Annotated in this window: 67 protein-coding genes and 3 pseudogenes (2 of these 70 running past the window's edge); 16 read left to right on the top strand and 54 right to left on the bottom strand. The window is 30.0% G+C overall.

What is annotated here, in order from left to right; all coding sequences use genetic code 11:
* Together L8T82_RS03660 and L8T82_RS03665 are read right to left on the bottom strand one after the other, a co-directional pair.
* Positions 1-10, bottom strand: the 5' end (the start) of a protein-coding gene (locus L8T82_RS03660) for a hypothetical protein (RefSeq protein WP_263725891.1). 623 nt of this gene lie to the left of the window's left edge; 10 of the gene's 633 nt are visible here — the first part of the coding sequence; its start codon is at positions 8-10; its stop codon lies beyond the left edge, outside the window.
* Between the two features lie 27 nt (positions 11-37).
* Positions 38-624: pseudogene (locus L8T82_RS03665) on the bottom strand (hypothetical protein).
* A gap of 128 nt (positions 625-752) precedes the next feature.
* On the opposite strand from L8T82_RS03665, the pseudogene L8T82_RS03670 reads away from it, so the two are divergent.
* Positions 753-1,616, top strand: a pseudogene (locus L8T82_RS03670) (hypothetical protein).
* Positions 1,601-2,197: pseudogene (locus L8T82_RS03675) on the top strand (C39 family peptidase). The pseudogenes L8T82_RS03670 and L8T82_RS03675 overlap by 16 nt, the downstream one beginning before the upstream one ends.
* 33 nt (positions 2,198-2,230) lie before the next feature.
* Here L8T82_RS03675 and fliY read toward each other — a convergent pair.
* From fliY to aroQ, 9 genes are read right to left on the bottom strand one after another with little or no spacing between them, the layout of a single operon-like run.
* Entirely contained in the window at positions 2,231-3,070 is an 840-nt protein-coding gene (gene fliY / locus L8T82_RS03680) for a flagellar motor switch protein FliY (RefSeq protein WP_133319624.1), read from the bottom strand.
* The gene (gene fliM / locus L8T82_RS03685; RefSeq protein WP_263725892.1) at positions 3,060-4,151 is read right to left on the bottom strand and encodes a flagellar motor switch protein FliM; all 1,092 of its coding nucleotides are present in this window, start codon (positions 4,149-4,151) and stop codon (positions 3,060-3,062) included. The genes fliY and fliM overlap by 11 nt, the downstream gene beginning before the upstream one ends.
* Positions 4,151-4,837 carry an RNA polymerase sigma factor FliA gene (locus L8T82_RS03690; RefSeq protein ID WP_133319626.1) on the bottom strand — a complete coding sequence of 229 codons (687 nt, stop codon included), beginning with the start codon at positions 4,835-4,837 and terminating at the stop codon, positions 4,151-4,153. Before L8T82_RS03690 ends, fliM begins: the two co-directional genes overlap by 1 nt.
* Positions 4,824-5,180 (bottom strand): hypothetical protein, encoded by a 357-nt coding sequence (locus L8T82_RS03695; RefSeq protein ID WP_133319627.1) that lies wholly within the window; start codon positions 5,178-5,180, stop codon positions 4,824-4,826. The genes L8T82_RS03690 and L8T82_RS03695 overlap by 14 nt, the downstream gene beginning before the upstream one ends.
* Before the next feature lie 14 nt (positions 5,181-5,194).
* On the bottom strand, positions 5,195-6,058 hold the full coding sequence (gene flhG, locus L8T82_RS03700; RefSeq protein WP_133319628.1) for a flagella biosynthesis ATPase FlhG: 864 nt from the start codon (positions 6,056-6,058) through the stop codon (positions 5,195-5,197).
* Positions 6,051-7,433, bottom strand: a complete 1,383-nt coding sequence (gene flhF, locus L8T82_RS03705) for a flagellar biosynthesis protein FlhF (RefSeq protein ID WP_263661153.1) — start codon at positions 7,431-7,433, stop codon at positions 6,051-6,053. The genes flhG and flhF overlap by 8 nt, the downstream gene beginning before the upstream one ends.
* Positions 7,434-7,441: 8 nt before the next feature.
* Positions 7,442-7,915 (bottom strand): 2-amino-4-hydroxy-6-hydroxymethyldihydropteridine diphosphokinase, encoded by a 474-nt coding sequence (folK, locus tag L8T82_RS03710; protein ID WP_263659453.1) that lies wholly within the window; start codon positions 7,913-7,915, stop codon positions 7,442-7,444.
* A 1-nt stretch (position 7,916) separates the two neighbouring features.
* Positions 7,917-8,942, bottom strand: coding sequence for a M24 family metallopeptidase (locus L8T82_RS03715; protein WP_263725893.1), 1,026 nt, complete (start codon positions 8,940-8,942; stop codon positions 7,917-7,919).
* The gene (aroQ, locus tag L8T82_RS03720; protein ID WP_263725894.1) at positions 8,942-9,421 is read right to left on the bottom strand and encodes a type II 3-dehydroquinate dehydratase; all 480 of its coding nucleotides are present in this window, start codon (positions 9,419-9,421) and stop codon (positions 8,942-8,944) included. Before aroQ ends, L8T82_RS03715 begins: the two co-directional genes overlap by 1 nt.
* Before the next feature lie 88 nt (positions 9,422-9,509).
* Between aroQ and L8T82_RS03725 the strand changes: the two genes are divergently transcribed.
* Positions 9,510-10,733, top strand: coding sequence for a metal-dependent hydrolase (locus L8T82_RS03725; RefSeq protein WP_263725896.1), 1,224 nt, complete (start codon positions 9,510-9,512; stop codon positions 10,731-10,733).
* Positions 10,721-11,614 carry a signal peptide peptidase SppA gene (gene sppA, locus L8T82_RS03730; RefSeq protein ID WP_263725897.1) on the top strand — a complete coding sequence of 298 codons (894 nt, stop codon included), beginning with the start codon at positions 10,721-10,723 and terminating at the stop codon, positions 11,612-11,614. The genes L8T82_RS03725 and sppA overlap by 13 nt, the downstream gene beginning before the upstream one ends.
* Here the strand turns inward: sppA and ribD are convergent.
* The 13 genes from ribD to L8T82_RS03795 form a co-directional block, all read right to left on the bottom strand.
* A complete protein-coding gene (ribD, locus tag L8T82_RS03735) occupies positions 11,611-12,603 on the bottom strand; it encodes a bifunctional diaminohydroxyphosphoribosylaminopyrimidine deaminase/5-amino-6-(5-phosphoribosylamino)uracil reductase RibD (protein WP_263725898.1) in 993 nt (330 codons plus the stop codon). The two genes, sppA and ribD, sit on opposite strands and share 4 nt — an antisense overlap.
* 8 nt (positions 12,604-12,611) lie before the next feature.
* Positions 12,612-13,940, bottom strand: a complete 1,329-nt coding sequence (locus tag L8T82_RS03740; protein ID WP_263725899.1) for an McrC family protein — start codon at positions 13,938-13,940, stop codon at positions 12,612-12,614.
* Positions 13,940-15,835: an McrB family protein gene (locus L8T82_RS03745; protein WP_263725900.1), complete on the bottom strand. Its 1,896-nt coding sequence runs from the start codon at positions 15,833-15,835 to the stop codon at positions 13,940-13,942. Before L8T82_RS03745 ends, L8T82_RS03740 begins: the two co-directional genes overlap by 1 nt.
* A 12-nt stretch (positions 15,836-15,847) precedes the next feature.
* Positions 15,848-16,135, bottom strand: a complete 288-nt coding sequence (locus tag L8T82_RS03750; RefSeq protein ID WP_263725901.1) for a hypothetical protein — start codon at positions 16,133-16,135, stop codon at positions 15,848-15,850.
* Positions 16,136-16,207: 72 nt separating this feature from the next.
* Positions 16,208-16,630, bottom strand: coding sequence for a ribosome maturation factor RimP (gene rimP, locus L8T82_RS03755; RefSeq protein ID WP_263725902.1), 423 nt, complete (start codon positions 16,628-16,630; stop codon positions 16,208-16,210).
* Positions 16,620-16,982 carry a 30S ribosome-binding factor RbfA gene (rbfA, locus tag L8T82_RS03760; protein ID WP_039617407.1) on the bottom strand — a complete coding sequence of 121 codons (363 nt, stop codon included), beginning with the start codon at positions 16,980-16,982 and terminating at the stop codon, positions 16,620-16,622. Before rbfA ends, rimP begins: the two co-directional genes overlap by 11 nt.
* Positions 16,979-19,612: a translation initiation factor IF-2 gene (gene infB, locus L8T82_RS03765; RefSeq protein ID WP_263725903.1), complete on the bottom strand. Its 2,634-nt coding sequence runs from the start codon at positions 19,610-19,612 to the stop codon at positions 16,979-16,981. Before infB ends, rbfA begins: the two co-directional genes overlap by 4 nt.
* Positions 19,593-19,859, bottom strand: a complete 267-nt coding sequence (locus tag L8T82_RS03770) for a DUF448 domain-containing protein (RefSeq protein ID WP_133319640.1) — start codon at positions 19,857-19,859, stop codon at positions 19,593-19,595. Before L8T82_RS03770 ends, infB begins: the two co-directional genes overlap by 20 nt.
* A 24-nt stretch (positions 19,860-19,883) precedes the next feature.
* Positions 19,884-20,762, bottom strand: coding sequence for a homoserine kinase (gene thrB / locus L8T82_RS03775; RefSeq protein WP_263659729.1), 879 nt, complete (start codon positions 20,760-20,762; stop codon positions 19,884-19,886).
* Between the two features lie 8 nt (positions 20,763-20,770).
* Positions 20,771-21,178, bottom strand: a complete 408-nt coding sequence (locus tag L8T82_RS03780) for a tRNA threonylcarbamoyladenosine biosynthesis protein TsaB (protein WP_263659737.1) — start codon at positions 21,176-21,178, stop codon at positions 20,771-20,773.
* Between the two features lie 41 nt (positions 21,179-21,219).
* Positions 21,220-22,104, bottom strand: coding sequence for a UDP-3-O-acyl-N-acetylglucosamine deacetylase (lpxC, locus tag L8T82_RS03785; RefSeq protein WP_263725904.1), 885 nt, complete (start codon positions 22,102-22,104; stop codon positions 21,220-21,222).
* Positions 22,105-22,106: 2 nt separating this feature from the next.
* Positions 22,107-23,486 carry a M23 family metallopeptidase gene (locus L8T82_RS03790; protein ID WP_263661637.1) on the bottom strand — a complete coding sequence of 460 codons (1,380 nt, stop codon included), beginning with the start codon at positions 23,484-23,486 and terminating at the stop codon, positions 22,107-22,109.
* 76 nt (positions 23,487-23,562) lie between these two features.
* Positions 23,563-24,390, bottom strand: a complete 828-nt coding sequence (locus L8T82_RS03795; RefSeq protein WP_263725906.1) for a prephenate dehydrogenase — start codon at positions 24,388-24,390, stop codon at positions 23,563-23,565.
* Positions 24,391-24,467: 77 nt separating this feature from the next.
* On the opposite strand from L8T82_RS03795, the gene bamA reads away from it, so the two are divergent.
* The 7 genes from bamA (at position 24,468) to L8T82_RS03830 (ending at position 30,685) form a co-directional block, all read left to right on the top strand.
* A complete protein-coding gene (gene bamA, locus L8T82_RS03800) occupies positions 24,468-26,684 on the top strand; it encodes an outer membrane protein assembly factor BamA (RefSeq protein WP_263676315.1) in 2,217 nt (738 codons plus the stop codon).
* 50 nt (positions 26,685-26,734) lie between these two features.
* Positions 26,735-27,577: an acetyl-CoA carboxylase, carboxyltransferase subunit beta gene (gene accD / locus L8T82_RS03805; RefSeq protein WP_263661930.1), complete on the top strand. Its 843-nt coding sequence runs from the start codon at positions 26,735-26,737 to the stop codon at positions 27,575-27,577.
* 2 nt (positions 27,578-27,579) lie between these two features.
* On the top strand, positions 27,580-28,035 hold the full coding sequence (locus L8T82_RS03810) for a 23S rRNA (pseudouridine(1915)-N(3))-methyltransferase RlmH (RefSeq protein WP_263661931.1): 456 nt from the start codon (positions 27,580-27,582) through the stop codon (positions 28,033-28,035).
* Positions 28,036-28,043: 8 nt separating this feature from the next.
* Positions 28,044-28,400 carry an RNA polymerase-binding protein DksA gene (dksA, locus tag L8T82_RS03815; protein WP_133319649.1) on the top strand — a complete coding sequence of 119 codons (357 nt, stop codon included), beginning with the start codon at positions 28,044-28,046 and terminating at the stop codon, positions 28,398-28,400.
* Entirely contained in the window at positions 28,397-29,380 is a 984-nt protein-coding gene (locus L8T82_RS03820) for a hypothetical protein (RefSeq protein WP_263725907.1), read from the top strand. The genes dksA and L8T82_RS03820 overlap by 4 nt, the downstream gene beginning before the upstream one ends.
* Entirely contained in the window at positions 29,377-30,303 is a 927-nt protein-coding gene (locus L8T82_RS03825) for a tRNA dihydrouridine synthase (RefSeq protein WP_263725908.1), read from the top strand. Before L8T82_RS03820 ends, L8T82_RS03825 begins: the two co-directional genes overlap by 4 nt.
* A 61-nt stretch (positions 30,304-30,364) precedes the next feature.
* Positions 30,365-30,685, top strand: a complete 321-nt coding sequence (locus L8T82_RS03830) for a hypothetical protein (protein ID WP_133319652.1) — start codon at positions 30,365-30,367, stop codon at positions 30,683-30,685.
* Here the strand turns inward: L8T82_RS03830 and recO are convergent.
* The 28 genes from recO to L8T82_RS03970 all read right to left on the bottom strand — a co-directional run bounded on the left by recO (position 30,669) and on the right by L8T82_RS03970 (position 51,501).
* Complete coding sequence (gene recO, locus L8T82_RS03835) at positions 30,669-31,283, bottom strand: recombination protein RecO (protein ID WP_263660730.1); 615 nt, start codon at positions 31,281-31,283, stop codon at positions 30,669-30,671. The two genes, L8T82_RS03830 and recO, sit on opposite strands and share 17 nt — an antisense overlap.
* Complete coding sequence (locus tag L8T82_RS03840) at positions 31,284-31,796, bottom strand: cysteine hydrolase family protein (protein ID WP_263662859.1); 513 nt, start codon at positions 31,794-31,796, stop codon at positions 31,284-31,286.
* Entirely contained in the window at positions 31,789-32,550 is a 762-nt protein-coding gene (locus L8T82_RS03845) for an ATP-binding protein (protein ID WP_220566499.1), read from the bottom strand. The genes L8T82_RS03840 and L8T82_RS03845 overlap by 8 nt, the downstream gene beginning before the upstream one ends.
* A complete protein-coding gene (locus L8T82_RS03850) occupies positions 32,547-33,233 on the bottom strand; it encodes a 5'-methylthioadenosine/adenosylhomocysteine nucleosidase (RefSeq protein ID WP_133319656.1) in 687 nt (228 codons plus the stop codon). Before L8T82_RS03850 ends, L8T82_RS03845 begins: the two co-directional genes overlap by 4 nt.
* Positions 33,230-34,150: an ACP S-malonyltransferase gene (gene fabD / locus L8T82_RS03855; protein WP_263725910.1), complete on the bottom strand. Its 921-nt coding sequence runs from the start codon at positions 34,148-34,150 to the stop codon at positions 33,230-33,232. The genes L8T82_RS03850 and fabD overlap by 4 nt, the downstream gene beginning before the upstream one ends.
* The gene (locus L8T82_RS03860; RefSeq protein WP_263659718.1) at positions 34,150-34,731 is read right to left on the bottom strand and encodes an FKBP-type peptidyl-prolyl cis-trans isomerase; all 582 of its coding nucleotides are present in this window, start codon (positions 34,729-34,731) and stop codon (positions 34,150-34,152) included. The genes fabD and L8T82_RS03860 overlap by 1 nt, the downstream gene beginning before the upstream one ends.
* Positions 34,732-34,745: 14 nt before the next feature.
* Complete coding sequence (locus tag L8T82_RS03865) at positions 34,746-35,738, bottom strand: tetratricopeptide repeat protein (RefSeq protein WP_220566502.1); 993 nt, start codon at positions 35,736-35,738, stop codon at positions 34,746-34,748.
* An 11-nt stretch (positions 35,739-35,749) separates the two neighbouring features.
* Positions 35,750-36,235 carry a peptidoglycan-associated lipoprotein Pal gene (gene pal, locus L8T82_RS03870; protein WP_133319660.1) on the bottom strand — a complete coding sequence of 162 codons (486 nt, stop codon included), beginning with the start codon at positions 36,233-36,235 and terminating at the stop codon, positions 35,750-35,752.
* A 66-nt stretch (positions 36,236-36,301) separates the two neighbouring features.
* On the bottom strand, positions 36,302-37,501 hold the full coding sequence (gene tolB, locus L8T82_RS03875) for a Tol-Pal system protein TolB (protein WP_263725911.1): 1,200 nt from the start codon (positions 37,499-37,501) through the stop codon (positions 36,302-36,304).
* Entirely contained in the window at positions 37,501-38,277 is a 777-nt protein-coding gene (locus tag L8T82_RS03880; protein ID WP_133319662.1) for a TonB C-terminal domain-containing protein, read from the bottom strand. Before L8T82_RS03880 ends, tolB begins: the two co-directional genes overlap by 1 nt.
* Positions 38,278-38,280: 3 nt before the next feature.
* Entirely contained in the window at positions 38,281-38,670 is a 390-nt protein-coding gene (locus tag L8T82_RS03885) for an ExbD/TolR family protein (RefSeq protein ID WP_133319663.1), read from the bottom strand.
* Positions 38,671-39,231, bottom strand: coding sequence for a MotA/TolQ/ExbB proton channel family protein (locus L8T82_RS03890; RefSeq protein ID WP_220566504.1), 561 nt, complete (start codon positions 39,229-39,231; stop codon positions 38,671-38,673).
* Positions 39,231-39,623: an ATP synthase F1 subunit epsilon gene (atpC, locus tag L8T82_RS03895; protein ID WP_133319665.1), complete on the bottom strand. Its 393-nt coding sequence runs from the start codon at positions 39,621-39,623 to the stop codon at positions 39,231-39,233. Before atpC ends, L8T82_RS03890 begins: the two co-directional genes overlap by 1 nt.
* Positions 39,624-39,625: 2 nt before the next feature.
* A complete protein-coding gene (gene atpD, locus L8T82_RS03900) occupies positions 39,626-41,023 on the bottom strand; it encodes a F0F1 ATP synthase subunit beta (RefSeq protein ID WP_263725912.1) in 1,398 nt (465 codons plus the stop codon).
* 14 nt (positions 41,024-41,037) lie between these two features.
* On the bottom strand, positions 41,038-41,922 hold the full coding sequence (gene atpG, locus L8T82_RS03905) for an ATP synthase F1 subunit gamma (RefSeq protein ID WP_263659716.1): 885 nt from the start codon (positions 41,920-41,922) through the stop codon (positions 41,038-41,040).
* 9 nt (positions 41,923-41,931) lie between these two features.
* On the bottom strand, positions 41,932-43,437 hold the full coding sequence (gene atpA / locus L8T82_RS03910; RefSeq protein ID WP_133319668.1) for a F0F1 ATP synthase subunit alpha: 1,506 nt from the start codon (positions 43,435-43,437) through the stop codon (positions 41,932-41,934).
* 9 nt (positions 43,438-43,446) lie between these two features.
* Positions 43,447-43,968 carry a F0F1 ATP synthase subunit delta gene (locus tag L8T82_RS03915; protein WP_263725913.1) on the bottom strand — a complete coding sequence of 174 codons (522 nt, stop codon included), beginning with the start codon at positions 43,966-43,968 and terminating at the stop codon, positions 43,447-43,449.
* Entirely contained in the window at positions 43,968-44,480 is a 513-nt protein-coding gene (locus L8T82_RS03920) for a F0F1 ATP synthase subunit B (protein WP_263725914.1), read from the bottom strand. Before L8T82_RS03920 ends, L8T82_RS03915 begins: the two co-directional genes overlap by 1 nt.
* 9 nt (positions 44,481-44,489) lie before the next feature.
* Positions 44,490-44,915 carry a FoF1 ATP synthase subunit B' gene (locus L8T82_RS03925; protein WP_133319671.1) on the bottom strand — a complete coding sequence of 142 codons (426 nt, stop codon included), beginning with the start codon at positions 44,913-44,915 and terminating at the stop codon, positions 44,490-44,492.
* 63 nt (positions 44,916-44,978) lie between these two features.
* The gene (locus L8T82_RS03930) at positions 44,979-45,830 is read right to left on the bottom strand and encodes a ParB/RepB/Spo0J family partition protein (protein ID WP_263725915.1); all 852 of its coding nucleotides are present in this window, start codon (positions 45,828-45,830) and stop codon (positions 44,979-44,981) included.
* Between the two features lie 3 nt (positions 45,831-45,833).
* A complete protein-coding gene (locus L8T82_RS03935; RefSeq protein ID WP_012660935.1) occupies positions 45,834-46,616 on the bottom strand; it encodes a ParA family protein in 783 nt (260 codons plus the stop codon).
* Positions 46,613-47,248 carry a biotin--[acetyl-CoA-carboxylase] ligase gene (locus L8T82_RS03940; RefSeq protein WP_263725916.1) on the bottom strand — a complete coding sequence of 212 codons (636 nt, stop codon included), beginning with the start codon at positions 47,246-47,248 and terminating at the stop codon, positions 46,613-46,615. The genes L8T82_RS03935 and L8T82_RS03940 overlap by 4 nt, the downstream gene beginning before the upstream one ends.
* Entirely contained in the window at positions 47,229-48,140 is a 912-nt protein-coding gene (gene fmt, locus L8T82_RS03945) for a methionyl-tRNA formyltransferase (RefSeq protein ID WP_263725917.1), read from the bottom strand. The genes L8T82_RS03940 and fmt overlap by 20 nt, the downstream gene beginning before the upstream one ends.
* Entirely contained in the window at positions 48,137-48,604 is a 468-nt protein-coding gene (locus tag L8T82_RS03950) for a DUF6194 family protein (RefSeq protein ID WP_263725918.1), read from the bottom strand. The genes fmt and L8T82_RS03950 overlap by 4 nt, the downstream gene beginning before the upstream one ends.
* A complete protein-coding gene (gene obgE, locus L8T82_RS03955) occupies positions 48,604-49,647 on the bottom strand; it encodes a GTPase ObgE (protein ID WP_263725919.1) in 1,044 nt (347 codons plus the stop codon). Before obgE ends, L8T82_RS03950 begins: the two co-directional genes overlap by 1 nt.
* A gap of 95 nt (positions 49,648-49,742) precedes the next feature.
* A complete protein-coding gene (rpmA, locus tag L8T82_RS03960) occupies positions 49,743-49,997 on the bottom strand; it encodes a 50S ribosomal protein L27 (RefSeq protein WP_039649045.1) in 255 nt (84 codons plus the stop codon).
* A 10-nt stretch (positions 49,998-50,007) separates the two neighbouring features.
* Complete coding sequence (gene rplU / locus L8T82_RS03965) at positions 50,008-50,316, bottom strand: 50S ribosomal protein L21 (RefSeq protein ID WP_263659711.1); 309 nt, start codon at positions 50,314-50,316, stop codon at positions 50,008-50,010.
* Positions 50,317-50,466: 150 nt separating this feature from the next.
* On the bottom strand, positions 50,467-51,501 hold the full coding sequence (locus tag L8T82_RS03970) for a cytochrome-c peroxidase (protein ID WP_133319678.1): 1,035 nt from the start codon (positions 51,499-51,501) through the stop codon (positions 50,467-50,469).
* Positions 51,502-51,699: 198 nt separating this feature from the next.
* On the opposite strand from L8T82_RS03970, the gene plsY reads away from it, so the two are divergent.
* The 5 genes from plsY (at position 51,700) to L8T82_RS03995 (ending at position 55,226) form a co-directional block, all read left to right on the top strand.
* Positions 51,700-52,311 carry a glycerol-3-phosphate 1-O-acyltransferase PlsY gene (gene plsY / locus L8T82_RS03975; RefSeq protein WP_263725920.1) on the top strand — a complete coding sequence of 204 codons (612 nt, stop codon included), beginning with the start codon at positions 51,700-51,702 and terminating at the stop codon, positions 52,309-52,311.
* Positions 52,296-52,613, top strand: coding sequence for a dihydroneopterin aldolase (locus tag L8T82_RS03980; RefSeq protein ID WP_133319680.1), 318 nt, complete (start codon positions 52,296-52,298; stop codon positions 52,611-52,613). Before plsY ends, L8T82_RS03980 begins: the two co-directional genes overlap by 16 nt.
* Before the next feature lie 77 nt (positions 52,614-52,690).
* Positions 52,691-53,365, top strand: coding sequence for a homeostatic response regulator transcription factor HsrA (hsrA, locus tag L8T82_RS03985; RefSeq protein WP_133319681.1), 675 nt, complete (start codon positions 52,691-52,693; stop codon positions 53,363-53,365).
* 119 nt (positions 53,366-53,484) lie between these two features.
* Positions 53,485-53,730 (top strand): YfhL family 4Fe-4S dicluster ferredoxin, encoded by a 246-nt coding sequence (locus L8T82_RS03990; protein WP_012660922.1) that lies wholly within the window; start codon positions 53,485-53,487, stop codon positions 53,728-53,730.
* A complete protein-coding gene (locus tag L8T82_RS03995; RefSeq protein ID WP_263725921.1) occupies positions 53,730-55,226 on the top strand; it encodes a Ppx/GppA phosphatase family protein in 1,497 nt (498 codons plus the stop codon). Before L8T82_RS03990 ends, L8T82_RS03995 begins: the two co-directional genes overlap by 1 nt.
* On the opposite strand, the gene L8T82_RS04000 is transcribed toward L8T82_RS03995, so the two are convergent.
* Positions 55,223-55,981 (bottom strand): hypothetical protein, encoded by a 759-nt coding sequence (locus L8T82_RS04000; RefSeq protein ID WP_263725922.1) that lies wholly within the window; start codon positions 55,979-55,981, stop codon positions 55,223-55,225. The genes L8T82_RS03995 and L8T82_RS04000 overlap by 4 nt on opposite strands.
* On the bottom strand, positions 55,978-56,238 hold the 3' portion of the coding sequence (gene fliN, locus L8T82_RS04005) for a flagellar motor switch protein FliN (RefSeq protein ID WP_133319684.1). The gene runs 36 nt beyond the window's last position; 261 of the gene's 297 nt are visible here — the last part of the coding sequence; the start codon falls outside the window, past its right edge; it ends in the stop codon at positions 55,978-55,980. Before fliN ends, L8T82_RS04000 begins: the two co-directional genes overlap by 4 nt.

The raw sequence follows: 56,238 nt of genomic DNA on the forward strand, positions 1-56,238 counted from the left end.
AATTTACCATAGAAAACCCTTTTTTTATGATATTTTATTAAAATAATCTTGGATTCCAACCACCCATGGCATCTTGTATAGAATTTTGATATTTATAAGCAATTTCTCTCATGATTGTATTATTATTTAACATAGGACTAGAATTTTATATTGATATATTTGTCCATTCTTTACATTATAAACACCGACTCCATAAGTAAATAAAACATAAGGCTGTCCTAAATTTGAGTATTTTATTTGTCTTTTTACCTTATATACAGGACGATATTCAGCAGGAGAATTAGCACTCGCTTGCAACCAAGAAATTAATCTATCTCTACTAGGGTTTGAGCATTTTTCATCTCCTGCACCACATAGACCCTTGTTAAGATTGCTAAGTTCGTATTCTGAAAAATCTGCAATTGCATAAACTTCTGAAATTAAATTTGGACGATCTTTAAAAAATTTAAAACCGACTAAATACCCACCCTTAACTTGTTTCATTTCATCTACATTTAGAACTTTTACGCCTTGAGAATTATCACTTAAAGCACCATTACTAACTTTAGCTAAAAAATCCCCAGCAAAAGCAGAACTTACTAACAAAGAACCTAAAATTAAAGAACTTGCTAACTTCTTTAACATAACTTCCTTTTTTAGCTATTTTTACTCTTTTTTAAAGAATATCATAAATTACATATTAAAATCAATTTGTTATTTGAAACATTTATTGTTTTAATGGAAAAAATCTAAAAATATTTAGAAAGGTAACAATGAAAAAGATTTTCTTAACATTTATGGTTTTACTTAGTTGTATTTTTGCTAGTGATGAACTAAGTATAGACAGTTTATTTAAAAAGCAAATAGGCTTAAGAAGTATCACAAGCTTTTCTTTGCTTAGTACAGGAAATGCAAATTCTTATGCACTTTATCCCAACATCATTGTAGGCGGAGATCCTACAATTTGGAATGATACAAAGCAAGTGTTTTTAACTCAAACTTTCATTTATACCCTAACACCCAAGTTCGATATACTTGTGTCAGGGGGCGGAAGTTATGCAAGAGCTGAATATACAAACTTTTTTACAAATGAGTATTCTAGTAAAAACAGAATATGTTTTGATGTTTATGGCTAGGTTTTATTTATACAGGAGATAGCATTGCAGATTTAATTCCACAAATTACCTTTCAAACTGCAGTCATTCAAAGAGAAAAAGCAATCAATCAAACCAAAAACTTTTATCTAAAATCACAAAGCTTACAAGCTAGTTTAAGGGGATATAGCGACCCTGTTGTATATAGCATTTATACCGGTTTTGGTTATAATCAATCAAGAAAATTTAAAACCCTTAAAATAGAGTATGGAAATAGTATTTATGTGGGTGGGGATTTATCTATCATACTAAGTCCTAAGATTACTTTGGATTTAGGAGCAGAGCAAAGATTTCAAACCGAGCAAAAAATCAATGGTTATCAAAATTCTGAAGTGCGTTCTATTCCAACTTTAAGTCTAGGTTCTACTTATAGCATTAATTCAGATACCGCAGTTTCTGTAATGCTAGTTTTTTTGGAGGTGGGGGGGGGGTTCTGCTTCGCCTGATAGTATATTTGGGATAAGCTTATGGAGAAAATTCTAAAAATTTTATTATTCTTATCCATTCTTGCTTTGAGTGCAAAAGTAGAATGGGTAATCAAGTCTTATCAAGAAATTAAAAACGAAAGAGTAATAAAAAAACTTACGAGCAATCTTGCGGGGCTTCATCTTTGGCAACTTTAATCAATATACTTGATGATAAAAAGTTTGATGAGCTTAAACTTTTACAAACCAAGAACGGACAAAAGCTTTATACGGATATGGTAAGCTTTGCAGATTTAAACGATGCAGTTAAAAAGCTAGGTTATGAAAGCAATTCATACCAAATCAATAGGGATAGCTTAGAGACAAGCTTGTAAATATTCCAATGCTTGTAAAAATTGAAGATGACCCACGCTTCCCACATTTTGTGGTAATTATTAATCACAAGGGGAATTATTTACAAGTGCTTGATCCAAGCCATGGAGAATATATAGGCTCTAAAAGTCAATTTTTTAGCATTTGGGATAGATATAATAAAGGTGGTTATGCTTTAATTGTTGCTCCTAAAAAGAGTTAAAACCTTTCAAGCTAAATACTCCAAAATCTTTGCATTTTGATTTTAAGCCTTTTAGCTTATATTGATTTTTATTGTTTTTTGATTAGAGAACTAATTTTTCATCTTAATTGCTCTAATCTTTCTTTTTTAGAGCCAATCTCAGTAATTTGTACTCCAAAATTTCCATCTACGATAACTACTTCCCCATAGGCAATCTTTTTATCACCTATTAAAATTTCTAAAGGATCATTAGCTAATTGATCAAGCTCGATAACTGAACCTATGTCCATAGTTAAAACATCCTTTAAAAGCATTTTTTTACTACCAATACGCACTCTTATAGGCAAACGCACATCCATAATCAAGCCGATATTTCTTAACTCTTCAACGCTTGCTAAGGTTTTATGGTCTTGAGTATGCTCTTCATGAGTTGTAACAATTTCTTCTAAATCAGTTTTAGTTAAAACTTTATAAATTTTCTCATCAAATACTAAGGAAATTTTCTCTTCTAAATCAGCTATTTTTACATTATATAAATATATTTTATGAAAGCCGCCAAGTTCTAGACTATCTGCAACAAATTCACAATTTTCTAAACTAAATTCCATTTTTGGAATTTCTTTTTGTGCACCTAAGGTTGTAGAAAATGCTGAAATGATATTTTGTATAGCTTCTTTAGCCGCGTCCATTTCATCTTCATTTAGCTCACTATTTTTAGAGATTTCTTCTTCTCCCATCATCCACTCACCAATTGCACTCATTAAAACCGCACTTGCTAAGATTTTGATTTTCATCTCATTATTGACACTAAAAGTAGCACTAACTAATGGCGGAGTCATAGAATCTTGAGAATTTACATCATACTCATAATACTCGCTAAATTCAGCACTTTTCCCTGTTAAGCCTTCTATTGTGCTTATGCACTCGTTGACAAATATGCCTAAAAAATCATTGATCATCTTCTTCCTCTTCTAACTCTTCATTTTCATCATAAGAATTTGCCTTTGCTCTTCTTTCATCTTCATATTTTTCAAGCATTTCTTTAATCTCATCTTTATCAGTTTTAATAAGTTCTAAGATTTTAATCGACTTTCTAAATCTATGAAGTCCTACTTGAGCTAAAAATACTTCTTTTTTATCTATGGCTACTATAGCTTTATCATCTGCACTTCTATCAAGTTTTAAAATATCTCCTTGTTTTAAATCTAAAAATTCATTTACATTGATAAAAGTTTTACCAAGCATAGCTTCATAAATCACTTCAGCACGACCGATCAAAGTTTTAAGTTCTTTGTTTCTTGACTTTTTAGCCGAAGTTTCACCCATCATAATATCACGATTTGCTAAACGGCTCAAAATACTTTCCAAATGCACAACTGGATAGCATATATTTACCATACCACTTGAATTTCCTATGATAATCTCCATTACCACCATGATAACAATCTCATTTTGAGAAACAATTTGCACAACATTTGGACTTGATTCTTTTGCTTCAACACTTGGATAAATTTCCGTAACATTCATCCAACTTTCTTTAAGCCTTTGCATAATAATACGCAAAATAGAATCAAGCAAGTTAAGTTCTATTTCTGTAAGCTCTCTTAAGGTGTCAAAACTTTCACCCTGACCACCCAAAAGCCTATCTATCATAGGGAAAGCAATACTTGGATTAATCTCTAAAACACAATTTCCATCTAAAGGCTTAATAGAAAAAACATTAAAGCTTGTCGGTGAAGGTAAAGACATCAAAAATTCACCATAAGTCATTTGATCAACTGAGTGTAGTTTAATCTCAACTATACTTCTCATCATAGATGAAATTTGCGAAGCAAGATTTCTAGCTAATTTATCATGAATTCCTTTAATAGAACGAAGTTGTTCTTTTGAAACCCTATTTGGACGCTTAAAATCATATACTACAATATCTCTTTTATCTTCTATTTCTTCTAATTTTGAAGAAGCAGCACCATCATCGCTATCATCATCAACGACTTCTAAAAGAGCATCAATTTCTTCTTGGGAAAGTATTTCAGCCATTAAACTAGCCTTTCTCTAATCTTCTTAAGCAAACGCTTATGAATTTGTGAAATTCTTGACTCGCTAATCTCTAAAATCTCTGCAATTTCTTTTAAATTTAATTCTTCATAATAATAAAGCTGTATCACAAGCCTTTCTCTTTCTTTAAATTCTTCCAAAACCGCGTTGATTTTTTCTATTAATTCTTCTTTTTCTATTTGTTCTATAATATTACTATCATTAAAACAATTTAGCTGTTCATCCAAAGGCATAACAAGCGATATAGCATGAGCTGCTCTTGCTTCTTTTACCTTTTCTACTTCTAAATTTAATCTTTGTGCTAAATACTCATCATCAGGTTCTTTTTCATTTTCTTGATAAAACTCATCTATAATAGCGTCAATATCTTTGATGATTTTTCTATTGCTTCTACTCATTACATCAAGGCTTCTTAGATAATCAAGCATAGCTCCATTTACTCTTTTTCTTGCAAAACCCCAAAAATTGTCATTTTGTTCTTTATCATAGCGGCGCGAGAGTTTAATCATCTCTTCTACGCCAATACTAATTAAATCATTTACATCAATACTTGCAGGCAAACGCTCTTTAAGTCTAAAAGCCATAGCTCTTAATGCGGGCATATAAGAGATGACTAAGTCGTCTTGTTCTTTTTTTAGCGTAGAAGCATAAGCATTATGCGGCTGCATGTTTTACTTTTCTTTTTGAAGAGCTATCAAGTTTTTTAAGGTCTTCACGCTCTTCTTGAAGTTTTTCAAGCAAGTAATCCATTTTCTTTTCTCTTGCAGCTAATTCTGCTATAAAGCTATTATTTTCATTTTCATATTTTTCTTTATTAAAGCTTCTACCACTAATTTTATTTGCATCTACAAAAATCATAATTACTATATGGATTAACACATAAAATACAAAAGTAATCAAACAAGTATATACAACTATCTCTACTGCATCTTCTATATTAACTATGGTGAACATTAATCCTATAAAAAAACCGCAAACAGTAAAAAAAGCAACAAAATTTTCTGGTCTCATCTTTTTCCTTCAATCTAAAAACGATCCAAAAGCTTTTTGAAAAAACTCATAATGCTTTTATCTCCCACATTATTAAGCACTTTTTGTTCCAACCTATATAAAAGCTTAGAAGCTATAGCTTTGAGCTCATCGCTTGCATTAGTATCATCATCACTAAATAAAGTTCTTTTTTTAATGCTAGAACTAATATCTTTACTTTGACCTAAAAATCCTAAAAATTCTAAATTTAAATTATGCTTAATGTTAATATCTGCTACTTTTTTAATATTATCAAAAATTCTTAAAGCCTCATTTTCATTTCTAACTACATTAAATACCATTAATAAATTCTCTTTAGTCTTTGAAGTAGTTTTTATAGTAGCATAAGCATCGGTAATTGCAGCAGGATCAGGTACAGTTATGACAATAACCTCATCAGACATTTCTAAGAAATTCCCTATATTGCCACCAATACCTGCTCCTGTATCAATGATTAAAAAGTCTAAATCATCTAAAATACTTGTTTGATTTAAAAATCTCTCATAAATATTTTTATCATTGTATTTTAAAATTTCATCGCCACTCTCACCTGGGATAAGCCATAAATTTGGCTTGACTTCTATTAGAATATCTTCTAGTGAGCATTCACCTTTTAAAACATGTAAAAGGTTTTTTTCTACACGCACATTTAAAATCACATCTAAATTTGCAAGCCCTATATCTGCATCAAAAAGCCCTACTTTATATCCATTTTTAGCTAGGATGTTGCCCAAATTTGCACTAAAAGTACTTTTTCCAACTCCACCTTTACCGCTAGTAACTGCGATAAAATGGGTATGTTTTACATTTGAGTTTTCATTTTTTACTAGATCTTTTAATTTTTCTGCTTGATTACTCATTTTCATCCCTTCTAAAACCTTCTAACACACAACGCACCAAAAAGTCGCTATTTGCTACTTCTATATCATCAGGTACTTCTTGACCTATGGAAAAAAAGCTCATCGGAGTGCTAGTTTCATAAAGCAAAGAAAACACATTTCCAAATACTTTTGTTTCATCAAATTTTGTAATGATTAAAGTGTCTATATTTAAAAATGAAAAATTATTATAAGTTTCTAATAAATCTTCATATTTTGTATTTGCTGAAAGCACTAAATTCACATCAATTTGCGCATTAGAATGCGATAAAAATTCTTTTGTTTTTTCAAGTTTTGCCTTATCATACTGTGAATTTCCGGTTGTATCTACTAAAATAACCTCACAAGTATTTAAACTTCTAATCGCATCATCTAAGTCATTTGGCTCTATACTATCAATAATAGGAAGTTTCATCATCTTAGCATATTGAAAAAGCTGCTCTACTGCGCCTATTCTATAAGTATCAAGAGTTATAATACCGGTTTTATAGCGTCTATCTCCATAAGCATAGCGAAAAGCAAGCTTTGCTAAAGTTGTAGTTTTACCTACTCCTGTTGGACCTACCAACATCATGATTTTTTGCTTTTTAATTTCACTTTCTAAACGGCATGGAAGCATATTACGCAAAAGTGAGTAAAAATACCTTTGCACTGCTTCTTGATTTGCTTTCATAGTGCTTGGCATATTTTCAATAGTTGCTTTCATAATCGCTTCTAAATGCGCTTCTTGCATACCACTTGCTTTAGCTTGCTTATAAATACTTGCAAACTCAGGTGGTATAGCTAATTCTTTGCGTAAATCTGCCTTATCATCCCACATCATATCCACAAGTAAATTCATTTTATCATTAAGCTTGTTCATTTGTTTTTCAAAAGCTTCTATTTTTTTATCATAATTTGGATTTGGCATAGAAAAATCTTGATAGTTTGAAACCTTGCTAATTTCTGAACTAACTTGAGAAAGTTTGTTTTTTAAATTTAAAAAATTATCATCTTTTTTGCTTGTATTTAAATAAGGATTAATAGGTTTTTGCTTAGCTTTTGAAGAAAAATCAAGCACTACATCTTCTTCTTTTTTTTCATCTTCAAGTTTTGGAGTTTGAATTTTAGCCTCAGGAAAACTTGCTGTGTTTGGTTTTTTCTTTGGTGGCATAGGCAAATTATTTTGTTTTAAATGCTCTTCATAATCAGCTTCTTCAATCGCCACTATAACCTCATACAAAGGCTTTTGATTGATAGTTTTTGGACGAATTTGCTTATTAGTTACTATCAAAGCCTTATCGCCATAATCTTGCTTGACCTTAGGTATAATCTCATCTGTGCTTTCAACCGTAAAAGTATGAATCAATTGTCCCATATTTTTCCTTATCTTAACAAGCCCAAAGGCAAAGTTACGCTAATTCTATCATTTACCCCCACATGAGGCACTATGCAATACTCATCTTTACGCGCTTTTTTTGAAAAATACAACAAATCCAAATCAAGCGTTCTAGGAGCATTTTTAAAAGTTCTTTTTCTTTTGAATTTAAACTCATAAAAAAACAAAACTTTTAAAAGTGCTCTTGCATGCAAACTTGTGCTTACAACCATCACTGCATTAGTAAAGTCTTTTTGCTCTTCAAAGCCAAAAGCTTTATTAATCAAAAATGGCGATGTTTGCAATACTTGCAAGCGTTTATCTTGCATTAAAAGCCTAAATAAACTCCGAAAGCGTTTTTTTTCATCTTCTATATTGCTTCCAAGTCCTATAATGGCTATGTATTTTCCTTTTTTATCAGCCTTTGAATAAAAAGGAAAAAAACGAATTTTTTCTAACCTTCTAGCCCCTTTAATCAGCAAGTTATAACACCACTGCCTTTTCTTTATCAAGATAAACCATATCTTCTATCCTAATGCCAAGTTTATCTTTGATATAAATTCCAGGTTCAATGGTAAATACCATACCCTCTTTTAACTCATAATCACTTCTTGGACTAATGTTTGGTAACTCATGTATATCAAGCCCCACTCCATGTCCTAAACTATGAATAAATTCTTTTTCAAAACCTGCATTTTTAATCACTTCTCTTGCGATAAAATCAAGCTCACTTGATCTCATACCAACGCGTGCTTTTTCTATAGCTTGAAGTTGGGCTTGCTTAACCACTTCATAAATTTGCATAATTTCTTTGTCTTTAAAATTTGGCTTATTTTTATCAAACACTATGCCACTCTCATCAAAACAAGCCGTTCTTGTGCGATCAGAACAATACCTTTGATAAACCACACCTGCATCAACTAATAACAAATCTCCATATTCTAAACATTTATCACTAGGTAAAGCATGTGCTTTAGCCGCATTTTCATTAATAGCTACAATAGGTGAAAAAGAAAGCCCTAAAGCACCTTTTTTTTGAAAAATTTCACATGCTTTAAAATGTAATTCTTTTTCGCTTTTTCCATGGCCTTCTTGACTGATAAATTTAGCAAATTCTTCAAAGCATTCTTTACCAAAATTTACAGCCTTTTGCAAAAGTTGTAATTCCTTGGCATTTTTTATAATGCGTTTATTTTTACTTAAGTCTAATTTTTCTTCAAAAACGATATTAACACTTTTACTAAGTTCTTTAAATTCAAAATAACTAAAGTCTTTTGGGTCAAAACATATTCTATCAATCCCTGCTTTTTCTAAAAGCTCTCTAGCACTAGCAAAAAGATCTTGTGCTAAAACTACCTTAGCATTTTTTATCATTTCACTAGCTTCAAAGCTATATCTTGCATCAGTAATGAAAAAAGCTTTATCTTCAAGTTTTAAAAACAAAGCATTATCGCAAGAATAGCCACACTCATAAAAAAGTGCATTTTCGTTTTTTAAGATAAAATTCATTAATTTGCTTGTTGTGCTTTTGCTTGAGCTGCTTTATATGCATTGATTTGATCAAAAATTTGGAAAAGTCCCATTAGAGCCATATGATAACCAAAAGGACCAAAACCTACCACGCTACCTGCACAAACTGGTGCTATCATGCTTTTTTGTCTGAATTCTTCTCTTCTGTAAGTATTGCTAATATGCACTTCAATCACAGGCATATTAATCGCCGCAATCGCATCACGGATTGCTATAGAAGTGTGTGTATAAGCAGCTGCATTAATAATCACTCCATCTACACTGCCTAAGCATTCTTGAATTTTATCAACTAGCTCACCTTCAAAATTACTTTGAAAAAACTCAATCTCCACATTAGCTTGTTTTGCGGCTTGTTTCATTTGCTCGTGGATATCTTCCATTTTCATATTACCATAAATGTGAGTTTCTCTTACACCAAGCATATTAATGTTTGGTCCTTGTATCACCATAACTTTCATAATCTAACCTTTATTTAGTAAAATTTACTATATTATAACACTTTAAAGCTAAATTTTAGCTACAATTTACCTTTTTAAAGGATGGAAAATGTTTATAATAGCACCCAAAATCATCTTAACTTGCGATGATGATTTTAATATTTTAGAAAACAAAGCAGTTCTTTTTGATGATAATATTTTAGAAATTGATAGCTTAGAAAATTTACAAAAATCCTACCCACAAGCTAAGCTTATACCAACTCCAAAAGATACCTTACTTTTACCTGCTTTTATCAACCCGCACACGCATTTAGAATTTAGTGCAAATAATGGAAATTTAGCCTTTGGAGACTTTTTAAAATGGCTTGATAGCGTTTTTAATAACCGCGAGCAATTAAACGAAAAAGCCAAAGAAAAATTAATCTCACAAAATATTCATAAAATGCTAAAAAGTGGCACTGCTACTATAGGAGAAATTTCAAGCTTTGGGGGCGATTTAAACCCTTGTGTAAATTCACAAGCTAGAGTGATATTTTTTAATGAAATTTTAGGTTCAAGTGAAAATTTTATCCAAGCAAAAAAAGAGGAATTTTTAACTCGCTATGAAAAAAGCATGCGTTTTAAAACTTCTAAATTTATCCCTGCTATTTCAGTGCATGCACCCTACTCAACCCACCCAGAGCTTGCTAAATTTGCTATAAAACTTGCTAGAGAAAATGATCATTTACTAAGCACACATTTTCTTGAAAGTAATCATGAAAACAACTGGCTAAGGTTTAAAAAAGGTGGTTTTAAAAAGAGCTTGGCTAAATTTAGCAAAAATCCTATGCCATTTTACACCCCACAAAGCTTTTTAGAGCTTTTTAAAGACCAAAGGACTTTATTTACACATTGTGTATATTTTAAAGAATGGGATTTGCTAGATAAAAATTTACACTCGATCACACATTGTGCTTTTTCAAACAGACTTTTGAGTAAAAATACTTTTAAATTAAAATCTGCTTTAAAAAATGGTATTAATATCCACCTAGGAACTGATGGTTTAAGTTCAAATACTTCTTTAAGTATGCTTGATGAAATGAGAGTAAATTTACTTATACATGATGATTTTGAGTTAGAAAATTTTGCTAAAATGTTACTTTTAATGGCAACAAATAAAGCCGCAAAAGCCTTAAATTTAAACCTAGGTCAAATTCAAAAAGGCAAAATAGCTGATTTTAGTCTTTTTGCTTTACCAAATAGTGCAAATTTAAAACAACTTCCTTTGCAATTTATCTTACAAAGCAAAGAAGTGTTAAAACTTTTTATAGAAGGAAAAGAATGCAGATTATAAAATCATTTTTTAAAGGAATTGGAAAAACCATTTCTTATATCAACACTTATTTTAAAACCTTTGTGTTTTTATTTATCGTGTTTTTAATCCTTACTCCAAGCAGGGATAATGCTAAACTTTCTAATGCAAACCTAACTCAAATTAATCTTAAAGGTGAAATTAGCGATGCAAGCAATCTTTTAGAACAAATTTACAAAGTCAAAGATGATAAAGCTATAAAAGGGGTTTTGCTTTTTATAGATAGCCCTGGTGGAGCTTTTGCACCAAGCATGGAAATAGCTTTAGCTATACAAGATCTTAAAGCTAAAAAACCTGTGGTAGTCTATGCAGGTGGAACTATAGCAAGCGGAAGCTACCTAAGCGCGGTGGGAGCTGATATGATCATCGCTAATCCTGCTAGCTTTGTAGGATCTATTGGGGTAATTATGCAAGGTTTTGAAGTAAGTGAGCTTGCACAAAAACTTGGTATAAATGAGCAAACCATCAAAGCAGGAAGCTATAAAGAAACAGGAACTTTCATGCGTAAATGGAGCACAGAAGAAAAAGACTTTTTGCAAAATTTAGCCAATCAAAGCTATGAGCTTTTCACGCAATTTGTCGCTAAAAATCGCAAGCTAGACTTAAATCAAACAAGCTCATGGGCTGATGCGAAAGTGTTTTTAGCAAATGAGGCTTTAAAATTAAAACTCATTGATAAAATAGGCAATTACGAGCAAGCCAAAAAAGAGTTAGAAAAACTAGCCAAAGTGCAAAACCCTATCTGGCAAAAAGAAGATACTATAGATAAGTTTTTAAAACGATTAGAAGAGCAAAGCGCTAGCTTTTTTGCTAACACTTTAGTGCAATTTTTCACACAAATAAGCTCACAAAAAATCTACTAAGATTTAATAATCTCATAAAATCCATAAGTATCATTTTCTAAAAAGCCTTTATATAAAGGCTTTAGCTTTAAATCTAACTTAACATTTTCAAAGGTATTTAAATTCGAGCTTGAAAAAATCAAAAGCATATCTAACTCATCTTTAAAAGCTTTTAAAAAATTCTCCCCGCCCTCATACATGATGAGCTTTGCTTCACTAGGAATGTTTGTAAAAATTTCTCTTTCAGCTACGCTAAATAAAGGAATGTTTGGATCAAAACTTTCTAAATTTTGACGGCTTAGTATGCATAAATTTGGCGCTTTAGCTTGAGCTAGCCTTGCATCTAAAATAGGCCTATCATGTCTTATAGTTTCTCCACCTACTACAAGCAAATCAAGCTTTGAGCGTAATGTGTGAGCATAGGTTCTACTTGCTTTAGAACTTACGATTTTACCATAAGCAGAGCCATTTAAAGAAAGAGCTAGTTTAAAAATTTTAAAACTTGATTTTTGCCATTTTAAAAAAGGCTTTAAAAGCTCTTTGGCTCTTTGCTTGCAAATTCCCATGTGAACTTTTATGCCTTGATTTTTTAAAAACTCTGCTCCACCGCTTGCGAGCTTATGCTCATCTTTAGTAGCAATAAAAACTTCACTAAAACCAAGCGTGCTAAAAAGCTTTGCGCAAGGTGGAGTTTTGCCATGATGATTGCAAGGTTCTAAACTCACATAAGCACTAGCGCCTTTTAGCAAGCTTTGATGATTTTGACAAATAAACTCATGCAAATCATTTGCATTTTGTGGTAAATCTAAATTTGGATTAAGTGCTTTTAAGGCTTTACTCACTGCTTCAAGCTCTGCATGAGCCTTACCTGCTTCTTTGTGTGCTTCTATGCTTAAAATTTTACCATTTTTATCTAAGATCACACAACCTACGGCTGGATTTGGGTAGGTTAAAAGCTGATATTTCCAAGCTTCACCTATGGCTAAATTCATATAAAATTCGTGATTCATATTACTTCCTAAAAAGGTAAAGGTGCAAAAAATACCTTAAGCTTTACATGTTCATCGCAAGCTTTTAAAAAACCTTGTGCTAAAAACTTAATATCTTTAGTTTTTAATTTCTCTCTTAAGTTAAAAGTTCTCTCACATAGAGGATAAATAAGATAAATTTCCTTTATCTCGTATTTATTTGCATAAGCAAACATTTGATATAAATCGCTTTGCGATATACCATGTTTTTTCTCATCTTCGTTATCATCTGGAATTTTCCATTTGGTATCTAGGATCATTTTATTTTCTATATATAAATCAGGCTTTAACATAAAACACTTTTCATCATTTTTTGAAATTAAATACTTTCCACTACTTTGGGTTTTTATATTTTCACTAGGATTAGCAAGTTTAAACATATAAGCCACATAGTTTTCAAAAAGTTTTTCCATAGGAAAAAGTAAAGCAAAGGCTTCGTTTTTACCTTTATATGGAGCAAAGCTTTGATTTTGCAAAAATATCTTACACCAAGAAAGTATATTTTCATAATAATCAAAATGTCTTGAAATTTCAAAACTAAAATCTTTTTCGTAATTTGTAGAAAATTCTACCTCATCAAGCATTTGTATGGCTTTTATAATTCTAAATTTATTTATAAAAGTTTTTGATTTTAAAAAATTTAGCGTTGATTTTATCAAGCGATTTGGAGCTATGTCTAAAACAAACTCATCGCTACTTGTGAAAAATCTTTCTTTGTGTATTAAATTTGATTCTATATGCTCATTGAATAGTAATTTTCCTTTTAAGAAAGCTCTGTTTTCTTCGCTACTTACATAAGATCTCATCAAACCTTTTTTATGCACACTATCAAATTCATCTAAAAACATCGTGATAAACACTTCAAACAAAGGCATTTTAGCAATTTGCAAAGATGAAATTTCAGACTTTTTAAAGGGAGAATTCTTTAAGGTTTTTAGCATGTTGATTAAAAGATTTCTAGGATCATTTTTAAGATCTTCTTCACTAGAATCATCATTTTTAGAGATATTTTCTAATTCGTAGTATTTTTTTAATTTTTCTTTATCATAATTTGAGGATTTATCTTCTTTTTTATAGCTATCCAAATTTGTGCATTTTGGAAAGATCTCCAAAACACCGCTTTTAGTCTGTATAATGCCGACATAATTTTTAGCTTTTAAGGTATTTTTGTTTTTAAAGCCTAGAAGACTTTCATTATTTTTTGCAAAGTCTTCTAGCTCTTTATAAAATATTTCAGTCTTTTCTTTGAAAATTTCTTTTAAATCTTCTTTAGAAAAAGCTTGATATTCGATGATAGAAAAAGTGTTAATTGTTTTCATTATTCATATATTTTTTTAAAAGTAGCTTCATCCCATTTTTGACTATCACTAAACTTATAAATAACCTTATCACTTTCTATAAATTCTGTCATATTTTTTAAATAGTCTTTATTTTCAACAATAACATTTTCCAACATACCATTTTTATTTAAAACTGCGTCAATCAAAGCATAATCATTATAAAAATACTCTTGCAGTAGCGGGATGATTTTATTTTGAAAAACATTTTTTAATTTCTCTAAATTCTCAATGCCTATAAAAAATGCATGTCCTATAGTCTTTTCTCTATCTAGCAAGTATTCTATGCGAGTATTAATAGCTTTTAATAATTCTTGCAAATTAACACCTTCGCAATTATCTGACAAAACATTAGGTTTAGGTATCATCTCGATAAATTCAAAGCGTCTTCGCAAAGCTGTATCAAGTGAAGTTATACTTCTATCAGCTGTATTCATAGTGCCTATGATATAAACATTCTTAGGCACTCCAAATTTTTCACCGCTATAAGGCAAAGTAACTTTTAATCCCTCGCTTTCATCTATTCTTTTGCTAGGTTCTATTAAAGTGATAAGCTCACCAAAAATCTTACTTACATTACCACGATTAATCTCATCTATGATTATTATATAAGGTTTTAAGTTATCTTTTTTTATTTTAAATTTTTCATTTTGCAAACTTTCAAATTCTTTTAATTTTTTATAAAACATAAAATAATAAGTCGCATTACCATGGTAATCACTTTGGCTGTCATATTTTGGCTTAATATCTTTAAAAGATAAAATTCTTCCATTTATAAAATCTAAATAATCTCTTTTTATAACATCAATAGTCAATCTTTGAGGACTTTTAATTGAACCACCCAACAAAAAAGAACGATATTCATCTTTGGAATTTAAAAGGATTTTTTTAACATTAACTTTATTTTCTAAAGGAAATTCATTTCCTTTGTCTAGAAAATTTTGATTAATATAATTAGCAAATTCAAAAATTAATTTATCTAAGTCAGTTTCATTCTCATTTTGTATTGATGAAATATAGTTTTTCAAAGATTTATCACACAATTCTTTAAAAACACCATTTTTTATCTCATATTTTAATTCTTGAGAATTTTCATCGTTATTTATTATAGGTTTTATACCTTCTACAAATTCTTCATATCCGTAGCTTTGATGAAAGGTGGTAAAAACTATTTGCCCGTTTTTTACATACTCATCAAATTTTTCTTTTTTCTCATCTCTATCTTTATTTGCTAAATTTTCACCCAATATCTCCAAAGCTTTATCTATCGTATGATAAGTTTTTCCTGTCCCTGGAGGTCCATAAAGAATTTGATTTAAAGGTGGATTTTGATTTTCTTTTTTATTTGATATTTCATTTTCATTATTTCTTATTTCTTTATTATTACTTATAGATAAAGCATTTCTATCTTGAATTTCATTTAATGGTAGCCTTTTAAACCAGTGCATATTTTCTATAAGTTTATCAACAATCACATCAATATCATTATTTAAATTTGAATAGTGAAAAACCACATTATTAAATTTTGTATTATATTCATCAACTTTATCTTTTGCAATATAATTAATTATTATATCCTCGCTCTCTCCGATATAAACTACAATTTCTCCATTTTCTCGCTTTATGCCACAATACACATAAACACCATAAGATGCTTTATATTCTTGTGTATCCATTCTTACAAATATAATCCAAGGAATTTTAGATACGATTCCTCTTCCATAACTCAATTTGACAAAATAGCTATATTTTTTTAAAAAATTAAAATTATCCTCTTCATCTTTTCGAGAGAATTTATTACCACCATATGCATTGTTAAAAAAATTAATCAAATAATCTTTAAATTTTTCTCTTTCCTCATTAGAAAATTCAATCATGATAAAACCTTCCTAATCCACAACCGCAAAAAATTTACAATTTTTATAATATCTATAAAAATATTCACTATCTTTATGCATAGTTTTTAAATAATTAAAAACAGGCGAAGTCCATTTATAACCTTGACTTTTTGTATGAAATTCATCTATTAATTTATCATCTTGATAAACATATACACTCATGCCGCCATTTTTTACAACTGCTTCTTTAAATTCATCTTCATCTTTTGGAAAATGATAATACACATTGCCATTTTTATCTTTTTTGCTTATATTATAATCATATTTATTTTCAAGCATTATACGCCTTTTTGTTTTTGTATTTAAATTTAATTATATAAAAAATAAGTAAAAATTTAGAATTCTAAATTTTTACCATTGTATGAAGGTTTTAGCTTTTCTTATGTCGCTAAAATTTATAGTAGTTTTTTCTTGAGTTTCTAAATTTTCTAAAATGATATTTTCATCATCTATGGCGATGATTTTTGCTTCGATTTTTTCTTTTTCACTAGTTGTGATTTTTACAAGTTCGTTAATGCTTTTTGCAAAATGCTCGATTTTACTAAGTTTTCTTTCAAGCCCACAGCTTGATACTTCTAAAAAATACTCCCCACCCACAGGTGGCTCTACATCAAAAATAGGTGATAAAATCTCACTAAGCTTAGCACAATCATCAAGATTTACTCCACCTTCTTTTTGCACATAAATTCTATAAATCTTTCTACCATTTTCACTTACTAGCTCATCATCATAAAAGCTAAGCCCTGCTTCTTTACAAAGTGCTTCAAGATTCATTTTGTTCCTTTTTGATTTTTTCAAATAAAGCATCCATATGGTTTTGATACTCTAATCTATCATCAAATTTAAAGTGAAAATTCGGACATCTATACCACCCTTGCTCACTCATGCAATAATTTTGCAAAGCACGGGCGGCTTTTTTGAGTTGATTGAGTATGATTTCTTGCTCTTGGGTATTAAAAAACATTTTATCTAGATACACAAAAGCATCATATCTGCCTTTTTTACACTCCACATCTACTACGCACAAATTTTTTAAAGCTTCGTTGTCTAAATTTGCTAAAGCTTCTGGTATAAGTTCTTTTAAAATGCTTTCTGTGCGTAGCTTTTTGATTTCGGCTGGGTTCATAGGCTTACTTGTTCCTCAACTTCTTTATAACTTTCTATATAATCCCCCACTCTCATATCATTACAACCTTCTATGCCTACACCGCATTCATAGCCTTTTGCAACTTCTCTTACATCATCTTTAAAGCGTTTGAGCGAGCTTACATTACCTTCAAATACCACAACCCCATCTCTAATAAGCCTGATTTTCGCACCACGATTGATCGTGCCTTCTGTCACCATACAACCTGCGATTTGGCCTAATTTTGGTACATTGATCACTTGGCGAATTTCAGCTTGACCAAGTTGTTCTTCAGAGATGATAGGACTCATCATACCACCTAGTAAGGCTTTTACATCATCAAGCAAGTTATAAATAACATTATAAGTTTTTATCTCTACGCCTTTATCTTTAGCGCGTTCTTTGATCTCACCAGTTGGGCGTATATTAAAACCTAAAACAATAGAATTTTCACTCGCACTTGCAAGCTCTATATCACTTTGAGTAATCCCACCTACCCCACTATGGATGATATTAACCTTGATCTCATCGTTTTTAAGTTTTTCTAAACTAGCCTTAATCGCTTCAAGCGAACCTTGCACATCTGCTTTTAAAATCACAGGAAGGGCTTTTAAATTGCCTTCTTTGATTTTTGCACCAAGCTCATCTATGCTTACTTTAGTGGATTTGCTTAGTTCTTTTTGGCGGTTGTATTCATGGCGTTTATTAGCATATTCTCTTGCTTGCTTATCACTATCTACAGCTATTAGAGTTTCTCCTGCATCGGCTACTTCACTAAGACCTATGATCACCCCGCACTCACCTGGACCTATTTCTTTTAAAGCTTTGCCTTGATCATCACTCATAGCACGCACTTTACCATAAGCTTCCCCTGCTACGACTGTATTTCCTACTCTTAAAGTACCATTTTGCACGATGATAGTAGCCACAGGACCTCTACCTTTTTGCACTGAAGATTCTATAATACTTGCTTTAGCATGGGCTTTTGGATTTGCTTTAAGCTCTAAAATATCAGCTTGTAATAATACAATTTCAAGTAAATCCTCTATACCATCACCTTTTTTAGCTGAAACTGGCACAAATTCATGGCTTCCGCCCCATTCTACTGGCATGATGTCCATTTCTGCTAGTTGGGTTTTTACCATGTCAGGATTTGCGTTTTCTTTATCCATTTTATTAATAGCAATGATGATAGGCACATTAGCTGCTTTTGCATGATTGATCGCCTCTTTAGTTTGTGGTTTTACCCCATCATCTGCAGCTACTACGATAATAACAATATCCGTTATACTAGCTCCCCTTGCACGCATAGCAGTAAATGCCTCATGGCCTGGAGTATCGATAAAAGTGATTTTTCTACCATTTTTTTCCACCATATAAGCGCCCACATGCTGAGTAATCCCACCTGCTTCGCCACTTGCAATGCGTGATTTTCTTATATAATCAAGCAAAGAAGTCTTACCATGATCAACATGCCCCATAATAGTAATAACCGGAGCTCTTTGGCTTAAATTTTCTTCTGTTTGATTTTCATCATAATCTTTTACATAATCAAACTCATCAGCCTCATCAATGATATTAATCTCCACTCCAAATTCAGCAGCAAGAATTTCTATAGCATCCTCATCTAAAAAGTCATTTTTAGTTGTCATCATACCAAGCATGAAAAGTTTAGAGATAACTTCTCCGGTGTTTTTACCAAGTTTTTCAGCAAATTCATACACACGAATTTCTTTAGGTATGCTTACACTTGTTATAGCTTCACTTTCTTTTTTCTCTACCTTTTTAGGTGGTTTTTTACGACTTCTTCTTTGTATACCACCCTCGCCAAATGGGTTGATAGAGTTATTTAAAGATTGCTTTAAAATATTTGGTTGTTTTTTGTTTGCTGGTTGTGCTGGTTTGTTTTCTTTTACACTAAAATCAGGTAAAACTACCATATCGTCATCTTCTAAAGAAATATCAGCAAAGTCTTTATCTCCTAAAAGATCCATTTTAGTAGTGTTTTCTTTTTTACTTGTCGCAGGATGATTTTTCTTTTCTTTTTTCTTTCTTTTTAAATTCTCATCTGAATTTGAAAAAATCATACTAAGGCTCAAGCCTTGAGTATTTTGTATATTAGATTTTTCTTCATTGTTTGTTTGGTTTTCTTTGCTTTCTTCTTTTTTCTTTTTAACGATAACTAAACCTCTTCTTTTAGCTAAATTTAAATTAGAGCCTAGTTTTTCATCGAATTTAATTTCTTCTTTTTTTTCTTCTAATGCTTCATTTTTAATAGGATTTTCAGGTTGCTTTTCTTCTTTTTTACTTTCTTCTTTCTTTTCATTTGTTGTTTTAACAGGAGTTTTTGTTTCTTTTTTAGTAGTTTTTTTCTCTTCTTTTTTGCTTTCTTCTTTTTTAGTAGTAGTTTTTTTAGCCGCGCTTTCTTTTTTAGGCTTTGCCACTTTTTTTACCACATCTAGTATTTCACCTGATTGCACATATTGATAAATCGCTTCTGCGATTTCAGAAGATACTTTTTTGTTAGGGGATTTTATATCCTCCAAGCCTATTTCATTGGCTTTTTCTATAATTTCTTTACTAGTATATCCTAACTCTTGAGCGATTTCGCTAATCTTTACATCTGTCATTAAAAAATATCTCCTTTAAATCCTGCTGATTTATACTGCCATAAAAATTGCCTTTGCAAGCTCTCATAAAAGCCTTTTGCAATGTTTTTTCATCTTTTTCAAAACATGGATTACAAATATATAAACTCCTACCAAATTCCACTTTAGTGATAATTTGAGAATTTTTTATTTGAAATTGATGCAAACTTTGCTTTTCATAACGACCTTTGCAAACAATGCACATTCTAATGGGTATATGGTTTTTCAAAATTATATCTTTTTTTTGGAATTTTTAGCAAATTTTAAAGCCCTCATCATCAAATTCTAAAAGCTCAACTCTAAATTTAGCAAATTTATTTTTGATTTTTTCTTTGATTTGTTTAGCATCATCTTTATAGGCTAGAGTGAAAAAACTCGAACCTGAGCCTGAAAGCGTGCTCATGAGAGCATTATTATCTAAAGCTAATTTTTGTACTTCAAAAAGCTCAGGTAAAAGTTTCATTCTTTGATTTTGATGAAGTTTGTCTAAACTTGCATATTTCAACATGTCATATTTTTTTTCTAAAAAACAAGCTGTTAAAAATGAAGCATGACAAAGATTAAAAACAGCATCTTCTAGATTAATTTTTTTAGCTAAAACTGTTCTTGATTTTTGAGTATTCATCGCTACATTTGGTATAGTTATAACAGCTTGTAAGTCTTTATCTACTTCTTTTTTTATAGCTAAGACTTTTTGATTGTGATTTAATGCACACACAAAACCTCCAAGAGCTGCTGGAGCTATGTTATCTGGATGATTTTCATATTTTAAAGCTTCATTTAAAATGATATTTTTATCTGCTTTAAATCCGCTTAATTCATAAGCACAAGCAATAGCTCCAATTATTACAGCAGAAGAACTTCCCATACCTCTTGCTAAAGGGATATTATTTTGAAAAACAAAACGAAAATTATCTTTTTTACCGCTAAGTCTTTGATAAATTTCATAAAAAATATTAACAAAAGTATTATTTTTTTTAAGATAGATATTATTTTCACCTTCTCCATGTATGTTAATACTAAAAAATTTAGATTTTTCAACTATGGTTTGATTAAAATGTTTTAAACTCAAGCCCAAACAATCAAAACCAGGACCTAAATTTGCACTTGTCGCAGGAACTAAAATTTTCATTTTTTACCTTAATTAATTGCATCTAAAACATAAAAAGGTGTACTTTCTTTGCTTAAATTTAAACCTTTTAAACTTTGAGGCATAAAAAAACTTCCTGCTTGTGTCTTCTCTAAAATAATTTCACCATTGTCTTTTTTTACAAAACATAAATGTTTGTTTGCAGGTATAGGAGTGTTGTTATTTAACTCAAAAGCACTAATTGCTTTTAAAGGAATGTTTTTGACTATGGCTAATGTCTCAAAAGAAACATAAGAAATCTTTATACCCATGTAAGAACCTGGTCCATGTACATAAATAAGCTTTTCAAACTCATATTGCGAAAGTAATTCTTGCAATATTTTTGGTAAAACCTCGCTAACTTTTAAATCACTTTCAATAGTATTTAACAATAAATCATTTTCATAAATACCAAGCATTAAAGGTTTTGCTATGGCATTTAAAAGCAAAGTAACCTTTTTTATGCAAAAACCTTTTCATAAACCTTATGTGTGCTTTTTTCTAAGCTTACCACTTCATAGGTACTAGGATCTTTTAAAAGTTCTTTAGTTAAAAGATGATTAAGCTTGTGTGAACCTGCATAAGAAGTATAATCTCCAAAAACTCTACATCCAAGCAAGGTTAAATCCCCAATAGCGTCTAAAATTTTATGACGCACAAATTCATCCTTAAAGCGCAAACCTTCAGGGTTTAAAATACGATTATCATCAACCACAACAGCATTTTCTAGGCTTCCACCAAGACCTAAATTCATAGCTCTTAAAGCTTGAACATCTTTTAAAAATCCAAAGGTTCTTGCTCTTGCTATTTGCTCTATGTAGTTTTGTTTGCTAAATTCAAAACAATAATTTTGTTTGCCTATAATAGGATTATCAAATTCGATTGTATAGTTTATAATAGGCATATCCGTAGGACTTAAACGCACAAATTTATTGCCTTCTTTTACTTCTACACTTTTTTTAATCACTAAAATTTTTTTTGCCGCTTCAAGCTCTTTTATACCTGCTTCTTCAAGCATCATACAAAAACCTATACTGCTACCATCCATTACAGGAGCTTCGTTTGCGTCTAAAACTATACGCACATTATCAATACCATAAGCATTAATTGCGCTCATTAAATGTTCTATAGTAGAAACATAACCCCTATGATCGCCTATTACAGTAGCCATTTGTGTATCGATGACATTTTCAGGCTTTGCTTCATAAGAAATTCCCAAATCACTTCTATAAAACACTATACCACTACCAGCTTCCAATGGCTCTAATTTTATACTAATAGGCTCACCCTTGTGCAAACCTATACCAACACCTTTAACTTCTTTTGCTATTGTTGTTTGATTCATTTTTATTCACTCAAAATTCTTTTTTTGCTTGATTCTAATACATTATAGATATTTTCTTTTATCCATTTTGCATCTTGCCATTGCTCAGGACGCACTTCAACACCTTGCACCAAAACACCAAAATGCACATGATCTCCAAGCGCTAAGCCTGTAGTGCCTGTAGTGCCTATAACATCACCTGCTCTAACTCTATCGCCCACATTTACATCCACATTAGTGCAATGTCCATAAAGAGTATAAATCCCAAAACCATGATAAATAATAATATTTAGTCCATAAATTCCATTTTCTTGTACAAATACCACTTCACCATCATTATTGCTAATGATAGGCGCTTCTTTTACACTTGCTAAATCAAGCCCCATGTGATAAGAGCTACTAAATGCTTGATTATTATAAGAATAAAACCTATGATCAGCATAATCAGCTACTTTTTGGCCATTTTTTAAAGGCTTGAAAAGATTGACTTTAAAATTATTAATCATAGTATCAGGAACTTTACTCGTAATATCATGAATGATAACTTCATTAGAAGCTCTTAAGTCCTCATTAACAAATTTAAATTTTTCAAGCCTGCTTAATTCTCTATCTTTTGGAGCATATTTTTGTGCTAAAAATTCAATCTTTCCATCTAAAAATCTGTCACTTACTTTTATATTAGATACTCGGTATTTTTTATTGGTAAAATAATATCTAATTCTTTGTTTGTTTACATTACCTGCTTTATCCACTGCCACCACATAAGCTCTAAAATGCTCATCAGTTGCCTCCCAAGGAATCAAAGCAGCATAATATCCTTCTTTCACATAAGGAGTTGCTTTAAAAATTTTATCTTTATCAGTTGTGATATAAACTTCTTGTAAATTCTCATCACTTGCTTTAAATACCACACTACCTACTCCACCTTGTTCGATTTGATAAGAATTGTCTAAAATTTCTACAAATGGTTTTTTGGTATCAATGATAACTTTCACTTCTTTAAGCGCTTGATTTCCTAAAAAGAAATTCCAAAAACTACTATCACTTGCTTCTATTACAAGCTTATAAGAATCAACATTTTCTTTATAAGCTGGTTTTGGTAGTTTTAAATCAAAATGGACACTTTTTTTATTACCTTTAACATGTTCATTAACAAGCATTTCACCATTTAATTCATTTGCTTTAAATAGCGTGACTTTAACATCTTTTAAAACGCTTTCATCGCTTATTTCTATAGATATAGGATCTGTTAAATTGCTATAAATAATATCTGATTTTGTTTGGATTAATGGAGGATTTTTTTCAAACAGCTTTGTATTTAACACAAAAACCCCAAAGACTAAAAGTATTAAAAAAACTAGAAAAATCCATTTTTTATTTGATCTTTTGCGCGTAAAAACCATATTCTCCACTTTCATTGTATAATTTTTGTAAAAATATATTATGCTTTAGCAAATTAAGAGTAAATTATAAAAAATTTTACAAAATTTCTCTTAACTTATTTGCACTTTTAATCCAAGCTTCAAGTTCATTTATATCACATTTTTCTATCATTTTTTTACACTCTTGTAATTCTTTTTGAAATAAATCAATAGAATTTAATAAATTTTGTTTGTTTTGTTCAAAAATACCGCTCCACATTTGAGGGTTTGATTTTGCAATTCTACACATATCTTTAAAAGAAGGGCCTCCTAGATGGGCTATATTTTTTTTATTTTCTTCTTTCATCACAAAATTTGCCAAAGAAAAACTAATCACATGCGGTAAGTGTGAAATGATAGAAGCATGATGATCATGTGAAATACTATCCATAAATACAAGCTTCATTCCTAAATCTGAAAAAATTTCTATAGCCCTTTTTTGATGAATATGATCAGCATTTTGCACATCGCACAAAACACAAACTGCATTTTTATACAAGTCTTTTATAGCTGCATTTGGACCACTATTTTCAGTTCCTGCCATAGGGTGAGCTGCGATAAATTGACTTTGTAAATCAGATGGTAAATTTTTAATAATTTCTTCTTTTGTACTTCCAAGCTCAATGATAGTGCAATCTTTAGAAATATCTTGAAATTCTTTTAAAATTTTTACAATAGCTCTTACAGGGATAGCTAAAAAAATCACATCACATTTTTTTAACTCTTCAAATGAAACAATTTTATCTATTAATTTTCGCTCTAGCGCGATTTGTTCAAATTCTTTGTTTATATCATATCCGCAAACTAAATCTATTAATTTATTCTCTCTTAAGCTAAGGCCCAAAGATCCACCTATTAAGCCAAGTCCGATTATACCTAATTTCATAAATTTTCCTTAAAAAGCATTAGTTAAAAATATTTTGGTATTATAACGATTTTGTATATAAAAATTTAGGTAAAATGATGAAAAAATGGTTTGTTTTCTTTGCACTCTCAAGTTCTTTATGTGCAGCTACGATTAAAGATATAAAATTTGAAGGCTTATCGCAACTTTCTAAAGAAAGTGCTATTGCGATTTCTAAATTAAAAATAGGACAAAAAATCGATCCTGCTAGTATAGACATAGCGATTAAAAACCTTTTTGATAGAAATTATTTTAAAGATATAGTAGTAGAAGAAAAAAATGGGGTGCTAACTTTTAAAGTAATAGAAAAACCTTCCATTGGAAAAATAGATATTCAAGGTATAGCAAGTAACGATAGAAAACAAATAGAAAGCCTTGTTGGTTTAAAACCTGGAATTTTATATGATGAAAATTCAGCTAAAGACGCAGCTGAAAAAATCAAACTTTTTTATCAAGCCAAAGGTTTTTATGATACTGTTGTAGAAATCAAAGATGAAAAATTAAGTAATTCAAGCTCATTAAAACTTACTTTTGTTGTAAATCGTGGGGAAAATATCATCATAGAAAAAGTACATTTAAGTGGTGCAAAAAATTTAAGTTATTCAGATATTGAACCTGCAGTAGCAAATAAACAAAGAGAAGCTCTAGGCTGGATGTGGGGCTTTAATGATGGTAAGCTTAAAATCTTTGATCTTGCAAATGATAGCTCAAGAATTTCAGATGTATATTTAAAAGAAGGTTATCTTGATGTGAGCGTATCTCCTGCTTTTTTAAATACTTATACAGATACTTATCAAGCTGATTTAACTTATTTTATCAACGAGGGTGAGGTTTATAAAGTTAAAGGGATTAAAATTTTTAATCCTATTTTTAGTGATGAAGAAAATGAAGCTTTAGTAAATGATTTAAAATTAAGTGTTGGAAAAATAGTTAATATAGAAAAACTAAGAGAAGATATAAAAACTATAGAAACAAAGACAGCTGATTTGGGTTATGCTTTTGTACAGGTTATACCTGATATACAAAAAGATAAAGAAAACCATGAAGCTATGATTATTTTTAAAGTCATACCTAATGAAAAAGTATATGTTAGAAATGTTGAAATTTCAGGTAATACTAAAACAGTTGATAGGGTTATTCGTAGAGAGCTTTATCTAACCGAAGGCAATCTTTATAATAGAACTGATTTAATAGACTCAAGAAATGCTCTAAGAAGAACTGCATATTTTGAAAATGTAGATATTAAAGAACAAAGAGTAGATGATACGCATATTGATTTGATAGTAGAAGTCAAAGAAGCTTCAACTGGAGCTATTTCAGGTGGTATTGGTTATGGAACTAGTGATGGAATTTTACTTAGTGCTTCATTATCTGATGCAAATATCTTAGGCTCTGGCATGAAAGGAAGTGTAAGTATAGACAAAGGCGATGATACACTTTCAGGTAGAATATCTTTAAGAAATCCTAGAGTAAATGATAGTGATTATTCTCTTGGAGGATCATTATATTCAGATCGTTTAGAATGGGATAGTTATGATGAGAGAAACTATGGTTTTGATATAAGTGTTGGTAAAACTTTGGGAAGATATACAAGCATAGATTTAACTTACAATCTTGAGCAAAGTGATATTTATCATTTGAGTGATCGCTTAATAGCTCAAGGATATAAACTTGGTAAAACTTACAAAAGCTCTATCACTCCTTCAATAGTATTTAACAATACAGATGATTATTATCTACCAAGATCAGGTTTTATCGCTTCAACCTCACTTGAATATGCAGGCTTAGGTGGAGATCAAGAATTTATAAGCTCTACTACTAAATTTAATTATTATCAAGGCTTAGAAGAATTTATAGGTTGGGATTTGATTTATCGCTATAAAGCAAGTTTTTATAAGGTATGGGATCAAGGTTATTTACCTATCAATGAAAAATTATACCTTGGAGGCATAGGAACTATTAGAGGTTTTGATAGAAGAAGCGTGAGTCCTAAAAACGAATGGGGTGATGAAACAGGTGGTACAGTGGCTTTTGCAAATTCTGTAGAGCTTAGCTTTCCAATCTTTGATAGAATCAAACTAAGAGGAAGTGTATTTTTTGACTATGGTGCCATAGGAGAAAGTTCTTTAAGTCAAATTCAAAGATGGAGCACAGGTGTTGGCTTTGAGTGGCTAACCCCACTAGGTGCTTTAAATTTAGTTTTTGCTAAACCATTTAACACTAATTCAAAAGACGACTTAAGCAAATTCGAGTTTATGTTGGGTGCAAGATTTTAAAAATACTAAAATCTTGCTATAATTTTGAAATTTTATTTTAGGTAGAGATAATGAATTTTTTAGATATTTTTTCTAGTATAAGACGCAAACAAGCCGCTCCAAGCGAAGCTCCAAACCACTGGGTAAAATGTAATTCTTGTCATGCGTTAATGTATTATAAAGAAATAGAAACTTGTTATAATGTTTGCCCTAAATGTAATTTTCATATGAGATTAAATCCTTTAAAACGCATCGAGCTACTTAGTGATGAAGATACTTTTGTAGAAATGGATAAAGATTTACATGCGATTGATCCGCTTAAATTTGTTGATAGTAAATCATATAAAAAAAGATTAGCAGAAAATGAAGAAAAAACAGGAAGAAAAAGCGCTATAATAAGCGGCGAGTGCAATATAGATGGCATTAAAACTCAATTAGTTGTTTTTGATTTTTCTTTCATGGGTGGAAGTTTGGGCTCAGTAGAAGGTGAAAAAATTCTTAGAGCTATTGAAAGAGCGATTGAGAAAAAAACTCCTGTTGTTATAGTGAGTGCAAGTGGTGGAGCTAGAATGCAAGAAAGCACTTATTCTTTAATGCAAATGAGCAAAACAAGTGCGGCATTAAAGCTATTAGCAGAAGAAAAGCTTCCCTATATTTCTGTCTTAACTGATCCAACTATGGGTGGAGTGAGTGCATCGTTTGCTTGGCTTGGAGATATCATTATGGCTGAACCTGGTGCCCTAGTAGGTTTTGCAGGAGCTAGAGTTATCAAACAAACTATAGGTACTGATTTACCAGAAGGCTTTCAAAAGGCCGAATTTTTACTTGAACATGGATTAATTGATGCTATTGTAGAAAGAAGTGAACATAAAAAATTTATAGCAGATTTTTTAAGATTTTTTTCTAAAAATTAAAAATGCATATTAATCTTTTAAGCATTCAAAAAAACAATAATAATGAATTCAGTAAAATAGATGAGCACTACACCAAGCTCATCAAAAAATTTTGCAATTTTAATGATATTTGTATTTTTAACAGTAAAATTAATTTAGCACAAAATACCAATACCATAGAAGCAAAAAAATCTTATACAAACGCGCTAAATCCTTATAAAAAAGGTTTTTGCATAGCTTTAGATGAAAATGGTAAAGAGCTTACAAGTGTAGAATTTGCTAAATTATTACAAGATAAAAATGAAATTTCTTTTTTTATAGGCGGTGCTTATGGCCTTGAAAAAGAATTCATCGCACAAATGCATACAAGCATAGCTCTTAGCAAAATGACTTTAGTGCATAAATTTGCCAAAACTATGCTTTTAGAACAAATTTATCGTGCATTTTGCATTAATACAAATCATCCATACCACAAATAGGAGCATTTATGCAAGAGTTAAATCTTGAAGAATTTAAAAATATATTACTTCAAAGACAAAAAGAAATTTTACAAGAACTTCAAGGTAATATAGACAATATCCATGATCTGCAAGATAGTGAACCAAGAGATGAAGTTGATTTACAACAAATTGACAACAGCTCACATATTGACTTAAAAATCAATGAAAATTTAAAAACAGAATTAGAAGAAATTAAACATTCATTAAGCAAAATAGATAACAATACTTATGGAATTTGTGAGTATTGTGATGAAGATATACATCCTGAAAGACTCAAAGTAAAACCTCACGCAAAATATTGTATAAATTGTCGTGAAAACTTAGAAAAAAGGAAAGAATTATGAAAGTAAAATTATTTTTCTTTGCAAGTTTAGTTTATCTTTTAATCGTAGCAGCCTTAGTTTATAATCTAAATTTGGGAAATTACACTTTCACAATTTCTACTTTTGAGCTAAATTTACCTATCAGCTTATGGGTAATTTTACCTGCATTTATTTTGATGGTTTTAGCTTTATTGCATATGAGTTTTTATGGCTTTTTAAAACATTTACAATACAAAAATCTTATTAAAGACAGCAAAAATTATGAAAATTTTTTAATTGATGTATTTTTGAAAAAAATAAGCAAAATTAAATTTAAAACTCAAGAATTTCAAGATATAGCCAAAAACACTCAAGCTCTTTATTTTAAAGAAAAAAATCAAAATACAAAAATAGATGATATTATAAATATTTTAGAGCAGTTAGACAAAAAGGAATTTGTGGAATTAAAAAAATACAAACTCGATCCACATAATGAAATTTTCATTTTAAATGAAAAAAATCACTTCCAAAAAGATAGCGACTATGCTTTTTCTTTTATTAAAAATAAAGAAACTCTGACAAATGAATTAGAAAATTTTGCTTATAAAATGGTATTAGATAATGCACCTTATAGCCAAATTAAAACACTAAAAATACAAAAAAATCAAGATGATATTTTATTACTTTTGGATAGATTTGAAAAAGAAAATTTGGAATTAAATCATGCTGAAATCGAAGTTTTGCTTAGCATGAATACCTTAGATGATAAGTCATATTTACAATGCACAAAAATACTTTGTAAAAAAATAGAGCCTCAAATATTAATTGCTTTATTTAAAAAGTTAAAAGATAGTCATTCTCAAGCTTTAAAAGCTTATCTTTATACTTTAGCAGAATTTGGTATGTATGATGAATTGCTTAATGAATTAGGAAATGATCAAAACGAACATAAGGATTTTAGACTCTTACTCTTTTTAAGAGAACATAATAAAAAAATAGAACTTGAAAAATTTATACAATGATAGATTTTAGTAAAAAACCTTTGTTTTTAGCTCCTATGGCAGGTTTTTCAGACTTGCCTTTGAGAAATTTAGTTAAGCAATTTGGGGCCGATGTAACAATTAGTGAGATGATAAGTTCTAATGCTTTAGTGTATGAAAGCTCAAAAACTCTTAAAATGTTGGAAAAAGCTGAACTTGAGAATCCTTATATAGTTCAAATTGCAGGCTCGGATGAAAGTGTGATTCAAAGAGCGGTAGAAATATTAAATCGTTTTGATTTTATAGATGGGATTGATTTTAATTGCGGCTGTCCTGTAAATAAAGTTATAAAACAATGTGCAGGTAGTGCTCTTTTGCAAGATCTTGATAAATTGCAAAGAATTTTAGAACTTATCAAAAAAACAAGCAATAAAAAGCTAACTAGTGTCAAAGTAAGATTAGGGTTTGAAAAAAAAGATCCTATTGCTATTGCTAAAGCATGTGAAAATGCTGGGGTAGATTTTATCAGTATGCATGGTCGCACTAGAAAACAAATGTATAGCGGAAATTCTGATTATGAAGCTATAGCTTTAGCTAAAGAAAATATCAAAATTCCTTTAGTTGCAAATGGCGATATTAGCACAGAAAATACTAAAGAAGTTTTTAAAATAACAAATTGTGATGCATTGATGATAGGGCGTGCAAGCATAGGAAAACCTTGGATATTTCACGAGGTAAAAACTGGCAAAAAAATCGATAAAATTTTAAAAAACAAAATCATCTTTACGCATTTTGAAGAAATGCTAAAACATTATAAAGAACAAGGTATAAGCATATTTAGAAAGCACTTACATGAATATTCTAAAGGCTATGAAGATGCTTCAAATTTTAGAGATTGTGTTAATCGCATTAATGATGCAGAAATTATGCGAAAATATATGCAAGAATTTTTCAATAAGGAATGATTTTTGCTTGTAAAATTCTAAGCAATATGAATGAAGAGATACCATAAAACAAGGAAGGTTCATGGCAGCTCATATCAATTCAAAAGGGATTTACAAAGCATTAGGTGGCATTAGAACAAGTGCAAATAATCTAGCAGCACATGCTTCAAAGCTTAACAATCATAGTTTAAATTTCGAGCAAGTTTTACAACAAACACAACCAAAATGTATAAGCACTTGCTTACAAAGCTCCCAAAAACAACTTGGAAATTTGCTTGAAGATATTAAAAATAGCAAGGAAGCTATTATAAAAAATACACATATTGATAGTGCAAATATCATCGCAAAATTAAGACAAGAGGCTATTATGATGTATGATATTACTCTTAAAAACCCTCTTTAATGATTTTATATAAATTATCAATATATTCATCGCTAAAATGCGATGAATTAAAATTTTCATAAAACCTCACAAGATCTTTAGCTTTAAACTCATAGCCAAAAGCACATTTTTTATGTGCAGGCAAAAAAGCCCTTACTAATACAACATCTTCTTTTATACACTCATCACACAAAAAGCAAATAAAATCCTTATGCAAGCGTCCTTCAAAGCTTAGAATCTTTAAATAAGCATCCACAATCACACGCTTGCAATCTTGTTTTTCAAAACGCTTAGCACAATCTTCTAAAAGCTCAAAATAAAAACTATCAATCTCCTCAACATCTTTTAAATGCCAATAAAAAAGCCTGATAAATTCTTGCCAAAAAAACATTTTTTCTCTATCTAAAACCCAAGAAAATCCAATATGTAAAACATCTTTTAAGCGCGGTAAAAATCTAGAACTTTCCTCAAGTTCAAAATCAATCTTATATCCATTTAGAATATTAGAATGTCTCATTCCGTAAAATCTATAACTTTTAATAACTTTTTTGGCACTTAAAAGATAAACAATCAAATCCTCATCTTTTACGCTCTGAGTGTGCAAAATAAAGCCTTGCATCTATAAAAGCTCTATGCCATAAGCTTGTAAAATTTCATAAGCACTATTTTCTAAAGATTCGTTAAAACTTGCAGTAGCGTTTTTATGTAAAATAATTTTAGAATTAGGCGTGGCGCTTTGAGCTAAAATAATATTACTAAATACACAAATATGCGAAACCAAACCACAAAATTCTATACTTTCATAATGATTTTGTTTTAAAAAATTAGCCAATTCTAAACTACCAAAAGCATTCTTATAAAAGATTTTTTTTGCATTTTTTAAATACACATTAAAATCACTTGGCATTTGCCAACCAAAAGTATCTTTAATACAATGATAAATAGGCAGTTTTTTTCCTTCTTGGGTTTTTAAATAGCTCTCATCATGCGTATCAAAAGTAAAAACAACATCACCTTGATGATTTTTTAAAAGAGTAAGAATATTATCTTTTATCTTGGTAGCTTTTTCAAAACCTAAGCTACCATCGATAAAATCATTTTGATAATCAACTATAATTAAAAGTTTAGTCATTATCCTTAACCATGAAAAAACTATCCGTGTGGATATTTTCAAATGCAGTTTTTAAGCTCGTAAATAATTTTGGATTTTCTTTTTCTAAATTTGCTAAAAGCTGTTTAGCTTCTTCTCTAGCATGAGGAAATTTTACATTTTTTTCACTTAATTTCATACCAGGACAAAATTCATTACCAATTACTTCTAATTCATTATTAATAGCATTTTCCCTTAATTGTCTTTCTCTTACAAAAATCAAAGGACGGATGACTTCTATACCTCTTTTACTTTTATATTTTGGCGCTAAACTTCTAAGAGCACCATTATAAATGAAATTCATAAAAAAACTCTCTACTGCATCATCTAAATGATGAGCTATGGCTAATTTATTAAAACCATTTTCTAAGGCGTAAGTATATAAAGCACCACGTCTCATTCTTGAAAAATAGCTACAAAAGCTTGAATTTTTTCTAATGGTATCACCTGAAATTTCATAAATATTAGAATCAATAACCTCATGGTCAATACCATGTTCTTTGCAGTGATTATGAAGTTTGGTGTAATCTTCACCCATGCCATAACTTAAAGTTACTGCTTTAAGTTCAAATTTAAAAGGTGCATGTGCTTGCATACGCTTTAAAAGATGAGCTAGAGCTAGAGAGTCTTTCCCGCCACTAAGTCCTAATAAAACTTTATCATTATCTCCTATTAAGGAAAACTTAGCATTTGCTTTTGCAACTTCTCTGATTAGTCTTTTGCTAAGATTTATCATAATTTCTCACAAATTTTTAAAACAAAATTAGCTGAAATTTTAGCGGATTTTTCTACAAACTCATCAAAGTCAAATTCAGCTTTTTCACCTGCCTTATCACTCATTGATCTTAAAACCAAACATGGAATTTTTAAAGCATCACATACCAAAGCCACACTAGCTCCTTCCATTTCACAAGCATCTGCGTTAAAAATTTCTCTAATTTTTGCTTTTTTATTCTCATCACAAATAAATTCATCACCCGTAGCGATAATACCTGATTGTAATTTAACACCAAGTTCTTTAGCAACCTCTATGGCAAGATTATTAAGCTTATCATCTGTTTTTATAAAAATTTCATTACCAGGAACATAACCAAGCGGATGTCCAAAAGCTGTAATATCTAAATCATATTGAGCTAATTTTGTAGCATAGATTAAATCCCCTATTTCCAAACTAGGATTAAAAGCACCAGCCACTCCTGTAAAAAGCATAAGTTCAGCTTTAAATTTTTCTATCATAATAGTCGCGCTAAGAGTGGAATTTACTTTCCCTATCTTAGAATAAGCGATGATTAATTCATGATTTTTGTATTTTGCAATATAATAAGTATTATTTGCATATTCAATTGTTTGATATTCTTTTAATGTTTCGAGTAAAGGAGTAACCTCTTCGGGCATAGCTCCTAAAATAGCTATTTTCATTTAATCACCTTTAGAATTTCATCAATATCTTCTATTTTACTTAAAGCATAAGTTTCTTTTTGAGTGATTTTTTTATTTAAGCCCTTTAGCACGCTCGCACCAAATTCTATATAAAAATCCACTTCATTGTCTATTGTTTTAATGCTTTGTTTATAAAGAACAGGCTTTATAAGTTGCTCGCTTAAAAGTGTTAAAGCTTGAGTTTTATCACTATATATTTTTGCATTTACATTTGAAACTACACTTTTAAAATCATCTTTTAACACAAGCTCTAGTTCTTTTGTAAGTTTTAAAGACGCATTTTTTAATAATGGACAATGGCTTGCAACACTCATATTCAAAAGCATAGCTCTTTTGGCTCCTGCATTCTTAAACTCACTCTCATAAGAAGCTAAATCAGGCTTTAAGCCCGCTACTACAATCTGTCCTTCACAATTATAATTAGCTGCAAAAATACTTTTTTGCTCACTTAATGCCTTTTGACAAAGTTCTTCTACTACTTTATCTTCAAGTCCTAAAACCACCATCATACCAGCTTCGATTTTAGAGCAATCCTCCTGCATAAATTGGCCACGCTTGTTAACAAGTGCTATAATATCTAAAAAGTCAAATGCACCTTGAGTCGCTAAAGCACTAAATTCTCCTAGTGAATGGCCTAAACTATACTTAGCTTCTATACTAGCTTGCTCTTTTAAAGCTTCATAAGCCATTAGTGAGTTTAACACTATGGCCATTTGTGTAAATTCACTTTTATTTAAATTTTCATTTTCCTTAAAAAGCAAATTTTTAAAATCAATTTTACAATAATCACTTGCACAATCTAATAATTCTCTTGCTTTAAGTGAATTCTCATAAAAACTAAGCCCCATACCAACACTTTGAGAGCCTTGGCCTGGGAAAATAAATGCACTATTCATTAGTGTCCACCGCAGCAACCGCCACCACCATGTCCGTGGCCACCACAACATCCACCACCATGTCCGTGATGATGATCATGATGATGTCCTCCACCACCACATCCACAACTTCTGCTACCTGCAATAATTCCTGTTAAAATTTCATCTTCACTTGCAGCTCTAACATCTACAATATTAATTGAAAATAACAAGTCTTTTCCTGCGTAAGCATGATTATAATCAATAGTAACTTCATTCTCAGTAATTTCTCTAACAATTACTCTTACTGTATTACCATCTTCGCCTTCACCAAAAAGCTCCATACCAACTTGCAAATCAATCCCTGCAAATTGTTCTTTTGGTAAAGTTTGCAATGCATTTGCATCATATTCACCCAAAGCATTTTCTTTTTTTATCACAATATCGGCATTACATGGGGCATCAAGTTTTTGAATTTCTTCTTCTAGTCCTTCTAAAATTTGACCCTTACCTAAAATAAAAGAAATAGGTTCAGCATAAATATTTGATTCTAAAACTTCATTTGTGTTTGCATCTTTTAACTCATAAAACATTGAAACTACACTATTTTTTTCTATAGCCATTTTATCTCCTTTTTTTATTTTCTATCTGGCGAAACTTTTGCTTCAGGACTATCAGGATAAGCTGTCTTTAAAGCTTTGTAAAATTTATTAGCACTTTTTGGATCCCCAACTTTATCTAAGCTTATAGCCGTATGATAAAGTAATTTTGGCACATAATCACCCTTGGTGCTTATAGCAGAACTTTTTTTGTAAAATCCCAAAGCGCCTGCATAATCTTTTTGTTTATATCTTATCTCTCCAAGCCAAAAAGTAGATCTAGCAGGTTTATAATGGATACTAATTAAATGCTCAAATTTTTCTTTTGCATCATCAAATTGATTTTTATTGGTTTCATCAATAGCTTTTTTTAAAATTTCGCTAGATTGCAGTTTTTTCCAACTATCATCTTTCACTTGAACAATTTCTTTTTCCAAAGTTGTATTTACTTCTTTAATGACTTCTTGGGTTTTATTGCTTTCACTAGCAATAGGAACAACTTGGATATTATTTGTTTGATTTTGCACTCTAGCTATTTCCGATTGAAAAAAAGTTATGGTTTGGTTCATATCTTCTTTAGAAACATAATCATCATTAATTTTATTGATCAAAGTTGTTATTTCGCTCAATACTTTTTGAATTTCTTGGTGATTTTTTTCTTGAATTTGCCTATTTTCTTCTACATAAGCTCTTAAATTTTGAATTTCTTTTGTGATATTTGCATCAAAATTTTGATAGTTTTCTTCTAGTGAAAGTAATTTTGTATTTGCCTTAGAATATTGAGCATTTAAACCCTCGGTTACACTTTGTAAACCTTCTATATTTTCTACAGCAGTATTTATCTTACTAGTCAAATTAGTATAATATTCATTTAAAGCTTTTAAGCGTTCTTGATTTTCGTATTGTAATTTTTCATTTTGAGTTAAGCCATAAGGTGTTTTTGTATCTACTTTTCCTGCATCAAATGCTGAAATTTCAGCGTATAAAAAAGTAGCTCCTAAAAGAGCTACTGATAATAATTTGATTTTCATTTATTTAAAACTTATTTTGATAATTTAAATTCTGCACGACGATTTTGCGCATCACAAGCTTTTGTTCTTTCAGTGCATACAGGATTAGTTTCTCCATAACTTTTTACGCTTATTCTATCTGCGCTAACACCTTGAGCTACTAAAGATTCTTTAACAGCTTTAGCTCTTTTTAAACCTAGAGCTTGATTATATTCATCAGTTCCCCATTCATCGCAGTTTCCTTCAACTACAATTGCAGCATTCGCGGCTTCTTTGTTGAAAATTTCAGCATTATCTGCAACAACTTTTTGCATATCTTTTCTAACATTAAATTTATCAAAATCAAAATACACATTTGCAATAGAATTTAAAGATTCAAGATTTTCAAATCTATCAGAACCACCACTACCTTTTGATCCATCTACACTACTTGAACTGCTTACACTAGTATTTTTTGTAGCACAACCACTTACAATAACAGCAAATGCAGTAATTGAAGCAAAAATGATTTTTTTCATTGCTTTTCCCCTTTTTTATTTAAAAATCATGTTTAATTATAACAAAAAAAATACAATTTTGATATTTTACCAATCAATTGATTGAATTTTACCCACCTTTAAACCATAATGAAAAGCCCTATTTGCATTAATTCTAATGACTCCTAAGGCACTTTGTGAACCTAAATATTTAATAAATACTACACTTTCTCCATCACTTGAAAATCTTGGAAAAAGATTTTTACCATTTGCAGTGAGTTGTCTTATATAATCACTTTTGGTTGACATTAAATAAAGATTAAAAACCCCACTTTGATTTACCTCCCTGCTAGAATAAACCATATAATGTTTATAGGTAGAAACTGAAGAATTATTTTTACCATGAAAAACTACTTGTTCTGTTAAATTAGAATCTAAATTTTGCATAAAAATATTTGGATAACCTAAACGATCTGATACAAATACGATTTTTTTATCATCATCTACAAAGTTGCCATTTACATCAATACCCGTATAATTTGTAATCTGTTTTAAATCTTTTGTATCTGTATCATACAAATACACATCTGGCTGATCTTTTGGCGCCATAGTAAGTAAAATTTTTTTACCATCATCGCTAACATCAGAAGCAACCATCATACCCTTACTAGCAATGATTTTTGTGATGTTTTTATTTTTCATATTATATTTATAAAGTGTTGGAATTTCATCTTCATAAGCAGTGAAATAAAATGCATCTTGTTCTTTATTTGCCCATTTGGGAAATAAATTTAAACCTTTTGATATTAATATCTTTTGATAAGTTAAAGTATAATCTGCTAACAAAATATCACTTTGCTTATTACCTTGAGTCCTAGCTATTAAAATTTTATGATCCATCCAATCAACCGGTGCAAAACCTAATTTTCTATTCATTTGAGCGACACTTCTATGTGCTAAAAATGGATATTCTTCAATGGAAAGAATTTGCTCATAAAATCTCGTTTTTGTTTCATTTGTAGCTAAAATTTCAACATCAATATCCAAAAGCTTACCATTTTTATTTAAAACATAAGAAAAAATATAATCACCTTGTTTTTCATCTTGAGTTAATTCAAAATTTGAACTCACTTTTATATCATTAACAAGCATATTATAAAAGCTTTTTTTAAGATCTAAATCATTCAATCTTGATTGATCCTTAATATAAATTTTAGGTAATTGCATACCTTTATTTACAACAGATATTGTCGCATCTTGCCCAAATAATACTGAACAAAAAAATAAAAACGCTAATATTTTTCTCATCACTTCTCCGTTTTAAACTCAATTATATCACTAAGTTTCATTTTAATTTTTCTTATTTTACCATTTGGAGGTAAAGTTATGTATTTTCCTTCTAAATTTTGTAAAAATTCTTTTGCCTTTTTATCAAAATTATCACTATGTGCGCTAGTGGTACTTAGCAAATAAAAATATCCGTTATTATCAATTACAAATTCTACTTCTATACTTAAATTACCACTAGGATTGTATATTCTCCATCTATCTTCAAGATGTTTTCTAACAGCACCTAAAAATTGATCATAAACTCCTATTTTTTGTTCTATAACAGATTGTCCTAGTTCTTGATTAATTTGTAGATTTTCATTTAATTGCTTAGAAAAATCATTGATTTTTTCTCTTTGAGTAAAAGTAGGTTTTTTCGATGGCATTGAAGATTGTACTTTTGTAGTTTTTTCTTCTTGATAGTCTTCTATTTTGCCAAATAACTCATTGAAAACACTAGCTTGTTGTTCTACATTTTGAGTATTAACATTTTTATTTGTAGTGTATTTTTGCAAAAGATTCTCTTCAAATAAACTTTGCAAATTTTCCTTTTGTAGCTCTTGTATCATATTTACTTGATTTTGATTTATACTATCTCCAAGTTCTATATTAATAAAACTATTGGGATCATTGGTATATTCAATAGCTTTTGGCTTATATTCGACTAACTTAAAAAATACTAAAAAAACAACAAAAAAATAAACTAAAATCGCATAAGTAAAAGCTTTAAAATTATATGTAGAATTTTCTTCCATTTTTTACTCAGTTTGCAAAGCAACTTTTTGAAAACCCAAATGCTTCATTGTTCTTAAAACACTCATTACATCATCATATTTTAAATTCTTATCCGCTCTAATGAAAACTGTTTCTTGAGTATTATATTGCACTTTTAATGCATTCATATTATCCGCAAAACTTAAAAAATTAAATTTATCTTTTCCTATAAAAATTTCTTTTTTTGCATTAATTGTTATAATTAAACTTTTGATATTTGGAGCACTTGAAGTTTTTTGTGAACCTTGAGGAAGTTGAACTTTTTCTTCATATGTAATACTTGGTGCTGTTACCATTAAAATAGCAAGCAATACAAGCATAATATCCACTAAAGGTGTAATATTTAGTTCGGGTTTTTCTTCTAAAAACATCAATTAAACCTTTGCTGAACTTACTAATACTTTTATCTCACTATCTAAAATATTAATTAGTTCATAAGCTTTGCGTTTGATAATCAAATGAAAACTATATGCAGGAATTGCCACTAAAATTCCACAACCTGTAGCTACCAAAGCTTCACTAATTTTTGGCGCAATAATACTCAAAGAATTTTGCATTTCTAAACCACCAAAAGTTTCAAGTATAGAAATAACTGTACCAAAAAGACCTATAAAAGGAGAGGTTGAAGCAATAATACTAAGCCAAGTTAATCCAATTGTGGCTTTTTTCTCAACAGAATTTTTATAAATATTCATCTTAGTTTCATCAATCTCAATACATTTTTTTAAAATTGATGCACTTTGGCTTAAATCCCTCTCTCCTCTCATCAAAGCTTCTAAAGCCTGACTTTCATCTTGCATCCATTTATTAATAAGCATTAATCTTGAAAATAAAATACTAAAACTAAGTATAAAATACACCGAAAGCCAAGCCAATACAATATAAGTAATTAAGCTTGTATTTTCAAAAAAATGAAAAATTGATTGAAAATCCACTATTTTTGCCTTACATTATTATCCATCTTAGCAAAAGTAGAAGCTAAAGCAACACTATCACTACTCATAGATTTGATTAAATCTTTTGCATCTGCTAATCTTTTTGCTATTTCACTATCACTATTTCCTCCAACCCACACAGCACCTTTTGCTAAAACACTTACTTTCGTTTCAGAAACTTTTGCATGACCTGAATCAATAGCAACTAACTCATGGGTAGAATCTGATTTTTCTATATCTATAATCCCTGCCCTTAAAGAAGAAATTAAAGATGCATGTCCTTTTAAAACACCAAATTCACCTTCACTTCCAGGAAGAACAATAGATTTTACATTATCATTGTAAATCATACCAAGAGGTGTTACCACCTCTATATGTATTAAATTATCCATTATTAAGCCTTAAGTTTTTCTGCTTTTTCAATAACTTCATCAATTCCACCTACCATATAGAAAGCATTTTCAGGTAAATGGTCATATTTCCCTTCTAAAATACCTTTAAAACCTGCTATTGTATCTTCTAAACTAATATATTTACCAGGACTTCCTGTAAATACTTCAGCAACGAAGAATGGTTGAGATAGGAATTTTTCAATTTTTCTTGCTCTTTCAACGATCAATTTATCTTCTTCACTCAATTCATCCATACCTAAAATAGCAATAATATCTTGCAAATCTTTGTATTTTTGAAGTACTGATTGTACTCCACGAGCTACTTTATAATGCTCTTCACCAATAATTTGTGGATCAAGCATTCTTGAAGTAGAATCAAGCGGATCAACAGCTGGATAAATACCTTTTTCAGCAATTGATCTATTTAAAACCGTAGTTGCATCTAAATGCGCAAAAACAGTTGCAGGAGCAGGGTCTGTTAAATCATCTGCTGGCACATAAACTGCTTGAACTGAAGTAATAGAACCTTTTTTAGTTGAAGTAATTCTTTCTTGGAATTTACCCATTTCGCTAGCTAAAGTTGGTTGATAGCCAACGGCTGAAGGAATTCTTCCTAAAAGTGCCGACATTTCAGAACCTGATTGTGAAAATCTAAAGATATTATCAATAAACATCAATACATCAAGTCCCATTTCATCTCTAAAATACTCAGCCATAGTAAGACCTGTTAAAGCAATACGATTTCTTGCTCCTGGTGGTTCATTCATTTGACCATAACATAATGCAACTTTATCTAAAACATTACTTTCTTTCATTTCATTGTAAAGATCATTACCCTCACGAGTTCTTTCACCAACACCTGCAAAAACAGAATAACCGCTATGTTTAAATGCAACATTGTGGATTAACTCCATAATAATAACGGTTTTACCAACACCTGCACCACCAAAAAGTCCTACTTTACCACCTTTTGCATAAGGAGCTAACAAATCAACTACCTTAATACCTGTTTCAAAAATTTCACTTTTTGTACTTTGCTCTTCAAATGGAGGTGGATCTCTATGGATTGACCAATGTTTATCAAAATTGATCTCTTCGCCCTCATCAATCAAATCACCTGTTACATTAAAAATTCTTCCAAGTACTTTTTCGCCCACTGGAATGCTAATTGGGTTTCCAGTCGCAACAGCCGTTAAACCCCTAACAAGACCATCAGTCATATCCATAGCGATAGTTCTTACTTTATTATCACCCAAATGCGCAGCTACTTCAAGCACTAGCTTGCATTCTTTTCCTTCTAATTCATAATTTACGATTATAGCTTCGTTAATTTGTGGAAGATACTCTTTAAATTCAACATCAACCACTGGTCCTAAAACTTGAGAAATAAAACCTTGCATCATCACTCCTAAATTTATTTCATTGACTCAACACCACTGATAATTTCTATCAATTCGGTGGTAATAGATTCTTGTCTTGCTTTATTATAAGCTAAATTGAGCTGTTTAACTCTAGCTTTTGCATTATTGGTTGCATTATCCATAGCTTGCATTCTTGCACTATGCTCAGCCGCCAAAGAATCAACTAAAGAAAAATACATATTATATTCAAAATAAGTTTTTAATAAATCATTTAAAATTTCTTCATCTTCAGGTTCTAAATCCATTAAAGATTGAGACTCTTGTTCTTCTTTGCTCGCAATAGCTTGCACTGGTAATAATTCATTAATACGAATTTCTTGTGAAATCATATTTTTATAGCCATTATGTACAATTACAACCTTATCTGTAACTTCATTTATAAAATCATCAACTGCATTTTCAATAATAGCACAAGCTTTTTCATAATCAGGGCTAGAGCTTGTGTCTAAATATTTTTCTAAAATTTCAATATTTTGAAAATTAAAATACTCTATACCTGTTTTACCAATAGCTCTTAATCTTACTTTGATTTTTTTTGCTTTACAATCTTCAAGCATTTCATTTACTGTTTTAATAGTTTTAATGTTAAAACCACCGCATAAACCTTTATCAGCAGTAATGAAAATAATATCCATTTTCTCAATATTGTCTTTTTTTCTAAAAAACGGAAGTTTATCATCAAGTCCTTCGTATTGATTAATCTTGAAAGCAATTTCAGATAAAACTTCATCAATTTTTTGAGCAAAAACTTTTGACTTTTTAGCTGCCTCTTCTGCCTTTCTTAATTTGGCAGTAGAGACAAGCTTCATAGCATTAGTTGTCTTTTGTGTATTATGAACACTTTTTATTTTTCTTTTAATTTCTTTTAAATTAGACATTTAAAAACCTTATATGTGGTTTGCTTTAAACTCACTCAATGCTTTAGCTAATTTTTCTTCTAAATCTTTATCTAAAGCCTTTTTGGTTCTAATTTGCTCAAAAATTTCTGGATATTTAGCTTCAATAAATGGATATAAAGCTGCTTCAAATTCTCCAATTTTAGAAACTGCTATATCATCTAAATATCCTTTAGTTCCCGCATAAATCATCACTACTTGATTTTCAGCTGAAAGCGGAGAATATGGAGGTTGCTTTAAAACTTCAACCATTCTTTGTCCGCGTTCAAGTTGCTTTCTACTTGCTTCATCTAAATCACTTGCAAATTGTGCAAAAGCTTGCAATTCTCTATATTGAGCTAAGTCAAGTCTTAAGGTACCTGAAACTTGTTTTGTTGCTTTAATTTGTGCAGCACCACCAACACGAGACACAGATAAACCAACATTAATCGCAGGACGAATACCTGAGTTAAACAAATCTGTCTCTAAGAAAATTTGACCATCGGTAATTGAAATAACATTGGTTGGAATGTAAGCTGAAACATCTCCTGCTTGAGTTTCAATAATAGGTAATGCTGTTAAGCTTCCTGCGCCAAGCTCATCACTTAATTTACTTGCTCTTTCAAGCAATCTTGAATGTAAATAAAATACATCCCCTGGATAAGCTTCACGACCCGGAGGACGACGCAAAATCAAAGACATTTCACGATAGGCAACAGCATGCTTACTCAAATCATCATAAACAATCAACGCATGTCTTGAGTTATCTCTAAAATACTCACCCATAGTTACACCTGTATATGGAGCAAGATATTGCAATGCAGCAGGATCTGAAGCACCTGCATTTACCACTATACTATAATCCATTGCACCGTATTCTTCAAGCTTTTTAACTACTTGAGCCACTGTGCTTTGTTTTTGACCAATTGCCACATAAATACAAATAACATCTTTACCTTTTTGACTAATAATTGTATCTATTGCAACAGTAGTTTTACCCGTTTGTCTATCACCAATAATTAGCTCTCTTTGTCCTCTACCAATTGGAACTAAAGCATCAATAGCTTTAATACCCGTATGTAATGGTTCATGAACACTTTTTCTAGCCATAATACCTTTTGCTTTTTCTTCCACAAAGCGATATTCACTTGTTTCAATCGCTCCTTTAGCATCAATTGGCTCACCTAAAGCATTCACAACACGGCCTATCAACGCATCACCAACTGGAACCTTTAGAAGTTTTTTTAATCTTTTTACAGAACTTCCTTCTTTTAAGCCAAGTCCCTTTCCTAAAATAACAATACCAACACTTGATTCTTCAAGGTTAAGCACCATTCCCTTTTCGCCATTTTCAAATTCAACCATCTCACCGGCCATAGCATTTTTAAGACCATAAACCTTAGCAACACCATCAGCAACTGAAATAATCTTACCAGTTTCTTCTATTTCAAGATTAAAATCAAATTTTTCAATTCTTTCTTTTATAATAGAACTAATTTCATCTGCTTTAAATTTCATCAAGTCTCCTTAAATTGCTTTTAATATATATTCATTCATTTTAGCTTTTAAGCTTTGCATTGAAAATGAAATTTCATAACCAAGTCCATCTAAGCTAATTTTTACACTGTCATTATCACTTATTTTACTATCTAATCTAATCTTTGCGTTGAATTTAAAACTAAGTTTTTCTTCTAAATTTTTAATTTCTTCTTCACTTAATTTTTCTTTTGAATAAACTTGCCCTAAAAATTCATTTTCTTTTAATGCTTTTTGTTCACTCAATTCTTTAGTAATGCTTGGAATTAACATCTCTCTATTGTTGCCAACAACTAAGCTCATAAAATTTTTAAAAGCATCACTTGGATTATCTAATAAAGAAAGTATAAAATCTAATTTTTTTTCTTGTTTAAGCTCATAAGCATTTAAAATACTTACAAATTTATCAGAAGCAAAAGCTGAACTAAGTTGTAATAAATTTGAATAAAAATTTTCAAAATCTTTTCTTTCTAATATAGCTTTTGCATAGGTTTTTGCAATTACACTTTCCATCAAGACACCTTTTTCATCATAATATTTAAAATTTCTTTTTGCTGAAGCTGTAAACTTTGATCTTCAAAAATTTCTTCTAAAACCGCTTGCACAACTTCTTTTTCCATTCTTCTTATTTCATATTCTTTATGCTCTTCATAAGTTTTTTCTAAAGCCTTAATCTCCATTTTTGTTTCAGCTTCTATTTTATCTGTAATGATTTCTGCTTCTTTTTTTGCAAGAGCAACTGCATTAATTGCTTCTTGTTTAGCTAAATCTAGTTTTTTCATCATTTCTAATTTATGATTTTTGCTTGCAATAAGTTTTTCTTGTATTTCATTCATCCTAAAGGCAATTTTTGCAATTCTTCCGTGGTAAAAATTTTTTAAAGGTGTTGCTATAAAATAATATAAAATAGCAGCAAACAAAACAAAATTAACTGCTCTTGGGATAATATCATACTCGCCACTTCCATTACCTGCTGCAAAAGCATAAAAAGGAAGCACCGATAATAATGTAATTTTTTTCAACATTTATCTTCCTTAAATTTTACTCAAGCTATCTTTAAAGCTTTGCTTAAATTCTGGCATTTTTAAACGCATCTCTTCTTTTAATTCTTTTTCTTTTTCTCTTAGACTTTTTAGAAAAACATGCATTTGTTCTTCTAATTCTTTTTTCTTTATTGATAATTCTTTTTCTTGTTTTATTTTAGCTTCTTCTACTGCTTTTGCTTTGATTTGATTAATCTCATCTCTTGTTTGTATATGAATTTTTTCCAACTCATTTTCTACATTTGAAACATCATCAGAATTTTTTTTCATTTTTTCTTCGTCATTTTTAATAGTCAAATCTCTAGAATCCATAAATTTAATCAAAGGTTTATAGAGTATAGAATTTAAAATTGCTATCATAAGCAAAAAAATGACACCAGTAGCTATCATGATGGAAAAATGTACATCATTAAACATTAATACTCCTAAATAAATCTAAATAAAACGCGCAATTATACCAAAATATACCTAAAAGCATATTTAATCTAGTATTTTTAAAAATTTTAAAATCTCATTTTCGTCAGAAAAATTAACAATAATTTTTAAATCTTTCACTACTGTCTTAAATCCAAAAGATTCTATTTTTTCTTTTAAATTTAATATAGATTGATTTTGCTTATCTAAATTTGTATTTTTTTCTAAATTATTTGAATTTTTAAAATTTTTAATCAGTTTTTCTGTATCTCTTACATTAAGTTTTTGACCTATGATAGTATCAACTATCATTTTTTCTTCTTCTTTTTCAAGTCCTACTAAAACTTTTGCATGACCTTGTGAAATTTTACCTTCTATAATGAAATTTTGTGTTTGCTCATTTAAATTTAAAAGTCTTAAGGTATTAGCAATTTGTGGTCTTGACTTGTGAATAAGATCTGCTAATTTTTCTTGAGTTATATCATGAATTTCCAATAATTCTTTGTAAGAATGTGCCAATTCTATAGGATTTAAATTTTCCCTTTGGATATTTTCAATCAAAGCAAGCTCGCGTAATTTTATATCATCCACATTTAAAACTACGGCTTTAATCTGTTCTTTTTCTAAAAGCTTACATGCTCTAAATCTTCTCTCGCCAGCTATTATAATATAATCAAATTCATCTTTTTTAAAAACTACAATAGGCTGAATTAAACCATATTCTTTAATAGACCCCGCAAGCTCTTCTAAAGCTTGTGTATCAAAATTTTTCCTTGGCTGATAAGGATTTGGACTAATTAAATCTATATCAATTTCTTCTATTTTGCCTTCTTTTGATCCTAATTCTTTTTCATAAACCTCATCAATATCAGCCAAAATACTACTTAAACCTCTTCCTAATGCGCTTTTTTTTGCCATTTTTTATCCTAATATAGAATGTGCTAAATTTTGATACGCCACTGAACCTGGGGATTTTATATCATAAAGTATAATAGGTTTTCCATAGCTTGGACTTTCAGCAAGTTTTACATTTCTTGGTATGATGATAAAATCATCTTCATTATCACCTGTTCTAAATAGCTTTTGCTTGAAATTTTGCTTTAAATCCTCCACAGTATCTTTTGAAAGATTATTTTGTGAGCTATACATAGTTGGTAAAAAACCTTTTATTTTTAACTTTGGATTGATAGTTTTTTTCACAAATTTTATGGTGTTTAAAACCATCGCAACACCCTCAAGCGCATAAAATTCACATTGTATAGGGATAATAACACTATCGCTTGCTGCAAAAGCATTTACCGTAATACTTCCAAGTGCAGGAGGTGAGTCTATGATAATAAAATCATAATCTTTAGCAATTTCTTTGATTTTTTCTCTTAAAATCGTTCTATATTCTCCGCTTTCTTTTACTACTTCTTGTTCAATTCCAACCAAAGAAATATTTGATGGAGCTAAGTATAATTGTGGAAGTTCAGTTTTTAAAATGATTTCAGAAAGTTTTTTCCTGCCTATAAAAACATGGTAAATATTATACTCATAATTACTTCTATTAAAACCAAGTCCTGTTGTAGCATTAGCTTGTGGATCAATATCTATCAAAAGAACCTTTTTTTCAGCTACTGCTAAAGAAGCCGCTAGATTAATAGCGGTAGTAGTTTTACCTACCCCACCTTTTTGATTTGCAATAGTTATTATCTCACTCATCTTAAACTATATATCCTTTTATTATCTAACAATATAGAACCATCTTTATACAACAAAGCATCTTTTAAAGATAAAATCTTACCTTCATTATGTATAAAAAAATTTCTTGATTTTTCAAATTCTAGCATATACTTGCTAAAAATATTCTTCCATAAATTTTTCTCATCTACATAAGAAAAATACTCATTTAAAAGTTTTGCTATATCTACTTCTATATCTAAAATTTCAGCATTAAATGGAGCATATTTAAGATTAATCCCTATTCCTACAACCAAAAAATCATTGATTTTAGAACTCATCAGACCGCCTATTTTTTTATCTTCTATATAAAAATCATTGGGCCATTTAATCCATACTTTCGAATTTTTTCTTTGCAATACTTCTTTCATTAAAAATGCAAAATATATACTAGCAGAAGCCAAAGGAAGATCTTGTGCTAATTCTTGAGTTTTTATGCAAAAAGATACATGTAAATTTCCTTGCTTACTTTGCCAAGCATTGTCCCTACTACCTATACCAGCACTTTGGATAAAAGCACAAATGGCTGTATTGTTAGTAATTTCTCCACTACGAATTTTATCACTTAAATAAATTTGAGTTGATTCAAGCTCATCAAAATAAACTATCTCCAAGTTTTAACCTTTTTCCATTTAAATAAGTCTTAGCGTCTAAAGCCTTTTTTCCACTTTCTTGTAAATTTTTAATCCTTAAAACACCTTTTTTACATGAAAGCAAAAAGCCTTCCTTTTCTATTTGTAAAATCACGCCTGATTTTTGAGTTTTTTCACTATCGACTAATTCTATATCTAAAAATTTCAAACCATTTTCTAAAAAAATTCCAGGCCAAGGTGTAAAAGCTAAAAATTTTTGATAAATTTCATTTGCATTATTTAAAGCAATCAAGCCATCTTCTTTTTTGATTTTTTTACAATGTGTAACTAAATTTTCATCTTGTTTTTTTGGGATAATTTTTTCAAAATTTAAAAGTGTAGAAACAGTAAGTTTAGCAGCTAAATTTGAAAGCATAATAAACACTTCAGCTGAATTTTTACCTTCTATATCACATTCTATACTTTCTAAAATTGCACCACTATCAAGCCCTTCTTCCATAAGCATAGTACAAACCCCGCTTATTTTATCCCCATTTAAAATAGCACTTTGTATAGGCGAAGCCCCGCGATATTTAGGAAGTAAGGAAGCATGTAAATTGATACAAGGAGCAATATCTAAAATTTCTTTTGGTAAAATCTTCCCATAAGCAGCAACAACTATAAAATCAGGTTTTAGGCTTTTTATTCTATTAGTTATGTTTTCATCTTTTAAGCTTTTTGGAGTGAAAATTTCTATATTTAAATTATTTTCTAAAATAAATTTTTTAGTATCACTTGGGGTTAAAATTTGTTTTCTACCCACAGGTTTATCAGGTTGGGTAAATAAAGCTTGGATATTAAACCCTTTATCAACAAGCTCTTTTAAAATACAAGTTGCATAAGATGGAGTTCCCATAAAAATGATATTTTTCATAATACCACTATCCTTTTTTTATAAGTTTTTATAGCTTTTTGATATGAAAGCTCAAGATAATCTTTAAAAATTTCAAAATTTTTTCTAGAAGGGTTGTTGATGCAAATATACCCCATATAAGCATAAATTGGATGAGGCATGATAAAATCAAGCATAGAAAAATCATAATTTAAACTAACAACCTCACCCTTTAAAGCTTTTTTAGGTTTTTTACCAAAAAGATTTTGGTAATCTTGATCACAAAGAGAGCAACTTAGACGAAATACACCTTGTCTATTTAAATTCGAAGCTTTATCATTTATGCCATCATTTTCTTTAATAGTGCAAAAATAAACTCCGTTTTTTAAAACCTTATCGGGATTATAAAAAAAGCTATGTTCCTTATAAGTAAATTTATATACCAAGCCTTTAAAATTAGACTTGATATATTCTTGAATAAAATCTATAATTAAATTTTCACTCATCAAAGATTATTTTGACTTCTAATTTTTTTAACTTCTTCTAAAAGCATAAATTTAAGCTCTTTAAGTCCAGTTTTTTCAAGGCTTGATACTTTAATAAAAAAACTTTGCGGATTATTTTGACTTTGCAAATAAGCTTTTAGCTCATTATAATCATCTTCTATTTTTTGTGCAAATTCTTCACCTAAATTTACACTATCACTTTTTGAAAGCATTAAGCCAAAATTTCTTGCATAAAGCTTGCTTGAAAATTTTTCCAATTCTTTTCTTAAAATACAAAATTGCTCTTTTAAACTCATATCTCTTAATGGATCAAGCACAAAAAGCAAAAAAGAAGTCCTTTCTATATGTCTTAAAAACTCAAGTCCCAAACCCCTGCCATCGCTTGCACCTTCTATAATACCTGGGATATCTGCCATTACAAAAGAATTATAATCATCTACTTCAACCATACCAAGTTTTGGAGTTAAAGTAGTAAATTCATAATTAGCTATTTCAGGTCTTGCATTAGATACTACGCTTATAAGAGTGGATTTTCCTACATTTGGAAAGCCCACAAGCCCAACATCTGCTATGAGTTTTAATTCTAAGCGCACACTTAAAGTTTTTCCTACCACGCCTGGTTGGGCATAATCTGGGCGTTGATTAGTAGAGTTTTTAAAATGAGTATTGCCAAGACCACCTTTACCGCCTTTTAAAAATAATTCTTTTTGGCCTTCTACTAGCATATCAAGTAAAACTTCCCCGCTTTGTGCATCAATTACTTGAGTGCCTTGAGGAACGATTAATTCTAAGCTCTCCCCTCTTTTGCCGTTTTTATTACGACCTAGGCCTGGCTGGCCATTTTGTGCTTTAAGTTCTTTTTTACCTTTAAAGTGTGCTAGCGTATGGGTATTATTATCACATATAAAATATATATCGCCGCCATTTCCACCATCGCCGCCATCAGGTCCACCGAGTGGAACATGTTTTTCACGGCGAAAACTCACAGCACCTTTGCCACCATTACCTGAACTTAAAACTAATTTCACATTATCTATAAACATACAATCACCAAAGTATAAATTTTTAAAATGATATTATATTTTTTTTAATATATTAAGATTAAAAAGAAGAAAAAGGCTACAAAGTAGCCTTAAAATTATGCAGGATAAACAGAAACTTTTTTTCTATTTTTATCTTTTCTTTCGAATTTTACAAAACCATCAATTAAAGCAAAAATTGTATGATCTTTTCCTATGCCTACATTATTACCCGCATGAGTTGCTGTTCCTCTTTGGCGGATGATGATGTTGCCAGCGCGAACAAATTCTCCACCAAATTTTTTAACACCTAGACGACGACCTATAGAATCACGATTATTCTGAGTTGAACCTTGACCTTTCTTGTGTGCCATTCTTTACTCCTTAAGCTTTAATATCTACTACTCTAACGCGAGTAAATTGTCTTCTAAAACCGCGTTTTAATTTTGAGTCTTTTCTGCGTCTTTTTTTATAAATCACAACTTTTTTGTCTTTTCCATGAGCAATCACTTCTAAAACAACTTTTGCACCCGCAACAAACGGCGCACCTACCTTTAATTCTTTATCGCATATAGCAAGAACTTCACTTACTTCTATGCTTGATTTTGCTTCAGCTTCAAAACGATCTAGTTTAAGCTCATCACCTTGGCTTACTCTGTATTGTTTTCCACTGTGTTTTATAATAGCATACATACAGCTATCCTTTCTTAAAATATTTTGGTAGCACCATAAAGCATTATGCATAAACATAATTTTAGAAAGCTTTAATGGCTAAAAGCAGTAATTATATCTTGATTTTATATAAAGTAAGCTTAAGACGCAAAAAGCGTCTTAAGATTTAAATTAAAGCTCTGGTTTTGGAGTTTTTTCAGTTGCTTTTGGAAGTTGAGGGTAAGTAATGCTTGGTTTTTTACCTGTTAAGGCATGTAAGAAAGTTTCTATAGAAGCTGCTTCTTTATCAGAAATTTCTATACCAAGTTGCACACTGCCCATTTCTTTGATTGCTTCTTGTAAAGACCAAATAGCACCATTGTGAAAATACGGAGCAGTTTCAGCAATATTTCTTAAGGTTGGAGTTTTAACTAAGCCATTTGCATCACCTTTAAAATCTCCTACATTTGCAAATTTATATTTAGCTGCTACTTGGAAAGCCTGCATACTACCACCTAAATTTACTCCTGTATGACAAGCTGTACAGCCTTTATCGATGAAAGTTTTCAAACCTTCTTTTTCTTTTTTATTTAATGCTTTTGTATCACCTTCTAAGAATTTATCAAATTTAGATGGAGTTAAAAGTGTTCTTTCAAATGTAGCAATAGCATCTGCAATATTATCAAAAGTTACTCCACTGCTACCATAAACTTTTTTAAATTCTTTTACATATTCTGGCATAGAAGCTATTTTTTCTACTGCTAATTTGGCAGGAGTTGCCATTTCAGGTTCTGCTTCAATTGGTCCTTTTGCTTGGTCTGCTAAAGTTCCTGCTCTACCATCCCAAAATTGAGTTGAATTTAAAACTGAGTTATAAACTGTTGGCGAATTTAAATGATGAGGATTAGCTGTCCATTTATGTCCTACAGCAGCCGCTATACCATCAGTACCACCCATACCTAAATTATGACAGGTATTACAAGAAATCAAACCACTTTTAGAAAGTCTTGGCTCAAAATACAGCTTTTTACCAAGGTTAGCTTTCTCTTTAGAGAATTTACTAGCTTTAATACCCATTTCTTTTAATAGTTTTTCAACACCTGTCTGATCTTTTGGTAAAGGTGCCAAACCTGCAGCTTTTGCTTCATCAAGCAAAGCTTTATCGTTAGCAAAAGCAGTTGATGCAACTAATAATGATGATGCAACTAATAATGAAATTTTTTTCATTATCTACTCCTAAATAAGATAAAATAAAGCCTATTTAAAATAAACTTATTGAAAATATATCTATAATTTTCTTTAAATAATATAAAAAATTTATATTTAACAATAAAAATTATTATAGGAGAAAATATCTCTTAAATATTTATTTCAGGGTTTTTTGCTATTATTACAGAGTTTTACAAAAATCTTAGGGAAAAGTAAATGGAAAATTTAATAATCTATCTTTTAGCTTATCTCATAGGCGCTATACCATTTGGGCTTTTACTAGCTCAAATCTTTGCTAAAACAAACATTAAAAATATGGGTAGTAAAAGTATAGGCGCTACAAATGTTTTAAGGGTAGTAAAAGAAAGCGATCCTAAACTAGCTAAAATACTTGCTATTGCAACCGCTATTTTAGACGCATTAAAAGGAATCATACCTATATTAGTGGCAAAATTTATGGGCTATGATGAAAATATCTTATGGACTATGGCTGTTTTAGCAGTATTTGGGCACTGCTTTTCTCCTTATTTAAAATTTGAAGGTGGTAAAGGAGTGGCTACAGGGGCTGGGGTTTTAGCAGTATTTTTACCTTTTGAAATAACATCTGCGGTTTTAGCTTGGTTTATCATAGGAAAGGTATTTAAAATTTCAAGCTTAGCTTCATTAGGAGCTTTAATTGTTTTAATAGCTACTTCATTTATTTTTCATTATGACATGCCTGTGATCAACACCCATGCACCAATTTTTATTATTGCATTTATAGTAATTTATAAACATATACCAAATATTTTAAGGCTTATTGGAAAACAAGAATGCAAAGTCATATAAAAGTCAGTTTAGAATTTAAATGTATTATAGGGCTTTTGGATTTTGAAAGAATTCAAGAACAAAAAGTTATTATAGAACTAGAAGCTAAAAGTAAAAAATTTTTAGATTATGCAAAACTTTGTATTAGAATAGAAAAAATTTATAAAAAGAAAAAATTTAAAACTATAGAAAAATCTTTAAAATACATATGCAAAGATATTAAAAAACATAATAAAAAGCTTAAATTTATAAATATCACTTGTTACAAACCTGATATTATCAAAAATGCATGCGTTGGAGCTAGTCTGAGTAAAAAATATTAAAATTTTTTTAAAGAATTTTGAACATTTGCTTAATTTGTGTTATACTTTTGCACTAAAACTATCTTCAAAGGAATAAAATGCGTATTTTAGTTGTAGAAGATGAAGCATCACTTAATAAAACTCTATCAAATACCTTAAATGAGTTTGGCTATCAAAGTGATACTTCAGAAAATTTTAAAGACGCTGAGTATTTTATAGGTATTAGACACTATGATTTAGTATTATCAAATTGGACTATTGGCAATAATGATGCAAGTGATTTAATTAATGCCATTAAGCAAAAATCTCCAAGAACCGCTATAGTTACAATATGCGCAAAAGCAGATAAAGAAAATGAAATCAAAGCTTTGAAAGCTGGAGCAGATGATTATATAAAAAAACCTTTAGATTTTGAAATTTTAATGGCGAGAATTGAAGCTAGACTTAGATTTGGCGGAACAAATGTGATCAAAATCGATGATTTAGTGATTGATCCTGATGAAGAAAAAATCACTTATCAAGGAAAAGATATAGAATTAAAAGGAAAACCTTTTGAAGTTTTAACTCATTTAGCTAGACATTCAGATCAGATTGTGTCAAAAGAACAACTTTTAGATGCTATTTGGGAAGAACCTGAACTTGTAACTCCAAATGTTATAGAGGTTGCAATCAATCAAATAAGACAAAAAATGGATAAACCGCTTAACATCTCTACCATAGAAACCGTGCGTCGTAGAGGGTATCGTTTTTGTTTTCCTAAAAAAACTAACTAAAATTTTAGAATGATTTAATCATTCTAAAAAATAGATTTTGTTTTTTCTTTCATTTTAAATTACCTATAAGTTTTTATATAGTATAAGTTTGCTTTATTACTTATAAAAAGGAAAAAAATATGTCACTTTTAATCACTAGAGAATGCATATCCTGTGATGCATGTAGGGAAGAATGTCCCGATGAAGCAATCTATGATAATGATCCAATTTATGTCATAGATCCTGATCTTTGTACTGAATGTGTGAATGAATTTTCAGAACCAGCTTGTATAGTAGCTTGTCCAGTAGATTGTATCATACCTGATCCTGATAATGTAGAAAGCATTGATGAGCTTCGTTTAAAACATAAAAATAAAGATATTTAATGGCTAAAAAAACAGCAGTAATTGACCTTGGCTCTAATTCCGTTCGTATGGTAGTTTTTGAAAAAACCTCAAGATATGGTTTTTTCATTTGCAGTGAGCACAAAAAGAAAGTAAGACTTGGAGAAAATGCTTACAATAATAATAAAATTCTTCAAGAAGAAGCCATGCTTAAAGCCGAAAAAGCTTTAACTTATTTTAAGGAAAAAGCTTTAAAAGAAAAATGTAGAAAAATTATTGCTGTTGGAACTTCTGCATTAAGAGATGCGCCCAATGCTAAAGATTTCATAGCTAGAATAGCAAAAAATGTAGGTTTAAATATAAAATGTATTAATGGAAAAACAGAGTCATTTTTAGGTGGGCTTGCTGCGCTAAATTTACTATCAGATATTCAAAATGCCACCACTATAGATATAGGTGGAGGATCGACTGAGCTTTGTTTAATCAAAGAAGGTAAGATTGTAGATTGTATTTCACTTGATCTTGGCACAGTAAGATTAAAAGAAATTTTTTACGATACAAAAAAATTTAATGCACTAGACCAATTTATACAAGAAGCACTAAAACAAGTTCCAAAGCATTTTCAAAATGAAAATATCATTGCCATAGGTGGAAGTTTAAGGGCATTGTCAAATTCTATAATGAAAAAAAACTCTTACCCGTTAAAAATGATTCATAATTTTAGTTATAGTTTTGAAAAAGAAAAAAATCACATAGAAAAAATCCAAAATGCTAAAAATTTAAATGATTTTAACATAAAAAAAGATCGTTTTGATACTATAAAAGAAGGATGTGTGATATTTTTAGCACTAGCAAAAAATTTAAAAGCTAAAAATATCATCACCTCTGCAGTGGGTGTTAGAGAAGGTGTATTTTTATCTAATCTTTTTCAAAAATATACTAAAATAAAAAACGAAACAACGGATTTTTCAAAATTTAATGCCAAATTTCCTCCGAATTTCAATCCAAGCTTAAAATCTATACAAGATCGTTTTAGTATAGATTATAATGATAAAAGTGCTTATTTTGCAAATAAATTATTTGATGTCCTTTTACCTATCCATAAAATTAATCTTGCTTTTAAAAAAGATCTTATAAATGCTGCAAAATTATCGCATATAGGTGAGAGAATTAATTTTTATTTTGCCAATGAACATAGTGCTTATATAGCTCTAAATAGCCTGCATTTTGGTTTTTCACATAAAGAAATTTTATTAATTTCTACTATTTTAAAAGCTAATGGAAAAAAAATCAATCCATTTGCAATAGAAAATATAAAAGATTTATTACCAAATAATCACATATTAGCTTGGCTTAATTTTATTTTAGCTTTATCAAAAAAACTTGCAAAAGACACTGATGAGAATCTTGATTTCACGCTAAAAAATCATACTTTGTATATATACTCGACTAAAAAACAAATTTATTTTTCAAAAGAAGAAATCAAAAAAATTTCGAAGCCAAAACTTATCATTTTAGCTTTTAATCAGCAAAATTAATTATTTTGTTTTAAAAGTAAATTTTGCAATCTTTGTTTATTTTCTTCAAAATAAGAGTCAAAATCTTTTTCTTTTGGCTTTTGAGGCGCTTTGTTTTGTTCTTCATTTTTTATCAAAGCTTCATTTGTTTCTAATACCACATTAGAATTTCCTATAATCATAGTATAACGCTTTAAACCATATTCAAAAACTACAAGTTGATTGTGTCTATCAAGTGGTCTTTGAAAGATTAAATTAAAATTCCTATCTAAAGGGTATTTTTGTCTTAGATATATTTTTAAAAACCAAAGTCCAACAAGCAAAAGTATCAAAACGCTTACAACTAAAATATAATTTGTAAAATCATATTCTTGCATTTTTATTTCCTCGTTTTTTTCCTCTAAGCTTTTTTTAGTACTTAAATTTACACCTTCTTTTTGAGCACGCAACCTTAAACCATATTCGCCAATTGCATCAGCGGTGATTTGTATTTTATCGCCTACACTTAAAGCTATAAAAGTTTTTTTATCTTCTGAAAAAATTTTAATTTTTTTTATAATATCAGAATTTAACGCTCTATCTTCCTCTTTTGCGCTTTTAGCATTTAAAGTAAAAATAATAATACCATCTTTTTTCTTTTGACTAATACCTTCTTTATAAGGAACATCAAATGAAAAAGTAATATCCACCCTATCTTCTCTTGGATAAATATTGTAATCAAGAATTTTTGCCCCAAAAAGAGGTAAAGCGAGTAATAAAATCCAAATAATTTTCATTGCAATTCTTTTTTGAAATACTGCAATACTGATTTAGAATCTAAAATTTCATTAATCCTTATAGCAAGGTTTTTCTCATACACCATTACCTCACCTTTGCCAAAAATTCTTCTATTTAAATAAAGTTCCACGCTTTCACCCGCTGGCTTTTCAAGGTCTATCACAGAACCAACTTCTAGCTTTAAAAGCTCTCTTACGCTCATATTAGTAGTACCAAGCTCACTAACAAAATCAACGCTAATATCTAAAATATCTTC

It is taken from the genome of Campylobacter sp. IFREMER_LSEM_CL292 (genome assembly GCF_025771615.1).
In the GTDB taxonomy this organism is placed as follows: Bacteria; Campylobacterota; Campylobacteria; order Campylobacterales; family Campylobacteraceae; genus Campylobacter_D; species Campylobacter_D lari_D.

Excerpts from the sequence above, each read along its gene's own strand:
- fliY (WP_133319624.1), bottom strand. The coding sequence starts at position 3,070 with ATGATCAATGATTTTTTAGGCATATTTGTCAACGAGTGCATAAGCACA.
- fliM (WP_263725892.1), bottom strand. The coding sequence starts at position 4,151 with ATGGCTGAAATACTTTCCCAAGAAGAAATTGATGCTCTTTTAGAAGTC.
- L8T82_RS03690 (WP_133319626.1), bottom strand. The coding sequence starts at position 4,837 with ATGCAGCCGCATAATGCTTATGCTTCTACGCTAAAAAAAGAACAAGAC.
- L8T82_RS03695 (WP_133319627.1), bottom strand. The coding sequence starts at position 5,180 with ATGAGACCAGAAAATTTTGTTGCTTTTTTTACTGTTTGCGGTTTTTTT.
- flhG (WP_133319628.1), bottom strand. The coding sequence starts at position 6,058 with ATGAGTAATCAAGCAGAAAAATTAAAAGATCTAGTAAAAAATGAAAAC.
- flhF (WP_263661153.1), bottom strand. The coding sequence starts at position 7,433 with ATGGGACAATTGATTCATACTTTTACGGTTGAAAGCACAGATGAGATT.
- L8T82_RS03715 (WP_263725893.1), bottom strand. The coding sequence starts at position 8,942 with ATGAATTTTATCTTAAAAAACGAAAATGCACTTTTTTATGAGTGTGGC.
- aroQ (WP_263725894.1), bottom strand. The coding sequence starts at position 9,421 with ATGAAAGTTATGGTGATACAAGGACCAAACATTAATATGCTTGGTGTA.
- L8T82_RS03725 (WP_263725896.1), top strand. The coding sequence starts at position 9,510 with ATGTTTATAATAGCACCCAAAATCATCTTAACTTGCGATGATGATTTT.
- sppA (WP_263725897.1), top strand. The coding sequence starts at position 10,721 with ATGCAGATTATAAAATCATTTTTTAAAGGAATTGGAAAAACCATTTCT.
- ribD (WP_263725898.1), bottom strand. The coding sequence starts at position 12,603 with ATGAATCACGAATTTTATATGAATTTAGCCATAGGTGAAGCTTGGAAA.
- L8T82_RS03740 (WP_263725899.1), bottom strand. The coding sequence starts at position 13,940 with ATGAAAACAATTAACACTTTTTCTATCATCGAATATCAAGCTTTTTCT.
- L8T82_RS03745 (WP_263725900.1), bottom strand. The coding sequence starts at position 15,835 with ATGATTGAATTTTCTAATGAGGAAAGAGAAAAATTTAAAGATTATTTG.
- L8T82_RS03750 (WP_263725901.1), bottom strand. The coding sequence starts at position 16,135 with ATGCTTGAAAATAAATATGATTATAATATAAGCAAAAAAGATAAAAAT.
- rimP (WP_263725902.1), bottom strand. The coding sequence starts at position 16,630 with ATGAATCTTGAAGCACTTTGTAAAGAAGCAGGGCTTAGCTTTTATGAT.
- rbfA (WP_039617407.1), bottom strand. The coding sequence starts at position 16,982 with ATGAACCCAGCCGAAATCAAAAAGCTACGCACAGAAAGCATTTTAAAA.
- infB (WP_263725903.1), bottom strand. The coding sequence starts at position 19,612 with ATGACAGATGTAAAGATTAGCGAAATCGCTCAAGAGTTAGGATATACT.
- thrB (WP_263659729.1), bottom strand. The coding sequence starts at position 20,762 with ATGAAAATTTTAGTTCCTGCGACAAGTGCAAATTTAGGTCCTGGTTTT.
- L8T82_RS03780 (WP_263659737.1), bottom strand. The coding sequence starts at position 21,178 with ATGCTTGGTATTTATGAAAATGATTTATTGTTAAATACTATTGAAAGT.
- lpxC (WP_263725904.1), bottom strand. The coding sequence starts at position 22,104 with ATGAATCAAACAACAATAGCAAAAGAAGTTAAAGGTGTTGGTATAGGT.
- L8T82_RS03790 (WP_263661637.1), bottom strand. The coding sequence starts at position 23,486 with ATGGTTTTTACGCGCAAAAGATCAAATAAAAAATGGATTTTTCTAGTT.
- L8T82_RS03795 (WP_263725906.1), bottom strand. The coding sequence starts at position 24,390 with ATGAAATTAGGTATAATCGGACTTGGCTTAATAGGTGGATCTTTGGGC.
- bamA (WP_263676315.1), top strand. The coding sequence starts at position 24,468 with ATGAAAAAATGGTTTGTTTTCTTTGCACTCTCAAGTTCTTTATGTGCA.
- accD (WP_263661930.1), top strand. The coding sequence starts at position 26,735 with ATGAATTTTTTAGATATTTTTTCTAGTATAAGACGCAAACAAGCCGCT.
- L8T82_RS03810 (WP_263661931.1), top strand. The coding sequence starts at position 27,580 with ATGCATATTAATCTTTTAAGCATTCAAAAAAACAATAATAATGAATTC.
- dksA (WP_133319649.1), top strand. The coding sequence starts at position 28,044 with ATGCAAGAGTTAAATCTTGAAGAATTTAAAAATATATTACTTCAAAGA.
- L8T82_RS03820 (WP_263725907.1), top strand. The coding sequence starts at position 28,397 with ATGAAAGTAAAATTATTTTTCTTTGCAAGTTTAGTTTATCTTTTAATC.
- L8T82_RS03825 (WP_263725908.1), top strand. The coding sequence starts at position 29,377 with ATGATAGATTTTAGTAAAAAACCTTTGTTTTTAGCTCCTATGGCAGGT.
- L8T82_RS03830 (WP_133319652.1), top strand. The coding sequence starts at position 30,365 with ATGGCAGCTCATATCAATTCAAAAGGGATTTACAAAGCATTAGGTGGC.
- recO (WP_263660730.1), bottom strand. The coding sequence starts at position 31,283 with ATGCAAGGCTTTATTTTGCACACTCAGAGCGTAAAAGATGAGGATTTG.
- L8T82_RS03840 (WP_263662859.1), bottom strand. The coding sequence starts at position 31,796 with ATGACTAAACTTTTAATTATAGTTGATTATCAAAATGATTTTATCGAT.
- L8T82_RS03845 (WP_220566499.1), bottom strand. The coding sequence starts at position 32,550 with ATGATAAATCTTAGCAAAAGACTAATCAGAGAAGTTGCAAAAGCAAAT.
- L8T82_RS03850 (WP_133319656.1), bottom strand. The coding sequence starts at position 33,233 with ATGAAAATAGCTATTTTAGGAGCTATGCCCGAAGAGGTTACTCCTTTA.
- fabD (WP_263725910.1), bottom strand. The coding sequence starts at position 34,150 with ATGAATAGTGCATTTATTTTCCCAGGCCAAGGCTCTCAAAGTGTTGGT.
- L8T82_RS03860 (WP_263659718.1), bottom strand. The coding sequence starts at position 34,731 with ATGGCTATAGAAAAAAATAGTGTAGTTTCAATGTTTTATGAGTTAAAA.
- L8T82_RS03865 (WP_220566502.1), bottom strand. The coding sequence starts at position 35,738 with ATGAAAATCAAATTATTATCAGTAGCTCTTTTAGGAGCTACTTTTTTA.
- pal (WP_133319660.1), bottom strand. The coding sequence starts at position 36,235 with ATGAAAAAAATCATTTTTGCTTCAATTACTGCATTTGCTGTTATTGTA.
- tolB (WP_263725911.1), bottom strand. The coding sequence starts at position 37,501 with ATGAGAAAAATATTAGCGTTTTTATTTTTTTGTTCAGTATTATTTGGG.
- L8T82_RS03880 (WP_133319662.1), bottom strand. The coding sequence starts at position 38,277 with ATGGAAGAAAATTCTACATATAATTTTAAAGCTTTTACTTATGCGATT.
- atpC (WP_133319665.1), bottom strand. The coding sequence starts at position 39,623 with ATGGATAATTTAATACATATAGAGGTGGTAACACCTCTTGGTATGATT.
- atpD (WP_263725912.1), bottom strand. The coding sequence starts at position 41,023 with ATGCAAGGTTTTATTTCTCAAGTTTTAGGACCAGTGGTTGATGTTGAA.
- atpG (WP_263659716.1), bottom strand. The coding sequence starts at position 41,922 with ATGTCTAATTTAAAAGAAATTAAAAGAAAAATAAAAAGTGTTCATAAT.
- atpA (WP_133319668.1), bottom strand. The coding sequence starts at position 43,437 with ATGAAATTTAAAGCAGATGAAATTAGTTCTATTATAAAAGAAAGAATT.
- L8T82_RS03915 (WP_263725913.1), bottom strand. The coding sequence starts at position 43,968 with ATGGAAAGTGTAATTGCAAAAACCTATGCAAAAGCTATATTAGAAAGA.
- L8T82_RS03920 (WP_263725914.1), bottom strand. The coding sequence starts at position 44,480 with ATGTTGAAAAAAATTACATTATTATCGGTGCTTCCTTTTTATGCTTTT.
- L8T82_RS03925 (WP_133319671.1), bottom strand. The coding sequence starts at position 44,915 with ATGTTTAATGATGTACATTTTTCCATCATGATAGCTACTGGTGTCATT.
- L8T82_RS03930 (WP_263725915.1), bottom strand. The coding sequence starts at position 45,830 with ATGGCAAAAAAAAGCGCATTAGGAAGAGGTTTAAGTAGTATTTTGGCT.
- L8T82_RS03935 (WP_012660935.1), bottom strand. The coding sequence starts at position 46,616 with ATGAGTGAGATAATAACTATTGCAAATCAAAAAGGTGGGGTAGGTAAA.
- fmt (WP_263725917.1), bottom strand. The coding sequence starts at position 48,140 with ATGAAAAATATCATTTTTATGGGAACTCCATCTTATGCAACTTGTATT.
- L8T82_RS03950 (WP_263725918.1), bottom strand. The coding sequence starts at position 48,604 with ATGAGTGAAAATTTAATTATAGATTTTATTCAAGAATATATCAAGTCT.
- obgE (WP_263725919.1), bottom strand. The coding sequence starts at position 49,647 with ATGTTTATAGATAATGTGAAATTAGTTTTAAGTTCAGGTAATGGTGGC.
- rpmA (WP_039649045.1), bottom strand. The coding sequence starts at position 49,997 with ATGGCACACAAGAAAGGTCAAGGTTCAACTCAGAATAATCGTGATTCT.
- rplU (WP_263659711.1), bottom strand. The coding sequence starts at position 50,316 with ATGTATGCTATTATAAAACACAGTGGAAAACAATACAGAGTAAGCCAA.
- L8T82_RS03970 (WP_133319678.1), bottom strand. The coding sequence starts at position 51,501 with ATGAAAAAAATTTCATTATTAGTTGCATCATCATTATTAGTTGCATCA.
- plsY (WP_263725920.1), top strand. The coding sequence starts at position 51,700 with ATGGAAAATTTAATAATCTATCTTTTAGCTTATCTCATAGGCGCTATA.
- L8T82_RS03980 (WP_133319680.1), top strand. The coding sequence starts at position 52,296 with ATGCAAAGTCATATAAAAGTCAGTTTAGAATTTAAATGTATTATAGGG.
- hsrA (WP_133319681.1), top strand. The coding sequence starts at position 52,691 with ATGCGTATTTTAGTTGTAGAAGATGAAGCATCACTTAATAAAACTCTA.
- L8T82_RS03990 (WP_012660922.1), top strand. The coding sequence starts at position 53,485 with ATGTCACTTTTAATCACTAGAGAATGCATATCCTGTGATGCATGTAGG.
- L8T82_RS03995 (WP_263725921.1), top strand. The coding sequence starts at position 53,730 with ATGGCTAAAAAAACAGCAGTAATTGACCTTGGCTCTAATTCCGTTCGT.
- L8T82_RS04000 (WP_263725922.1), bottom strand. The coding sequence starts at position 55,981 with ATGAAAATTATTTGGATTTTATTACTCGCTTTACCTCTTTTTGGGGCA.